This window comes from Vreelandella arctica (assembly GCF_037070215.1).
Taxonomy (GTDB): domain Bacteria; phylum Pseudomonadota; class Gammaproteobacteria; order Pseudomonadales; family Halomonadaceae; genus Vreelandella; species Vreelandella arctica.
On the sequence record NZ_JBANSN010000017.1, the window covers coordinates 1 to 57,671 of the forward strand.

Annotated in this window: 54 protein-coding genes and 4 pseudogenes; 14 read left to right on the plus strand and 44 right to left on the minus strand. The window is 53.3% G+C overall.

All coding sequences use genetic code 11. From position 1 onward, the window contains the following. Positions 1-332: 332 nt before the first annotated feature. Positions 333-1,216, minus strand: a pseudogene (locus V8L70_RS14850) (EamA family transporter). A 227-nt stretch (positions 1,217-1,443) separates the two neighbouring features. Here V8L70_RS14850 and dsbD point away from each other — a divergent pair. The 3 genes from dsbD to dsbG are packed head-to-tail and all read left to right on the plus strand — an operon-like array spanning position 1,444 to position 4,971. Further along, entirely contained in the window at positions 1,444-3,342 is a 1,899-nt protein-coding gene (gene dsbD / locus V8L70_RS14855; RefSeq protein WP_336269961.1) for a protein-disulfide reductase DsbD, read from the plus strand. Then, a complete protein-coding gene (locus V8L70_RS14860) occupies positions 3,339-4,163 on the plus strand; it encodes a TlpA family protein disulfide reductase (RefSeq protein WP_336269962.1) in 825 nt (274 codons plus the stop codon). Before dsbD ends, V8L70_RS14860 begins: the two co-directional genes overlap by 4 nt. Positions 4,164-4,188: 25 nt before the next feature. Then, the gene (dsbG, locus tag V8L70_RS14865) at positions 4,189-4,971 is read left to right on the plus strand and encodes a thiol:disulfide interchange protein DsbG (RefSeq protein ID WP_231125669.1); all 783 of its coding nucleotides are present in this window, start codon (positions 4,189-4,191) and stop codon (positions 4,969-4,971) included. Between the two features lie 10 nt (positions 4,972-4,981). Here dsbG and V8L70_RS14870 read toward each other — a convergent pair whose 3' ends face one another. Both V8L70_RS14870 and V8L70_RS14875 read right to left on the minus strand, forming a co-directional pair. Further along, positions 4,982-6,289: an ATP-binding protein gene (locus V8L70_RS14870; protein WP_336269965.1), complete on the minus strand. Its 1,308-nt coding sequence runs from the start codon at positions 6,287-6,289 to the stop codon at positions 4,982-4,984. Further along, positions 6,286-6,963: a response regulator gene (locus tag V8L70_RS14875; protein WP_039857579.1), complete on the minus strand. Its 678-nt coding sequence runs from the start codon at positions 6,961-6,963 to the stop codon at positions 6,286-6,288. The genes V8L70_RS14870 and V8L70_RS14875 overlap by 4 nt, the downstream gene beginning before the upstream one ends. Before the next feature lie 284 nt (positions 6,964-7,247). On the opposite strand from V8L70_RS14875, the gene V8L70_RS14880 reads away from it, so the two are divergent. Continuing rightward, entirely contained in the window at positions 7,248-8,153 is a 906-nt protein-coding gene (locus V8L70_RS14880; protein ID WP_233975285.1) for a L,D-transpeptidase family protein, read from the plus strand. Positions 8,154-9,037: 884 nt separating this feature from the next. On the opposite strand, the gene V8L70_RS14885 is transcribed toward V8L70_RS14880, so the two are convergent. From V8L70_RS14885 to V8L70_RS22940, 5 genes and pseudogenes are all read right to left on the minus strand, one after another. Continuing rightward, positions 9,038-12,133: a molybdopterin dinucleotide binding domain-containing protein gene (locus tag V8L70_RS14885; RefSeq protein ID WP_039857575.1), complete on the minus strand. Its 3,096-nt coding sequence runs from the start codon at positions 12,131-12,133 to the stop codon at positions 9,038-9,040. Further along, positions 12,126-13,355 (minus strand): NrfD/PsrC family molybdoenzyme membrane anchor subunit, encoded by a 1,230-nt coding sequence (gene nrfD / locus V8L70_RS14890; protein ID WP_336269967.1) that lies wholly within the window; start codon positions 13,353-13,355, stop codon positions 12,126-12,128. Before nrfD ends, V8L70_RS14885 begins: the two co-directional genes overlap by 8 nt. After that, complete coding sequence (dsrO, locus tag V8L70_RS14895; protein WP_039857572.1) at positions 13,339-14,115, minus strand: sulfate reduction electron transfer complex DsrMKJOP subunit DsrO; 777 nt, start codon at positions 14,113-14,115, stop codon at positions 13,339-13,341. Before dsrO ends, nrfD begins: the two co-directional genes overlap by 17 nt. A gap of 292 nt (positions 14,116-14,407) precedes the next feature. After that, on the minus strand, positions 14,408-14,482 hold the full coding sequence (locus tag V8L70_RS14900; protein ID WP_083868688.1) for a YgaP family membrane protein: 75 nt from the start codon (positions 14,480-14,482) through the stop codon (positions 14,408-14,410). A gap of 4 nt (positions 14,483-14,486) precedes the next feature. Beyond that, a pseudogene (locus V8L70_RS22940) lies at positions 14,487-14,705 on the minus strand (transposase); the annotation flags it as partial. Between the two features lie 166 nt (positions 14,706-14,871). Here V8L70_RS22940 and V8L70_RS14910 point away from each other — a divergent pair. From V8L70_RS14910 to V8L70_RS14935, 6 genes and pseudogenes are all read left to right on the plus strand, one after another. Next, positions 14,872-15,782 (plus strand): annotated as a pseudogene (locus tag V8L70_RS14910) (MBL fold metallo-hydrolase). Between the two features lie 20 nt (positions 15,783-15,802). Beyond that, positions 15,803-16,249 (plus strand): protein tyrosine phosphatase family protein, encoded by a 447-nt coding sequence (locus V8L70_RS14915; RefSeq protein ID WP_039857569.1) that lies wholly within the window; start codon positions 15,803-15,805, stop codon positions 16,247-16,249. 7 nt (positions 16,250-16,256) lie between these two features. Continuing rightward, positions 16,257-18,023, plus strand: coding sequence for a SulP family inorganic anion transporter (locus V8L70_RS14920; protein WP_336269970.1), 1,767 nt, complete (start codon positions 16,257-16,259; stop codon positions 18,021-18,023). Between the two features lie 5 nt (positions 18,024-18,028). Continuing rightward, positions 18,029-18,490, plus strand: a complete 462-nt coding sequence (locus tag V8L70_RS14925) for a YeeE/YedE family protein (RefSeq protein ID WP_133732292.1) — start codon at positions 18,029-18,031, stop codon at positions 18,488-18,490. Continuing rightward, complete coding sequence (locus V8L70_RS14930) at positions 18,487-18,900, plus strand: DUF6691 family protein (protein WP_133732291.1); 414 nt, start codon at positions 18,487-18,489, stop codon at positions 18,898-18,900. Before V8L70_RS14925 ends, V8L70_RS14930 begins: the two co-directional genes overlap by 4 nt. A 137-nt stretch (positions 18,901-19,037) precedes the next feature. After that, positions 19,038-19,499 (plus strand): DUF2892 domain-containing protein, encoded by a 462-nt coding sequence (locus V8L70_RS14935; RefSeq protein WP_172117333.1) that lies wholly within the window; start codon positions 19,038-19,040, stop codon positions 19,497-19,499. A gap of 886 nt (positions 19,500-20,385) precedes the next feature. Here V8L70_RS14935 and V8L70_RS14940 read toward each other — a convergent pair. From V8L70_RS14940 to V8L70_RS14970, 7 genes and pseudogenes are all read right to left on the minus strand, one after another. Continuing rightward, complete coding sequence (locus tag V8L70_RS14940) at positions 20,386-21,537, minus strand: IS91 family transposase (protein WP_336269971.1); 1,152 nt, start codon at positions 21,535-21,537, stop codon at positions 20,386-20,388. Then, positions 21,530-22,387 carry a tyrosine-type recombinase/integrase gene (locus V8L70_RS14945; RefSeq protein ID WP_336269973.1) on the minus strand — a complete coding sequence of 286 codons (858 nt, stop codon included), beginning with the start codon at positions 22,385-22,387 and terminating at the stop codon, positions 21,530-21,532. The genes V8L70_RS14940 and V8L70_RS14945 overlap by 8 nt, the downstream gene beginning before the upstream one ends. Positions 22,388-22,671: 284 nt before the next feature. Further along, positions 22,672-23,250: pseudogene (locus V8L70_RS14950) on the minus strand (recombinase family protein); the annotation flags it as partial. Between the two features lie 247 nt (positions 23,251-23,497). Continuing rightward, the gene (locus tag V8L70_RS14955) at positions 23,498-23,896 is read right to left on the minus strand and encodes a hypothetical protein (RefSeq protein ID WP_301396113.1); all 399 of its coding nucleotides are present in this window, start codon (positions 23,894-23,896) and stop codon (positions 23,498-23,500) included. Positions 23,897-23,898: 2 nt separating this feature from the next. Beyond that, positions 23,899-26,100 carry a hypothetical protein gene (locus V8L70_RS14960; protein ID WP_336269974.1) on the minus strand — a complete coding sequence of 734 codons (2,202 nt, stop codon included), beginning with the start codon at positions 26,098-26,100 and terminating at the stop codon, positions 23,899-23,901. Continuing rightward, a complete protein-coding gene (locus tag V8L70_RS14965; protein WP_336269975.1) occupies positions 26,097-27,686 on the minus strand; it encodes a tyrosine-type recombinase/integrase in 1,590 nt (529 codons plus the stop codon). The genes V8L70_RS14960 and V8L70_RS14965 overlap by 4 nt, the downstream gene beginning before the upstream one ends. After that, the gene (locus tag V8L70_RS14970) at positions 27,683-28,957 is read right to left on the minus strand and encodes a site-specific integrase (RefSeq protein WP_301396116.1); all 1,275 of its coding nucleotides are present in this window, start codon (positions 28,955-28,957) and stop codon (positions 27,683-27,685) included. Before V8L70_RS14970 ends, V8L70_RS14965 begins: the two co-directional genes overlap by 4 nt. 147 nt (positions 28,958-29,104) lie before the next feature. On the opposite strand from V8L70_RS14970, the gene ettA reads away from it, so the two are divergent. Beyond that, positions 29,105-30,793, plus strand: a complete 1,689-nt coding sequence (gene ettA, locus V8L70_RS14975) for an energy-dependent translational throttle protein EttA (RefSeq protein WP_336269976.1) — start codon at positions 29,105-29,107, stop codon at positions 30,791-30,793. Positions 30,794-30,879: 86 nt separating this feature from the next. Here ettA and V8L70_RS14980 read toward each other — a convergent pair whose 3' ends face one another. From V8L70_RS14980 to phaR, 7 genes are all read right to left on the minus strand, one after another. Next, on the minus strand, positions 30,880-31,038 hold the full coding sequence (locus V8L70_RS14980; protein ID WP_101147824.1) for a DUF1328 domain-containing protein: 159 nt from the start codon (positions 31,036-31,038) through the stop codon (positions 30,880-30,882). A 75-nt stretch (positions 31,039-31,113) separates the two neighbouring features. Further along, entirely contained in the window at positions 31,114-31,755 is a 642-nt protein-coding gene (coq7, locus tag V8L70_RS14985) for a 2-polyprenyl-3-methyl-6-methoxy-1,4-benzoquinone monooxygenase (protein ID WP_008959625.1), read from the minus strand. A 47-nt stretch (positions 31,756-31,802) separates the two neighbouring features. Then, positions 31,803-32,144 (minus strand): histidine triad nucleotide-binding protein, encoded by a 342-nt coding sequence (locus V8L70_RS14990; RefSeq protein ID WP_008959626.1) that lies wholly within the window; start codon positions 32,142-32,144, stop codon positions 31,803-31,805. Positions 32,145-32,186: 42 nt separating this feature from the next. Further along, complete coding sequence (locus tag V8L70_RS14995) at positions 32,187-33,059, minus strand: phosphoribulokinase (protein WP_336269979.1); 873 nt, start codon at positions 33,057-33,059, stop codon at positions 32,187-32,189. Beyond that, positions 33,059-33,499 (minus strand): acyl-CoA thioesterase, encoded by a 441-nt coding sequence (locus V8L70_RS15000; protein ID WP_336269980.1) that lies wholly within the window; start codon positions 33,497-33,499, stop codon positions 33,059-33,061. Before V8L70_RS15000 ends, V8L70_RS14995 begins: the two co-directional genes overlap by 1 nt. Before the next feature lie 79 nt (positions 33,500-33,578). Continuing rightward, positions 33,579-34,865 (minus strand): phosphoribosylamine--glycine ligase, encoded by a 1,287-nt coding sequence (gene purD, locus V8L70_RS15005; RefSeq protein ID WP_336269982.1) that lies wholly within the window; start codon positions 34,863-34,865, stop codon positions 33,579-33,581. Positions 34,866-34,930: 65 nt separating this feature from the next. After that, positions 34,931-35,437 carry a polyhydroxyalkanoate synthesis repressor PhaR gene (gene phaR, locus V8L70_RS15010; protein WP_336269983.1) on the minus strand — a complete coding sequence of 169 codons (507 nt, stop codon included), beginning with the start codon at positions 35,435-35,437 and terminating at the stop codon, positions 34,931-34,933. Between the two features lie 135 nt (positions 35,438-35,572). Here phaR and V8L70_RS15015 point away from each other — a divergent pair, with 135 nt between their 5' ends. Then, positions 35,573-36,286, plus strand: a complete 714-nt coding sequence (locus V8L70_RS15015) for a 16S rRNA (uracil(1498)-N(3))-methyltransferase (protein ID WP_336269985.1) — start codon at positions 35,573-35,575, stop codon at positions 36,284-36,286. A gap of 24 nt (positions 36,287-36,310) precedes the next feature. Here the strand turns inward: V8L70_RS15015 and rloA3 are convergent, their stop codons facing one another. From rloA3 to hemH, 13 genes are all read right to left on the minus strand, one after another. Next, positions 36,311-36,877 (minus strand): retropepsin-like aspartic peptidase RloA3, encoded by a 567-nt coding sequence (gene rloA3, locus V8L70_RS15020; RefSeq protein WP_336269987.1) that lies wholly within the window; start codon positions 36,875-36,877, stop codon positions 36,311-36,313. Between the two features lie 33 nt (positions 36,878-36,910). Beyond that, complete coding sequence (locus tag V8L70_RS15025) at positions 36,911-38,179, minus strand: lytic murein transglycosylase (RefSeq protein ID WP_336270017.1); 1,269 nt, start codon at positions 38,177-38,179, stop codon at positions 36,911-36,913. Between the two features lie 92 nt (positions 38,180-38,271). Continuing rightward, positions 38,272-39,321, minus strand: a complete 1,050-nt coding sequence (locus tag V8L70_RS15030; RefSeq protein ID WP_431313227.1) for a DASH family cryptochrome — start codon at positions 39,319-39,321, stop codon at positions 38,272-38,274. Between the two features lie 19 nt (positions 39,322-39,340). After that, positions 39,341-39,718, minus strand: a complete 378-nt coding sequence (locus V8L70_RS22945) for a deoxyribodipyrimidine photo-lyase (RefSeq protein WP_431313228.1) — start codon at positions 39,716-39,718, stop codon at positions 39,341-39,343. Between the two features lie 2 nt (positions 39,719-39,720). Then, positions 39,721-39,894, minus strand: coding sequence for a DUF2256 domain-containing protein (locus V8L70_RS22855; RefSeq protein ID WP_348534239.1), 174 nt, complete (start codon positions 39,892-39,894; stop codon positions 39,721-39,723). A 201-nt stretch (positions 39,895-40,095) separates the two neighbouring features. Next, a complete protein-coding gene (gene mnhG / locus V8L70_RS15035) occupies positions 40,096-40,500 on the minus strand; it encodes a monovalent cation/H(+) antiporter subunit G (RefSeq protein ID WP_008958996.1) in 405 nt (134 codons plus the stop codon). Continuing rightward, entirely contained in the window at positions 40,493-40,762 is a 270-nt protein-coding gene (locus V8L70_RS15040; RefSeq protein WP_008958995.1) for an MrpF/PhaF family protein, read from the minus strand. The genes mnhG and V8L70_RS15040 overlap by 8 nt, the downstream gene beginning before the upstream one ends. Next, on the minus strand, positions 40,762-41,235 hold the full coding sequence (locus V8L70_RS15045) for a Na+/H+ antiporter subunit E (RefSeq protein ID WP_101147809.1): 474 nt from the start codon (positions 41,233-41,235) through the stop codon (positions 40,762-40,764). Before V8L70_RS15045 ends, V8L70_RS15040 begins: the two co-directional genes overlap by 1 nt. Next, positions 41,232-42,836 carry a Na+/H+ antiporter subunit D gene (locus V8L70_RS15050; RefSeq protein WP_101147808.1) on the minus strand — a complete coding sequence of 535 codons (1,605 nt, stop codon included), beginning with the start codon at positions 42,834-42,836 and terminating at the stop codon, positions 41,232-41,234. Before V8L70_RS15050 ends, V8L70_RS15045 begins: the two co-directional genes overlap by 4 nt. After that, positions 42,833-43,180 (minus strand): Na+/H+ antiporter subunit C, encoded by a 348-nt coding sequence (locus tag V8L70_RS15055; protein ID WP_008958992.1) that lies wholly within the window; start codon positions 43,178-43,180, stop codon positions 42,833-42,835. The genes V8L70_RS15050 and V8L70_RS15055 overlap by 4 nt, the downstream gene beginning before the upstream one ends. 18 nt (positions 43,181-43,198) lie before the next feature. Continuing rightward, a complete protein-coding gene (locus V8L70_RS15060; protein ID WP_008958991.1) occupies positions 43,199-43,630 on the minus strand; it encodes a Na+/H+ antiporter subunit B in 432 nt (143 codons plus the stop codon). Beyond that, positions 43,623-45,974: a putative monovalent cation/H+ antiporter subunit A gene (locus V8L70_RS15065; protein ID WP_101147807.1), complete on the minus strand. Its 2,352-nt coding sequence runs from the start codon at positions 45,972-45,974 to the stop codon at positions 43,623-43,625. The genes V8L70_RS15060 and V8L70_RS15065 overlap by 8 nt, the downstream gene beginning before the upstream one ends. A 237-nt stretch (positions 45,975-46,211) precedes the next feature. Next, positions 46,212-47,291, minus strand: coding sequence for a ferrochelatase (gene hemH / locus V8L70_RS15070; RefSeq protein ID WP_101147806.1), 1,080 nt, complete (start codon positions 47,289-47,291; stop codon positions 46,212-46,214). 143 nt (positions 47,292-47,434) lie between these two features. Here hemH and V8L70_RS15075 point away from each other — a divergent pair, with 143 nt between their 5' ends. Further along, complete coding sequence (locus tag V8L70_RS15075) at positions 47,435-49,021, plus strand: cryptochrome/photolyase family protein (protein WP_008958987.1); 1,587 nt, start codon at positions 47,435-47,437, stop codon at positions 49,019-49,021. A 9-nt stretch (positions 49,022-49,030) separates the two neighbouring features. Further along, complete coding sequence (locus V8L70_RS15080) at positions 49,031-49,429, plus strand: thiol-disulfide oxidoreductase DCC family protein (RefSeq protein ID WP_008958986.1); 399 nt, start codon at positions 49,031-49,033, stop codon at positions 49,427-49,429. Between the two features lie 37 nt (positions 49,430-49,466). Here V8L70_RS15080 and V8L70_RS15085 read toward each other — a convergent pair whose 3' ends face one another. The 9 genes from V8L70_RS15085 to rnr form a co-directional block, all read right to left on the minus strand. Further along, positions 49,467-49,769, minus strand: a complete 303-nt coding sequence (locus V8L70_RS15085; RefSeq protein ID WP_008958985.1) for a DUF6482 family protein — start codon at positions 49,767-49,769, stop codon at positions 49,467-49,469. Between the two features lie 231 nt (positions 49,770-50,000). Further along, a complete protein-coding gene (locus V8L70_RS15090; protein ID WP_008958984.1) occupies positions 50,001-50,294 on the minus strand; it encodes a hypothetical protein in 294 nt (97 codons plus the stop codon). A gap of 122 nt (positions 50,295-50,416) precedes the next feature. Next, positions 50,417-51,805: a replicative DNA helicase gene (gene dnaB, locus V8L70_RS15095; RefSeq protein WP_008958983.1), complete on the minus strand. Its 1,389-nt coding sequence runs from the start codon at positions 51,803-51,805 to the stop codon at positions 50,417-50,419. A 302-nt stretch (positions 51,806-52,107) separates the two neighbouring features. After that, positions 52,108-52,554 (minus strand): 50S ribosomal protein L9, encoded by a 447-nt coding sequence (rplI, locus tag V8L70_RS15100; protein ID WP_008958982.1) that lies wholly within the window; start codon positions 52,552-52,554, stop codon positions 52,108-52,110. A gap of 15 nt (positions 52,555-52,569) precedes the next feature. Then, on the minus strand, positions 52,570-53,421 hold the full coding sequence (locus V8L70_RS15105) for a hypothetical protein (protein ID WP_008958981.1): 852 nt from the start codon (positions 53,419-53,421) through the stop codon (positions 52,570-52,572). Between the two features lie 12 nt (positions 53,422-53,433). After that, positions 53,434-53,661, minus strand: a complete 228-nt coding sequence (gene rpsR, locus V8L70_RS15110; RefSeq protein ID WP_008958980.1) for a 30S ribosomal protein S18 — start codon at positions 53,659-53,661, stop codon at positions 53,434-53,436. A 33-nt stretch (positions 53,662-53,694) separates the two neighbouring features. After that, positions 53,695-54,072, minus strand: a complete 378-nt coding sequence (gene rpsF, locus V8L70_RS15115) for a 30S ribosomal protein S6 (RefSeq protein ID WP_008958979.1) — start codon at positions 54,070-54,072, stop codon at positions 53,695-53,697. Between the two features lie 236 nt (positions 54,073-54,308). Then, positions 54,309-55,094 (minus strand): 23S rRNA (guanosine(2251)-2'-O)-methyltransferase RlmB, encoded by a 786-nt coding sequence (gene rlmB, locus V8L70_RS15120; protein ID WP_101147805.1) that lies wholly within the window; start codon positions 55,092-55,094, stop codon positions 54,309-54,311. 2 nt (positions 55,095-55,096) lie between these two features. Then, a complete protein-coding gene (gene rnr, locus V8L70_RS15125) occupies positions 55,097-57,529 on the minus strand; it encodes a ribonuclease R (RefSeq protein ID WP_101147804.1) in 2,433 nt (810 codons plus the stop codon). Between the last annotated feature and the right edge of the window lie 142 nt (positions 57,530-57,671).

Genomic DNA, 57,671 nt, shown 5'->3' on the forward strand with positions numbered 1-57,671 from the left:
GCTGGAAAGCACCGTCAGGTATCTAGGAATAGAGGTAGATGATGCGTTGGAAATGGCAGAACAGACAGAGGTTTGATAAGGATAAACGACGGCCTATTTCAGGTCGTCGTTGCCCGGCCAATAGCGGAAATTTAGTCAATTTTGATATAATGGATAGCTTGAGCGGTTTGGCTACTCCGCGCCTTCTGTAATATTTAGTTAGGCAAATATCAAATAAGCCAAGAAAAAACTCGTTACCTTTCTCTGCTCACCCTTCGCAAGTCGTCAATACCTACAGATAGCTGTAATCACAGCGTTGGATCCTAGATCAGAACGATAACCAGCTAGTGATTCTATCCGGAGGGTGGCCGTCCAGAGCTTGAAAAGACGCTCAGCGCGGTCACTGTGACTAATATCAGTCCCATACCCAGAATTTGCGGCCCTACCAGGGTTTCGCTTAACACCACGACTCCGAACAGCGTCGCGGTGGCCGGTTCGATCATTGCCACAACGGAGGCCACGGCCGGGGCAGTATGATTCAAGCTGATGATATAAAGAACAAAAGACAAACCTGCGCCGAGCACGCCGAGTACTGCGAATAGCGGCCAATCCGGCGTGCTCAGGACAGCAACCGCCTGGCCAACATCACTCGGCCAGATAAGAATACTGGCAAGTACCATAAGCGCGATAGAGAGAATAGCCTGCGGGCTACCGTGTGGCGCCGCATACTTGAAGCCGTAAATGAATATTGCGTAGGACAGTCCGGCAAGCAGACCAGCACCTACACCCATCGCCGTAACGCCACTCGCACCGACGTCATAAATCAGTGTAAGCAATACGACACCAAGAATCACTACTGCGATCGCGGCCCACTTCAGCGGCGTGGGACTTTCGAGCCTTAGAGCGAAGGATACGAGATATACGAAGACTGGGGCGCTGTACATCAATGTAGCCGCAACAGCAACGCTACCGTGCGCAATGCTTAAGAAATAGAACGAGAAGTTACCCCCTACGCCGACACCGGCGATGACTGACCAGAACCATAACCGGCGTTTTGTCAGGCCACTACTGTGTGGACGCAGTATTAGCCAGATGAGGACGCACAGTAGTCCGATCGCACCCGGTAGAAGGAAACCACGAACGCGTCCCAACCGTCGGCTATAAGGATTCCGCCGATCCCGCCAGATAACCCCCAGAAAAGCGCCGCCAGCACCACAAAAATTGTACTCGCCCCCATCCTGTAACCTCGCTTTTTCGTGTTGAACTAACATCGTTGACGGCGGAGAAGGGCGTCATGGGACCCTGCTCCGGGCCGCTGAAAGCAGTGCGTCGGTCACTGCCCGAGTATCAGGTAGGGCCGTCTGTACGCCAGCCAAGCCACTAGGCAGGAAAACCTTCATTTTCAGTTAATCCCCATAAGCCATCCTATCCAGCATCGAATCAGGAGTGCTGGAAATGCGAGCTATGAACAGGCCGATACAAGAGGCCATGTGCTTTAGGCTGGTGCAGTGGGTACTATTACTGGGGTTGCTAAGCGTTACGACAGTAGCCACTGCACAATCTTTTTTTGGCCAGCAGGAGAGCGTTCTTCCTCCAGAGCAAGTCTTCAAGCCAACACTTAGCCATGATGGCGAATCTCTGGAGATTGATTGGCAAATCGAGCCCGATTACTACCTTTACCGCCACCGTTTTTCTGCTGAAGCCGATGGGCGTGAGCTATCGCTGAATATCCCTGACGGGGAAACCATTGAGGACGAGTATTTTGGACGCTCTGAGGTTTATCGTCATTCGTTGAGTATGATCACCCAGCCTGGCAATGCTGAAACAATTACTCTTCGCTGGCAGGGCTGCGCCGATGCGGGCCTTTGCTATCCACCTCAGGAACAGACCTTTGACTTAGCGTCTGCTGGCCAGGACATATCCAAAACGGACGAGCCACCAGAAGCCACGAACATATCCTCATCTGAATCAAGCCCTACTTCAGACTCAGACAACACGATGGCAGAAGATCAGCAACTGGCGGCGCAACTGGCCGGAGGTAATTGGTTCTGGACGCTGGCGGCATTTTTCGGCATGGGGTTGTTACTGACATTCACGCCCTGTGTGTTGCCGATGGTACCGATCCTGTCGAGCCTGATTGTAGGTCGGCGAGAGGAGGGAGAGAGCCACCGAGCGGCAGGCTTAGTGATGTCTACTGCCTTCGTCCTGCCCATGGCGGCCACCTATGCGTTACTCGGCGTGGCCGCTGCCATGGCAGGCGCCAATCTACAGATGCTGTTTCAGAACGTCTGGTTTATCGGCCTGTTCTCGCTACTGTTTATCGTTCTCGCCTTGGCCATGTTCGGCTTATTCGAATTAGAGCTACCGAGAGCGCTTCGCCAGCGGCTTGATTCAGGCATGTCGCGTCAACGTGGTGGTCGCTTGAAAGGGGTTGCCATCATGGGCGTGCTCTCTGCACTGCTGGTGGGTCCCTGCATGACCGCGCCGTTAGCGGGAGCGCTACTGTTCATTGCTGATAGTGGCAACCCCTGGTTGGGAGGCGCAGCCCTGTTATCGCTTGGACTCGGAATGGGCCTACCACTAATCCTGATCGGCACCGTGGGTAGCCAGCTACTACCTAAGCCGGGTGCCTGGATGATTCGCATCAGAGCGCTTTTCGGCTTTGCATTACTGGGGATGGCGATTTGGTTTGTGGCTCGCGTAATACCTGATGCCATCGTTCTCGGCCTTTGGGGCGCCCTAGCACTTAGCTTTGCGATAACCCTCATGACGCTTGCTCGTAACAACGGCCATAGTAGCATCACGCCTCAAATCTTGACCGCCAGTGCAGCGAGCATAGCCATATGGAGCGCGCTAATGTTAATCGGTGCTGCCGGCGGTGGCTCTGATCCCTGGCGTCCGCTAGCGATTTTTACATCCACTAATGGAGGTTCAAACACAGCAGATTCGGTGTTAAACGATGAACAACCGCTTACCTTTGATGAGGTTGAAGATCTAGCCACGCTAGACGCCCGTATTGCCCAGACCGGGGTTAGCGGCCAGATGACGCTCGTCGAATTTACGGCCGACTGGTGCATCTCTTGTAAGGTGATCGAACAGGAAGTTTTCGCTGACCCCACTGTTCAAGCCGAACTGGAGAATGTGCAACGATTGAGCATCGACGTAACTAACTACGACGCATCTGACAAGGAGATCATGGAGCACTTTGGCATCGTTGGGCCGCCAACGCTAATGTGGTTCGGCTCTGACGGGCACGAGCGGCGCAGTGCGCGCATTATCGGCGAGCTAGACGCTGACACATTTCTGGAGCGCTTCGATCAAGCCAAACAAACCGGCAGTAGTACCACTGGAGGTGGTTCATGAGTCCCCTGGATCGCAGCCTCGTCATCGGCCCGTTAGCTCTGAGCGTGGGACAGCTTTTGCTGATGCTTTCGATAGTTGTAGCACTGATCATCGGAGGCTGGCTAGGCCGCCGACGAAAGGTCAACGTTGGCGATAGCATCTTCAATGCCGTGCTCTTGGGTATGATCGGGGCGCGACTCGTTTTCATCGTCCAATATGGTGAAAGCTACGACACGTTCTGGTCGTGGCTCGACATACGCGATCGCGGTTTCGAGCCGCTAGCGGGCCTTGTCGTCGCCTTGGTTTATCTTGTCTGGCGGCTATGGCGCCAACCTCGTGAGCGTAGACCGCTCGGGATAGCCGTAATATCCGGGGCGCTGGCCTGGTCGCTGACGGCGGGGGCACTGGCACTCATGGTATCTCAAGGTGCTAGCATTCCTCCGACGCCGTTAACCACGCTTGAGAATGGCGAAGTGACACTTCCCACTATGCTAAGCGAAGCTGATCGCCCCATGGTGGTCAATCTTTGGGCCAGCTGGTGCCCGCCGTGTCGACGCGAAATGCCTGTATTTGAGCAGGCTCAACAAGAGCGAGACGACGTAACGTTCGTGTTCGTCAATCAGGGCGAGAACCTCAGCACCGTTAACGCCTTTTTACAGCAAGAGTCACTCGCGCTCGATAATGTCTACCTTGATCGGAACAATGCGCTCGGCCACGAAGTGGGCGCTATGGCCATGCCCACAACGCTTTATTACAACGCCGATGGCACGCTTATAGATACTCACTTTGGTGAGCTCTCTCGCGCCACCCTCAACCGCAGTCTTGAGCGTTTCAGCCCCTAACTGACTCACTACGGAGATGACACACATGTTCGCTTTCTACCCCTGTATGACAACGCTACGCCTTACACTAACTCTTGGGGCTAGCGTCGCTCTGGCAACAAGCCTGCATGCGACTGCGGATGAGTGGCCTGCCCCTATTCAAGAGCTCGAACAGCAAGGCCTTACGATTCATGGTGAATTCGATGCACCTGACGGACTTACTGGGTATGCCGGTAGTGCTCGTGGTCAGACTGTCGCAGCATACCTCACCTCAGGAGGCGAGCATGCTGTAATAGGTACGCTGATTAATGCCGAGGGTCAGGACGTATCAGCTGAGCGGCTAGAGCAGCTCGTCAACGGCCCAAGAAACGCCGAGCTATGGCAAGAAATGGCTGATCAACACTGGGTGCGCGATGGCGATAAAGAGGCACCCCGCATCGTATATACCTTTAGTGACCCCAACTGTCCTTACTGCCGACAACTGTGGGAAGACGCCCAACCCTGGGTAGAAAGTGGCGAAGTTCAGATTCGTCATTTGATGGTAGGTATTCTCAAAGCAGACAGCCCTGAAAAGGCAGCCGCGATACTCAATGCGGATAATCCTGGCGAAGCGCTGGCTGAGCATTACCGCAACGGTGCCATGCCCGAAAATCAAGGTGATGACCAAAGCGAGCAGTGGGTTAGTGAAAACACCCAGCTAATGCGCGATGGCCAACTCTTCGCAACGCCAGCGACCTTTTATCAGGATGATAACGGTGACGTGCACAGTGTGATGGGTGCTCCCTCGCCAGAAAAGCTTCGAGCCATTATGGGGAGTGACACACCTTGACCTAAACGGTTCAACCCGAAGGCAATTGAAGCGTCACCTTTAGCCCAACACCATTGCCAGACGCGAACGTCACCCGGCCTCCTGCCCGGGTGACAATCGCCTCGACGATCGAAAGACCCAAACCACTGCCTTTAGGATGATCTCCCCGGTGAAAGCGCTCCGTCAGTCGAGAGAGGTGTTCGGAAGCAATGGTTTCACCTTGACTAGTAATATCGATGACTGCCATTCCCTCTGATTCCTGTACGGAAATCTCTATCGGCGCACCGAGTGCGCCGTGACGCATCGCATTTTCGAGCAGGTTGCGTAGAACCGTCACTAGAAGCGACTCAGTTAGGGCGACATGTACTTGGTTAACGCCTTGGGGATAATGACAATGATCACGGCTACCGGTTTCAGTCATCGCAGTCACCAGTGCCCCCCCAAGAGGAGTAGGGTCAGGACGACGGGCAAGTGTGATGTCCTCACTTTCCATTCTCGCCAATAGCAAAAGCTGACCAAGCGTTTTCGTTAGTCGATCTACCCCAGCTTCAGCTTGCTGCATCGCTTCGTGCTGCTGGTGACCGTCAACACGCCTCGCGATTTGCAGATGTGTGCGAATGGCAGTTAACGGTGTTCGAAGTTCGTGGGCGGCATCGTCGGTAAAGCGCTGCTCCAATTCGAGCATACGACGCGTTCGTGCCAGTAGCGTATTGAAACTATCGATCAGCGGGCGGATTTCACCAGGCAACCCATGAAGAGGTAGTGCCGAAAGGTCATTGTGTTCGCGCAGGATAAGTCGTTGTTGTAACTTGGCAAGCGGCGAAAGTCCTCGTGTTACCCCCCACCATAGCGCAACAAGACTGCCCACCAGCGCCAGTAGAAATGGGTAAAGCGCGGCCCGGCGAACCTGCTGCAGCAGTGCTTCTCTCTCTTTCAGACGATCTGCCACCGTAATACGCTTGTCGTTATCAACTAACGTGTAAACTCGCCAGCGCTGCCCGTTGTGCTCGCGATAACGATACCCCTCAGCCTCGACAGCAAGTACATCGTTCATCTCAGGGTGCGTACCCGCCACCACTTGGCCACGAAGTGACGATACCCGACAAGCAAGACCATCGAGTGAGGGAATAGCTGACGTTCCATCTTCTTCACTGTTCCAAGACGTTGTAGGCACGCGATCCAACAAACCAGCCACCATTCGCGCCGATTGCGCCAGACGCTGGTCAAGTGAATGCTCAAGCTGGGTCGACAGGTCGCGCATTGACCATGCTGCCGTAATACCCCACAGCAGCGTTAACGTAATTCCAAGTGTAGCAACCAGACGTAAGCGCAGATTCATGATGTCGCATCACTGTTGTATTTGCCAAGTCGATAACCCACACCTCGCACGGTTTCGATCACGTTGCGCCCCAGCTTGCGACGCAGTTGGTAGATGTGCACATTAAGCGCATTGCTTTCGATCTCATCATCAATACCGTAAAGGCAGTCCTTCAATTGATCGGCGCTCAGAATTCGCCCGCGAGCTCGAATCAGTGCTTCCAGCAGCATTAACTCGCGTCGTAATAGGACGACGGGTTCTCCATCAAGCGTGACGCTACGTGTAACGGGGTCTAATGCCAGGCTACCGTGACGAATGGCGTGATCCACTTGCCCTGCCGAACGGCGTAAAAGCGATTGGAGCCGGGCCGTTAACTCGTCAAGATCAAACGGCTTGATCAAATAGTCGTCTGCGCCTCCCTGAAGGCCCTCGACGCGGTTCGCTACCGCATCTCGAGCCGTTAGCATCAGCACTGGCGTCGCCACGCTCGCATGACGCCAATGCTTCAATAACGTCAAGCCATCTCCATCGGGCAACCGACGGTCGAGAATAACAGCATCGTAGTTAATTGTGGCTAGCGCACCTTTCGCAGCATCCAGGGTGGTGACGGTATCAACCACAAAGCCGCTCAGCGCCAATCCTGCTTCGACGCCAGCCGCTACCGGGGCATCATCTTCGACCAGTAATACCCGCATACTTACTCCGCAAAGGCATAGAAAGTGTTTTCTATCAGCAGTATGCCATTCGGGGATGAAGTTAATATGAGGCAGCCTCCATTTTACAGCCGACAGATCGAAACTGTTCAAACCATCAACTAGACGGCATCACTCAACGCGAACAGCCGCCATTATCAGCGCTTCATTTACAGTTAATGTTCATCATGCCTAATGAGTTTTTAGTCGTATAGTGAGTAACGTTTCTTATGAGCTCTTGCTTTGTAAAAACTACATGCGGTGGTCGTCTGCTTCGCTGCGCATTCATGATGGCATTGTGGCTTATTTCATTATCGGCTGTAGCCGAGACATCACGACCACTAGGGCATTACCCTTTGCCTGAAGCCGGTAACATCGTGGGTGAGACCTACACTGTCAGTGTAGAGGACGAGGCGGATATCCTGCTCGATATTGCTCACACACACGGTGTCGGCTACGAAGAAATTCGAAGGGCCAATCCTGACATCAGTCTTTGGGTTCCTGGGAAAGGAACGCAGGTTCAGATTCCGGCGCAGCACATACTGCCAGATGTGGAGCGTAAGGGAGTGGTTATCAATATCGCGGAGCTGCGGCTTTACTACTATCCCGAGGTGCAAGATGGAGAAACACCTCGCGTCGAGACCTACCCCATTGGCATTGGCCGCGATGGATTCGATACACCATTGGGGATTACTAAAACCACTATGCGCCTTGAGGATCCCGCTTGGTATCCACCCGAATCCGTTCGTCAGGAAGCGGCTGAACGCGGCGACCCACCGCCTGACGTTGTTCCGCCAGGGCCCGACAATCCCCTCGGTCAGCACGCCATCTTATTGGATATTCCTGGTTATTTAATTCATGGCACGAACCAACCAGATGGCATTGGCATGCGCGCCAGTCGAGGTTGTATCCGTATGCACCCCGACGATATTAAAGCCGTATTTGAGCAAATACCCAACGGTACCCAGGTCAATATTATCGATGAGCCGATCAAGCTTGGCTGGGACGCCGACCACTTGCCGTACTTGCAGGCATTTACTTCGCGTAATGAACAAGAAACGAGCATAAGCGACTTGCTGAATATCGTTAACAAAGCTGACGAACTGCCGGAACAAAAGCGCTCAAACATTGATTATGAAGTGATGCAGAAAGCGCTTAAAAGAGGTAGTGGACGTATAGAGCCGCTAATTTAACCCACTTTTTAGTAAATTTTAGCGGTTGTTATGGGTTCAATGTGGCCAAGGGCTTTCATAAGTGATGCCGTCACGTCCGTCGCAGGGTTTACTGTATCCTGGGATTCCCCTGCCATCCATACAAGGCATCATTTACAGCGTTCTTCAGGAATAAATGGGGCATTCAAAGGGAATAAAGTATGGTGGTAAGCAGCGAGAAACTCTTTGCAGAGTGTTAGTTAAAATTAGGCTTTAAGACAGATCATCGCGTGTAATTTCAACTTTGCTAAATGCATTAAGCACGGAGGCCTCACAAGGTACACTCTCATTGTTTGATTTAGGATGTTTGAAAGGATCGGCAAGCTCTAGGCTATGGCTAGTCAATTTTTGAACGACACCTTGGACGAGCCGAACGCTCCAAAGCCCTAGAGAAGTCACAGTAGCCAGCCCAGCACTGTAACCAGCTCGCTGACTATTCGTGCTGGCTGCTTATGGGAGTCTGGGCTGGATGAGCCGTGTACTTAAAGATGGTTCCCTATCTAGGGCATTTAGGCTCCACCACTTTTGGACCTTTGAACCTCGTCATCTGATGACACAAGATCATGCCTGTGGCTACGGCCTAATAGGCCAACAATTCCTCCGAGCACCCACTCATGAATGAATATAACGACCATATCGCCAGCAATTAGCAGATAAGTGACAGTTAAAATGTTGCGTTTCTAGTCAAGTTGATAAGTGTCCGAACCAGGCAGAGAAAAAATACTGAGTTAACTATAAACCGTTGGCCAGTTTTAATTGACCACTACAGCCTTAGCGGACACCCTTAGAAGCTCATGAGGGCGTCCTTGTTTTTTTCATTCCAAATTTGTAAAGCTAGCTGTATATATTCTATTGCTCTGCATTGGTTAGACTCGTCTAACTTTTACTGGTAAGCCTTGGCGCACGCTGGCCCCACTGATTGGCTCTAGCCAAGTGCCATCTACTTTCCGTGTGGGGTCTTGAAAGCCTAGGTCATTAATATTGATACCTGCACGCATCCAGGGCATATCCGGCTGGGATACCCCGTCGATGACATGTGGCGTGGCACCTAAATCCTTGTGGCCATAGCCGTGCTCAATGCCCAGGGCGCCAGGTATTACGCTTTCACTGACTAGTGCCAATCCCACAACGCTTCCGCCAGGGCTTTCTATGCGAATGGTATCACCGTGCTGGATACCAAAGCGCTCGGCGTCTTGGCGGTGCATTTGTATCGGGTTATAAGGCTTGATCATACGTAGCCGCTCACTCCCAATGGCGTAAGAGTTCATCAGATTGGATTTGAACGAGAAGGCTAGCAGCGGCCACTCCTGCTCAGAAAATATCTCGCGCATAGGTTGCTTGTTCGCCATCTGAGGCAGCTTATGGCAGGGGACGCCGCTATTGGGCAGGCCATTAGTGGTATCAATACTGGTGCCTACCGATTCGTTGTAAACACACAGCGTTTGCTTCCACTGGTATTTCAATTTTTCACCGATGAAGTGCTCGCTGGCATCTTCAAAGCGTCCACCCCGGGCATAGAGATAGGCAACTCTAGCGCGTTCATCAGATTTTAGCGTTCTTGCGATTTTAGGCAGCAGTGGGGCAATGCCTCCATGAGCAATATCAGCGTCATCTGCTTCTGGCAGTGGCTCTTCTTGAAAAGCGATATTGGCCGCGGCTCGCAGGTAGTAATCCTCAGCGCGATTGAGCGGGTGCAGATTTCCTTGGGCATCGGGAATTGCGTTGTCGCCAAAGCCGGGCAGACCCAGGCGCTTGGCCACGGCAATAAAGAAGCTGTCCATTGACACCGGTTCTCCCTCGGCGGTTTTTTGCTGGCGTGGCTCAACTACGGGCCAGCAGGCGGTGGTTAGTTTGCCGAGGGTGCCTTTCCACGCGCCAGTAAACCCCCACACCTCGTACATCACGGAATCAGGCACGATGTAGTCGGCGTAGCGGTTGGTTTCATTGATAAAGCCATCCACGGCGACAAAGAGCCCTAGACGCTTAGGGTCCTTCAGCTTGTCGACAATGACGCTTTTCAGACCGGCCTGACCATAAATCGGGTTGGCCATACAGCCAATCACCGCTTTGATGGGGTAAGGATAGCTATCTAGTGCAGAGGGTAGGTGCTCTGTGAGTGTCGGCGGTGCCAACGAGCGCCACGGCGCTCTAGCCGGGTAAGGATTTTCGCCTGCGGCGACTTTGCGCTGATACTCGGAAGACTTTTCGTAGGGGAAGCGCGAGCGGGATAGAAATACCCCCTGAGGTGCGCGCTTACCAGGAAAGTTGGCTAAGTCGTAGCGTGGGCCCTCGCCGGTACCGCTGTAAGTGCCGCCGCCCACGGCGCTGCCACCCTTCATGTTGTAGTTGCCCGCCAGTAAGTTCAGCATTTGCACGCTGAACGCGGCGTAGAAACCGTTACCCGACATCATGCCGCCGTGACAGTTAACAGCGGCTTTTCTGCCATGGCTGGCATAGCGGCTGGCCAATTCAATAATCGTCGCCTTGGGAATGCCACAATGCTCGGCATAGGTGTCTAGGTCGTACTCGTGGGCAGATTCGCTTAGCAACGTCAGGCTGCTTTTGACGGTCACGGTGGTGCCATCGGCAAGCTCAACCGGACGTTCGGCAAAGAGCTCGGCGGTCATCACCTCTTCGCTTAGCGCGAGTTCGCCATTGGCGACTACCATCGGCGAGTCAGCATCGTTATCCGCTTCCGCTAGGCCCAGGTCGCTGGCGCGAAGAAAATAACCTCTGCGGGGGTGTTCATAGGTGTCAATCACCAAATGAGTGGCGTTGGAGTGGGTGGTTTCGCCCGCTGCATTGGCGGCGGCTTGGCCGGGCAGAGCTAGGAAGTCACTAGCATAGCCTTGGTTGTCGAGTAGCCACTGGATGATTGCCATGGCAAAAGCGCTGTCTGTCCCAGGACGAATAGGCACCCAGCGGTTGTTGTCGGCTGCGTGGGAGGTGGCGGCATTGAGCGCTGGGTCGACCACCACGTACTCCAACGTACCGGCTGCACGGGCTTGGGCAATCAAGCGGCCTTGGCGTTTAAACGGGTTGCCCGCTTGGCTGGGCGCACAGCCGATATACATGATGAAGCGTGCGTTTTGGATATCTGGCTTAACGTGGGCGTTGGTGACAATATTGTTCATCACCGCGCCAGATCCCATGCGGAAAGCCAAACCACAGTAAGCGCCATGGTGACCATAATTGCGGGTAGCAAAGGCATTGAGGGTAAAGCGCTTGAGTAGGTCTGAACGCCCGTAGTCAGTGGCTTCCATCACCATTAATTGGTTGGCCTTGGGGCCATATTCAGGGTTGTCAGGGTCAATCAGGGTGTCGTGATCGCGAATATCGCGCAGTCCATCAACGTGGCCTTCGTTAAACAGGTCGCCGCCTTCGCAGATTTCTTCAATTAGCTGCTCAAAGGAGATTTTCTGCCATTGACGGCTACCACGTTCACCTACTCGTTTCAGGCAGTTGTCGACTCGGAAAGGGTTGGTAATTTGGCTCATCATGGCGTTGCCACGGGCGCAGGCGGTGGAGCGGTTTATCTGACCCTGTTCACCATAGGCGCTAACACTACGCAGTGCATCCGCCACCGGTGTACGCATAGGTAAATGGTCGTCGGCGGACAGCGGGTGGTAGGGATTGCCTGATACCCGCAGTACTTCGCCAAGGGTGTCATCGACCCTCACTCTCACGCCGCATCGAGTAGTACAGCCGTAACAAATAGTGAAGGCGACTCGCTGGCCGGGGGTTAAGGTGAGTTCGCCAGTGTCTAAATCGACGCGGTATTCTGGGGTCAGCGAGTTGCCATGAATATTGTGCCTGGGTTTTTCACCCGCGCTACCGGTAATGCCCTTGGCCATTTTTGCCAGTGGGTCGGCATAGCCCACGGCAAAGGTGGCTGCACCACCAGCGGCGGCAGCGCCTTTTAGAAAACGGCGGCGTGACGGGTCTTGAGCAGACTTAGACATGACTAGACGCTCCTTTTTTAGCGGTGAGAGGATGAGTAGAAGCATCTTGGGCAGCGTGGGTTGGCATTGCTATAAGGCCGCCTAGTTGGGCCTGTCGCCAGGGAATAAACAGTTCAATCAGGAGAATAACGGCGAGCCAGAGACCGAAGGTGCCAACAATGCCTAAAATGCCGGAAGAGCCGGCGGGAATACCATAGTGGTGAAATCCGGCACTATTGCGCGCCACATGCTGAACATCCATCAGTACCACCCAGCGAAACATCCAGCCCATGTGTATGGCGACGAGGCCTAGCAACCATGCCCAGGCAAACAGTGCTGGCTGGCTAGAGGTTGGAGCGCCGCTCGGCCCGGGCTGGCGCAGGGTAGGGCGAGTCAATAAATACAACACGGCGGCAAACAGCGCGATGCCGGTAATGCCTCCCCAGAGGGCAGTGTTGCGCCACGAGGCGCTATGGCGCACGGATTCCAGCGCGGTGGCGACTGAGCCTACGTGGGCATTTACGCCATCTAAAAACCAGCTAAGCGCGATCAATCCTGCTAGCGCACAGGCCACTAGCAGCACATACAGCATCTGTCGTATAGCGGTTTGCGAACAAAGCCCACTAACCCTGTTCAGCACTAACACCAGACCGGAGGCGGCGATAAATCCGGTGGTCGCCAGCATGGGCGGTAGCCACACGGTGTTCCAAAGCGGACGGGCCTTTACGATTGCTAGTTCCGCACCGGTGTAAAGCATAATGCCGCTGGAAAGCCCCAGCGCAGCCAGACCTACCACCGCGACTATTGCTCGTGGCGTTGTGCCACTGCCCAGTGAAAGCCAGGTGGCTAGCATGCCACCGAGTCCTGGAGTGCCGCACTGTGCCTGCAGCGCGGGCCGCCATGCCAACCAAGCAAGGCCAAGCACGCTAACCAAATAAAGCGGCAGAACAACGCTGCCAATCGACATCCACGAGTGGCTATTGGCGTAAGCGTAGAAGTGCCAGAACCGCAGTGGCTGGTGCAAATCCGCGAGTAACGCAACGGGCGCCACTAGCGTAGTGCTAACGCAAGCGATTAGCGCCAGACGTGCGGTAGGCAGCCAGGTTTTTTTACCGAATACCAGTGCTGGGGCGGCTAGCCATAGGCTGGCGTAGGAAACCGCAATCATAAAAAAGTACTGAACCGCCCACGGGTACCAGGCGATGTCATAGCGCGGTGCCAGTAGCTCAATGGTGGAATTCATAGCCCATCTCCTGACCGTGGGGGTCGAGTACTTCGAGCGCAACGGGCTCGGCCTTAGGACGCGTGGTGAAGCGCTCATCCATGCCTAGGTAGAACACCTGAGGAAGGGTGTTTTTTTCTGGTTGTAGCACCATCAATGCATCGCGATGTTCATGAATCATGCGGCTGATTTGGCTTTGAGGATCGCGCATATCTCCAATCACGCGGGCACCGCCTACGCAGCTCTCAACGCAAGCGGGCAATAGTCCGGCTTCTAGACGATGGGCACAGAAGGTGCACTTGTCGGCGGTTTGAGTGCGTTGGTTAATAAAGCGAGCATCGTAGGGGCAAGCATTGACGCAATAGGCACACCCTACGCAGCGGTCGCTATCGACCACCACAATGCCATCCTGCTGCTGGTAAGTGGCTTCTACAGGGCAGACCGGGACGCAGGGTGGGTTTTCACAGTGGTTACACAGCCGGGGCAGCATAAAGGTGGCTAATTCGCCGCTTTCCTGATGCTGTACTTCATACTGGGAGACCGTGGTGCGAAACTGTCCCAGCGGTGCAGCGTTTTCGATATGACACGACACCGTACAGGCTTGGCAGCCGATGCACTGGCGTAAGTCGATAAGCATACCGTAGCGTTTAGTTGGGTCGCCTTCGCGGCGGGCAGGTTGCTGATTAATGCCAGCTTGGGCAAGGCTTGAAAACGGCATCAGCGCAGCGCCTGCACTTAAGCGTGCCATTTGACCCAAGAGCGAGCGACGTATTGCGTCCATAGCGCCTCCTTGGCGAATTAAACGGCATTCGCAGGGCGAATGTCGGAATACCCTTAGATTACGCCTTTGCTCAAGGTAGAAAGTTGATACGTGTCAATGTGTTATGATATATCGCTTAATGCTCTCTTAATGTTAAATGACTAAGTAGCTGTTCTGTATATGGAATTTCATCTAGCATTAAGTAATTAGCTTGTTACATGGGAATTTTTTAGCGCGCATATGTAAAAAAGCGCTTGCCCCAATAAACATGGCAAGCGCTTTTTCTATGGTTTTGTTTGCTTAATAGGCACTATTAAATTTTACATGTATTAATGCCTATTAATTTATAAGCTGGGCAGAAGTTAAATAGCCCGGTGGCTAGCGGCAATCATCTCCAGTAGCGACTCAGTGAAAAGCTTCTTTAATCTTGTCTTCGCGACTTCGAGTTCGTTGAGTCGCTTGGAATCTGGCTAGCTCATTCCACCCAATTCGCTGCACCATAAGTAATAACTTGCTTCCGAGAAACCATGCCGACGGTATGGCTCATCAATAGGCAGCCCCGCATCTGCTTCACCCAAGAGACCTATGAACTGTTGTGTGCTAACGCTCATGCATGTCCGTTCTCCTTGCTAGTAGGATCGAAATCTAAAGTGTAGCGCAACCCAATCAGAGGGTAGATGTCACTTTTACTTGATGTTTGTATAAACATGTTTCATTGTTTTCTTGTTATTCCAATATGGTCTAGGCTTGTAACTAAAATGGAGAATGAGGAAGAATATGCGTAATTTCCGACACTCACCAGGCAGGCCGGACGTGGCCGGCTTTTTCGATCAAAGAACCTCAAGCGTTCAATATATTATCAGTGACCCTGCGACACGGCGCTGTGCCATCCTTGACCCTGTCTTGGACTTTGATGAGAAGTCAGGGACCACTGCAACCCACCATGCTGATGAGTTACTAGATTACGTCGCACGGGAGGGGCTCATCGTTGACTGGATACTCGATACGCATCCACACGCCGACCATTTTTCGGCAGCACAGTATCTTAAGGAAAAGACAGGGGCACCAACGGCTATAGGAGCTTACGTTACGCAAGTGCAAGCGCTATGGAAGGATATATACAACTGGCCCGACTTTCCGGATGACGGCCGACAGTGGGACCACCTTTTTGTAGAGGGCGATACTTTCCACGTGGGCGAGATAGAAGGCCGGATTATGTTCTCGCCCGGCCATACCAAGGCGTCGATCACCTACGTCATCGGCGATGCGGCGTTCGTGCACGACACGCTGTTTCAGCCGGATGGTGGTACGGCCCGTGCCGATTTCCCCGGGGGGAATGCTCACAAGCTGTGGGATTCCATTCAGGCCATTCTGGCACTGCCGGACGACACTCGGCTCTTTACTGGTCACGACTACATGCCCGGCGATCGCGAGCCAGAGTGGGAAAGCACGGTAAGTGTCCAGCGCGAAACCAATATTCATCTCCAAGACAGCCCAACAGCGGAAAGCTTCATCGCCGTAACGAACGTGACGCCAAGCTGCCCATGCCGAAACTGATCCTGCACGCTTTGCAAGTCAATATCCGGGGCGGCGACCTGCCAGAGCCAGAGGATAATGGTCGTCGTTACCTGAAGATTCCCCTCGATGCTCTACCGGGGGCCGCCTGGGATGATGAGGCGCGTTCCTAAAGCGACCAAGGAGGTAACCTATGGATATCAAACCACTCGATGATCGCCTTTACGTGGCAGCACAACCTCGCCTCGACGAACTTGAACAGCTTGCCGAACAAGGGTTCCGCACCATTATCTCCAATCGCCCGCGCGGGGAAAGTGATGACCAGCCGGATCCCGATGCCCTCAAGGCTAAGGCCAAATCACTGGGCATGGCCTGGCATGAAGTTCCCGTAAAGCCTGGGGAATACGCAAAGGCGGACATCGACGCCTATTCAGATGTGCTGCATTCTGCAAAGGCCCCCGTGCTCGGCTTCTGCCGAACGGGAAAACGCGTGGCCCATTTGTGGGCATTATCACTCGCCCCGCAGCGTCCGGTATCCGAGCTGATCGGATCAGCCAATGCGGCTGGCTATGACTTGGAGCCCTTGCGCGACAGGCTTGAACAACAAGCCCATCAGGCAAAGGGTGATTCTGGGTCGTGAGCGTGCTATGGCCAACCTGAAGCATTATCTGCCCATCCTCCAGTGGCTACCCGGCTATAGACGCGATACGTTGGCCAGTGACCTGTTGGCAGCGGTAATCGTGACCGTCATGCTGATCCCGCAGTCGCTAGCATACGCCATGCTGGCGGGCCTTCCCCCCGAGGTGGGGCTTTATGCAAGCATCGCTCCGCTGTTCGTTTATGCTATTTTCGGGACCAGCCGCACCCTTGCCGTAGGGCCAGTGGCAGTAGTCTCACTGATGACAGCGGTGGCCATCGGTCGCGTCGCCCCGCAAGGGTCGCCGGAATACTTGGGTGCTGCACTGGTACTGGCACTGATGTCTGGTTTGCTTCTCATCCTCATGGGGGTGGCGCGACTGGGCTTCTTGGCCAATTTTCTCAGTCATCCCGTGATATCCGGATTCATCACCGCCTCGGGGCTGCTCATCGCGATCGGTCAGGCCCGACACTTACTGGGGGTGGAAGCCTCGGGTCACAACATGATCGAATTGCTGGGCGATCTGTGGGGAAACGTAGGAAGCCTCCATGGCATTACTCTTGCCATCGGTTTAGGTGTGCTGGCCTTTCTTTATGCTGCCCGGCGTTGGTTAAAGCTAGGGCTCCTGTCGCTAGGCCTGCCGTCACGCTCAGCGGATATGCTGTCCAAGGCAACACCGATTCTTGCCGTGGCGCTGACCACCCTAGCGAGTTGGGCCTGGCAGCTCGACCAGCACGGCGTAGCCGTCGTGGGCGAAGTACCGGCCGGTCTACCTCCGCTTACCTTACCAGGTATGGACCTTGGGCTATGGCGTGAACTGTTAGTAGCTGCCTTGCTGATAAGCGTGGTCGGTTTCGTAGAGTCAGTATCGGTAGGTCAGACCTTGGCCGCCAAGCGTCGGCAACGCATCGAGCCAAACCAGGAACTGATCGGTCTTGGCACTTCGAATATCGCGTCTTCCTTCTCTGGCGGCATGCCGGTGACGGGTGGCTTTGCCCGTTCGGTGGTCAATTTCGATGCCGGCGCTCAGACTCCGGCGGCAGGTGCGTTCACGGCCATAGGCATCACACTGGCCGCGTTGCTGCTGACACCGTTGATCGCCTATCTCCCCATCGCCACGCTCGCCGCAACCATTATCGTCGCCGTCCTATCATTGGTGGATTTGGGCGCGGTGCAAAAAAACTGGACCTATTCCCGCAGTGATGGCGTAGCCATGTTGGCAACCATCATCGCCACCCTGGGCCATGGAGTGGAAAGCGGTATCCTGGCCGGCGTAGGGCTGTCGCTCGCCTTGCATCTCTACCGTACCAGCCGCCCCCATAGCGCCGTGATCGGCCGAGTCCCGGGCAGCGAGCATTTCCGAAATGTCCTGCGCCACGACGTTGAGACCGATAAGCGTCTGGTCATACTCCGCATCGACGAAAGCCTTTATTTCGCCAACGCCCGTTACCTTGAGGATACCGTGATGGCCTTGATTTCCCGGGACTTCGAATTGCAGCATATCGTGCTGGCGTGTCAGGCAGTTAATACCATCGACGCCTCGGCCCTGGAAAGCCTGGAGGAGATCAACGCTCGGTTGAAGGATGCCGGCGTGGCGCTGCATCTGGCCGAGGTCAAGGGACCGGTTATGGACAAGCTTCGTGGCTCCGATTTCATGAAAGCGCTCGGCGGCGAGGTCTTCCTCAGCACCTACGATGCTTGGCACAGCCTGCATCAAAAGGAAACGTCGTTGGCTCAGACAACCAACACTCAACAGGTTCACCAAACTAAGGAGTAAACAAAGTGGATTGGACTTCAAATCTGCAAGGATTAGCCGGCGGTATACTCATCGGTATTTCCGCCACCTGGTTGATGGCCACACTAGGGCGTATCACCGGGATCAGCGGCATCGCCGGCACGCTGGTAACGACGCGCCCCAAGGGCGACAGCGCGTGGCGGGCCGCGTTCTTGGTTGGCCTGGTCACCGGGCCTGTTGTGCTCGTTCTGGCGGGAGGCGGTCTGGGAAACGTGGTGGGACAGCCCAATGAGGTTATAGGTGATCCCGCCGGTGGCGTGATACTGATGTTGATTGCGGGGCTGTTGGTGGGTGTCGGGACAGGGCTCGGCAGCGGCTGTACCAGTGGTCATGGGGTATGTGGCCTGTCACGTCTATCGCCGCGTTCGATGGCGGCTACCGTCACGTTTCTGTTGAGTGCCATGGCAACCGTCTATATCACACGACATGTGATAGGAGGTGGGGCATGAGAACCTTAATGGCTTACGCCGCAGGGCTCTTGTTCGGACTCGGCCTCGCCATTTCGGGCATGACCGATCCGGCGCGTGTTCTCGGCTTTCTGGATATCGCCGGTGAATGGGATCCTACCTTGGCCTTTGTACTGGGCGGGGCCGTCATCACTACCTTCATCGGCTACCGGTTGGTATTGCGTCGGAGCAGCCCTTTTTTTGGTGATAAATTTCAACTACCAACCAAGCGTGAACTCGATAGCCGCTTGCTCGGTGGGGCGGCGCTCTTTGGCATTGGCTGGGGGCTTTCGGGCTACTGTCCAGGTCCTGCCATCGCCTCTGTCGTCGGACTGACCACGCCTCTCGTCGCGATGCTTGTGGCAATGATTGGCGGGTGGTGGTTAGCAAAGCGGTTTTCAGGCGGCCACTGATCGGCGCTTGAGCTTTAACCACCGCTTGCTAAGAGTGAATTATAGAACTAAAAGTGTAGATCTAGATTAGCGTTAAGATTGCCAGCTCTTGGTTAAAGATATCTTTGGACATGTTAACTTAAGGATAAGGAGGTCACATGCTGCCTTCAACGACTTCACGCGTTGAGCAGAATACTGCCGAAAGCATCAACCAGCATATCCGGCGGCGCACCGAAGACAACATTGCGTACTTCGCCCAATATCCTCATGAAATTGAGCACCGTCTGCATGAGCTCGACCATGAGTGGGATATTGAACGCACTCTGGAAGCGAACGCGGCTACCCTGAGCTTGGCTGGAGTGGCCCTTGGGGCGTTAGTCGATAAGCGATGGCTCCTGTTGCCTGCGGCGGTAACCGGCTTTCTGCTGCAACACGCATTGCAAGGATGGTGTCCACCCATTGTTATCTTCCGTAAACGTGACGTACGCACTTCAAAAGAAATTGACCAAGAACGCTATGCGCTTAAAGCCTTACGTGGAGATTTTTCCCAATTAGAAAGCGTTTCGCCGGCAAGCCCGCATGACCGCATGCATGAAGTGCTGGACAGAGTAGAACGTTAAGAGCGCTCCCGCTTATCCAAGCGAATGCTCGTCAGGCCAAGCAAGTCCGACCCTTAGCGGCAGGACCAAAATGTACATGCCAAATCACCGCTCTGCTCTCCTTTATTAAGAGAGCAGAGCTTATTTCTGCACGCTACACCTCCCCCCAGTGTCTTTCAGTCCGCTGAGTAATGTACTTACCCTGCTCAAGGTTTATGTTTACGTGCTAAAACAGCTGTTCCTGGCACAACTAGAAAGTGGAATACTGCGCAATCATGCCAAACAACGTAGCGCTGTTTGGGCAGAGTTGTATGAGTGGTAATATCCACGAACAATTATTCCACAGTGTTTGAGACTGTCTCGAAACGTTGCTTGGTTGCTTGGATTGCTTCGTTTGAAATACCTAGAACACTAAAATTCTGATAGCCAAGTTTGAGAAGATCATCGGCTAACGCAAATTAACCGCCGCCCACGTCGATAAATAGCCGCACTGCGATCTGGTGCAGCTTGTTGAACGAAATGCAATGACTGTGCAAGGTGTGAACAATGCCAGCTGACTTTTCAACGCCCTCTCAAGATTCATAGTGTCGTATGCTTAACAGTTAAGCATTTATTCGCCGTGCGGAGCATGGCGAATAAATGCCTGTTGGACTAAGGCGCGTCCATCAGGCGGCTATTTAATAGGGGATTGTATTGACGGGCATGCGGCCTGAGGTATCAAGCCGTGCGCATACGTGCCTGTTGTAACTCGCTCTAGTGGTGATATTGGTCATTATTTCAGCGCCCCCGAACCTTAATTAACCTAATGTAGCGCGCCTTAGGGCTAAAATCCATCCCCGGGACGAGCGTATCCGCGACCCGCCAGCAGGTCGAATAATCAGGTTCATTGTAGGGGGATGGCGTTACGTCATGCTCGATAGCGTTGCTCCTTGTGGTTAGGCGGTTGATCGTAGAGGGGGCGCTGGGGGGTGAGCGTCCCGATCATCCGTAATGTGAGTTGCTTGCAGTGTGGACAGGTGTAGGCCAGTTCCGCATCGCTGGCAGCCATATCGACATCCGGTGCTTGCTCAACAACCGCTAACGCTCGACGAATCTGCACCAAACGTTGCCGACGGCAGCGATTGGCCAGAAAACCGTAGTGACGCACCCGCATCAGTCCCTTGGGCAGGACGTGGAGCAGGAAGCGGCGCACGAACTCCTCACCACCAAGGATGAGTTGCTTGTGTCGGTCGTGGTCGCGATAGTCTTTGTAGCGTAGGGTCACTTGCTGGTCATCTACAGCCAGGATACGCGCGTTGCTGATGGCGATTTGGCGCGTGTAGCGCGCTAGGTAGCGAACCACCGCATGGGTGTGTTCAAGGCAGTCCTTGCTGTAAACCACCCACTCAGTGGCCATCAGCGTGTTCAGTTGAGCATCGACGTCACCGGGTCGGGTGACTCGGTGGAGATCGCCTGCACTGGCGGCCTGGCGCAGGGCGCTCACCATGTGCCCGCGAAAGTGGCGTGACAAGGCCCGCACCGGGAACAAGTAGTTGCTATGCGCTCCACGCCAGCGGCCATCGTCCCCCAAAGCACCACCTGGAACCAAACAGTGCAGGTGCACATGCTGGCTCAGGTTCTGGCCCCAGGTGTGAAGCACGGCAATCATCCCCAGCTCGCCGTCAAGGCGTTTGGGATCTCGTCCAAAAGTGCGTAGCGTTTGCCAGGCACTCTGGAACAGCAACCGGTGAATCACCTCGGGATGAAGCTGAACCCAGCCATTAAGGCTGTGCGGTAGCGTGAATACAACGTGGTAATAGCGCACCGGCAGGATATTGGCCTGCTGACGCTCAGCCCATTGCTCCATGGCACGGCCTTGGCACTGTGGGCAGTGACGATCGCGACAGCCAAAGTAGCGTGGCTGTACGTGGGCGCAGTCGGAGCACTGCAAGATCATCCCGCCCATCGCCTCCGTTCGGCAGGCCAGCAGATGGGTACACACCCGTTGGCGCTGGCGGTCAAGACCGGTTGGATCGAGGAAGCGGATCAGCGCCTGCTGCAAGGTAGCGGCCTTAGTCATGGCTCACCTCCAAGGCGGCTACCAGGTCAATATGACACTGATCTCCCCCTTGCTGGCTCGGTAGCCAGTGCAGGTAGCGCATCGTCGACTGGAGGTTGCGGTGGCCCAGCAGCCGCTGGAGCTGATGAACGGGCAGGCCCTGCTCCAAGACATGGGTGGCATAGGCATGGCGCAGACTATGGATGCCACCGACCCGCTCGACTCCGGCCAGGCGCTTGGCTTGGGTAAAGGCCTTCTGCGGCGCACTGGCGTGCAGTGCTTGATCGGGAAACAGAGCGCTCGGGAACAGCCATGTGACTGGCCGGTAGGCGCGCCAGTAATCGCGCAAGCGATCAAGCAGGGTCACCGGTAGTAGCACCATACGATCCTTGACGCCCTTGCCCTGCGTCACACGGAGTTGGTAACGCTGGCTGTCGATGTCACTGACTCGCAGGTGGCAGACCTCGGTCACACGCAATCCACAGCCGTAGCACAGTTCGAGCATCATGCGATGCTTGGGGTTTTGGCAGGCGGCCAGGATCCGCCGAACCTCGTCGCGGGTCAGCAGTTCTGGAATCCGCTGCGGTTTTTTGGGGACGGTGAGCGGCACATCAAACGACGGCCACTGCAACACGTGCAAGTACAGGAACCGCACGCCGTGCAGGTAGACACGACAGCTGGCGGCGGACAAACCGCGCTCCTGAACCAAGTGATTAAAGAAGTGTTGCAGGTCGTCGGTACTCAACGTGTCTGGCGGACGGTGGAAATAACGTGCCAGATCAGTAATCACCATCAGGTAGGTGTTGTGGGTACGTTGCGCAAAGCCACGCTGACGCATGGCCGCGATCATCTTCTGTCGCAAGGCTGTCATCGTCGTCACTCCTGTTGTTTGACCCACGTGGGTCAATCAACAGTGTGGCCCGATGAGGCGAAAAACGTGGTTCGTCGACAGCTACCGCGAAGCGGTTTAGTTCAACAGCGTATTAGACGGCGCGTTCTATGATTGAATGAACGTGCTGGCACTTTTTTCAGGCAAATGCAGCTTGCCAGGCTCTCCCAAGGCTATGATTCTTTGGGCTATTAATTTCCGTTAGGCTATATAATCAAAATTCGCGCGCCTGCTGCATTATCCGGAATGTCCGCTCAGGGTCGATATCAGCCAATAGCTCGCTCCTTACCCATCTGCAAACCAAGTTCATAAACCCGTATTGGATCTTCCCCAATGCATAAATTATGGGCTTTTATTGTCAAAGAGAGGATTACTCCTTCTGAGACTTCTTCAAGCTGCATATAGCGTTGTGCGGGAAACGCCATATTCTTTTGCCAAATCGCTCTTAGAATCCCCCTTAGAGAGCTTATGAGCAATTTCCAAAAGATCCTAATCAGATAACGATTTCCGACGACCAATCTGTTTTCGCGCTTCCTGGCAGCTTCTAGCCCATCTTTTCGCCGCTGGCCGATAAGGGACCGTTCAAAATCGGCAAATGCGCCAAGCATGTGCAGCATCAACGAAGCCATGGGATAATCTGTCTGCGGGGCGAATGTTAATCCCTTGGAATGAAACTTGACTGTAACATCACGCTTTCCTAGGTCATCAACAATCGAGAGCAGGTCAGACATGTTGCGAGCGAGCCGGTCAATGCTGTGAACATGAAGTGTGTCGTGCTGGCGGAGATAATCGAGACAGAGTTTCAGAACGTCGCGAGAATCGGCATTTTTGCCGGACACTTTCTCTTCGAAAAGCTTGTCAGCTTGACGCCATCAAGCTGACGATCACTATTCTGGCCGACCGTTGAGACGCGAATGTATCCAAAATGCTTTCCCGATATAAACCCCATCAGACCTCATACTGTTCATAAAAAGAAAAGGCTTCTATACATCATGCCAAGAAATTGACAAGCAAGGTTTTTGGGCACCAAAAAGGTTGGCATTTAGGAGCTTGCCCATGGTGTCCACAAAGTATAGCTTTATGAACACTCAATTAGGATTTCTTCTGGAGCTGAAGCACTGGCTGCTCAAGCATCGATTGCGTTACCCCACGCATATCAGCGTTTGCCTGCCATATTAAGAATCGCGCATGCATCTCACGAAGAGCGTACATAAGCTTTTGGTTCTTCTCAGTCAGTTCTTCAATGCGCTCGTTCGCTTGGCGAATGTCGCCAATCCATACTGGTGCCTCCTTCGGAGCCTTCAATGCGGCCTTGCGATTCTTCATCGCCATATCAACGGCGGGTAGCTTCATCAGAGACTGGCGAGCACGACTGATACCCAGTTTTTCTTTGCACGCTTCAACGAGTAGAGGCCAGGTCAGCTTTGGCTCTGACCACTCTTCAATCAGCTTGATGATGCGCGCTTCATCTTTCTTCGTTAAATGCCCCATTGCTATACCTCAATCTCGTCTAGCATTGCTGACAAGTCATCTAATGACAGCAGCTGCTCATTTTTCGCTTCGATGTCTTTGGCATCGGTCAGCCCTGCCATTGCGGCGGCATTGCTTGTCAGCGTCCAACCATTATCGACGTTCCACACGATGTCGCCGTTTTCGAGTTCAGGGTTCTCTAGGGTTCGGATCAGCGCGTCACACTTATAGAGATCCATACCCACTTTTTTGGCCCACTCTGAGGCCCCAAAAATATCGCGAGTCTGCGCATCAAGCGCTTTGTCGTAGCGGCGTTTAAGGTCCTTGCGTTCTTCTTTGAGGTTTGCGAGCTTCACTTCATCACCCTTCACACAACCGAGCTTCCCGCAGGTCAAGCAGGCCCCCATTTTCGGACAGGGATTGGAGGCAAAGTTGTGTACACAGATCCCAACGTGTGTCTGATGGATGACTAGATCCTGATCATTCTCATGCAGATCTCTAACATCACTGAGTCTCAAAGGTTGATTTGTTTTGACCTTTTCCAGCCGCTGAGCCGCGTTGCTGTGTTTCGTTTTTGGGTGATATTGGGCAACCCTTTGGGTACGCTCCTCGACGGTCTCATGGTTGTAGACAGAGCCCATAGTTGTGCGTCCAGAAAACGCATCGATAAGTAATTGCGAAAGGCCCGCTCGGTGCATCTCAGTATTCAGCTCGTGACGAAAGGCGTGTGTGTTCACCTTAATGCCCTTATATCCGTGTCGCTCGAAAATACTCTGCATGCGCGGAGCACCTCCTAATTGTGTCGCCATTCGGTTAAGGTTGGCAGCGATCTCTACGCCTAAATCATACTTAGAGTGGCGGGAGTTATTTGTCTTCTCAGTCAGGCTACCCGTTCGCACTGTAAACAACGCATCACGGTACTTCACGCGCTTCTTGCCATATGCCGCAGGAGAGGTGTACGGAAAGTCTTTAGGCAGGTACTTTTCGCGCATAAGGATATTGAGTTTACGCAACGTAATGACCGCTCTATCGTTAAACTCATGGTGGTCAAGTTTTCCATTCACATAAACTCGTTTTCCATTGTTATCCCATCCTGCTCGTATCCCATCGAGTACTACCTGTGCCTCAGGACTTAATGCTTTATATTTTGCTAGGGAGTCGAGAAACCCACCCTTAAAAGCTGCTCGCGGTGATTGCACATTTGCATTTATCTTTAGCGCTACACAGGCTTCATCATACGAGAGCGGTTCATCTGGGTCTTTCAGGGGTACACCCGCATGCGGCGGAAATTCATCAGGATGATCTTCGAGCCATGCTGCATACTTGCGCGCCTCATCAGTGACAGGTGCCAACAGCTTAATGACACGCTCCACTGAAGACTCCATACCTGTCACAACGGGCTTAGTCGTCGCTCCAAACCCCTTCTCAGCGTACCATCGCAGGAACATGCGCTGACCGCCATAAACATCCTCCTTAAACAGCACGCAATCAAGCTCAACATCGACTAATTCTCCGATGCGACTAGGCTGACTGAGCAAGAGAACACAAGCTGAGGTGGTTATAACATCGAGCGGACTGGCCAAGTCGTTATTAAACAATTCACCCAAGGCTAGAATGGATTCACGGCTCGGCAATTTTTTGTCGCGATTTTTCTTCTGCTCCTTCAGCGTACCAAAGTTCTTCAATCGCAACGGCGAAGACCATCGAAAAGGGGTAGCTAGTAGCCCTTTATTTCTCATCAACTGGACTATCTGTCCAAGACTCTTGCTATAAAAGTATGCAGTATTGCCGTCAGGATACACGTTTTTGAGGTGCTCACAGGCCCTGTTGCAGATAGCCGCCGATATTCTGGTCACGTCCCTTGTTCCAGACAACTCGACCAGCGCAACCTCAAGAATCTTTGCAGCGGAGAGCCAGCTCCAAACCGATTTCTTTCCTTGAAATACTCTGTAATACACAATTAGCGCCTTGGCGAAATCTATGAACGGCGGCTGCATGTACTTTTTGTCTTTCGCCTTCGCATATCTGGGTGATTCATGCGCAGTAAAGGCGCAACTGGTAACTCCCGACTTATGCCACGAGTCCATATTCCACCGAATACCCGCATGAACCTCTTTATTAGCAACGCCCTTGGGCAAAGTAGCTTGCGCCCACACGATAAAAGCATCCAGTTGCGCGGCGGCTTTAAAGTGGCTCTGGGGTTTAAAATCGATAATGCTACTCATGCGTCACTTCCGCCTGCCTTGCCTGATTCACGCAGCGCAATGCAATCGAGAATTACCTTGCGACACGCGAGAATGGCACGGTCCCAGAGCACACCCGTGGTTTTATCCGTGGCAATGGTTTGCGCACGGCGACGTTCCAGCCGCTCAAGTGCAGCGCTGTGATCCGCGTCAAGTAGCGGCTGAAATTTGCTGCATCCGTAGCAAGTAAAAGGGGCGTCCAGATGGCAGGTTTTATCCGCACCGCAAACGGCAAGATCTTCAATCTGGCGATCTACACGATCCCCATTTTTGGCTGAAGCACGATCTGTCACGATAGTGCCCGTAAAAGCTCTCACGACCAGCGCGAGATGATCACTCATTTTCTCGTCAATCAGCTTCATCAACTCTGCCGATACCGCTCGGTATTTACGGACGGTGCGTGTATTAGAATGCATAAATGCGCTAGCGATTGACCACTCATCCAGCCCTGCATTCGAAAGATCGGTACCGAGCGTGTGCCTGAAGCGATGGCCCTTACTAATTTTCAGAGACTTATGTGTACGCGAAGAAATGGGAAAGTCCGGCATACTCTCCATTTGAAACAGCCATAAACTTGTAGTTCCACAGGTAATATGAAACTTCGCCTGTGGTTTCTGCTCCAACACATTTTGATCAGGCAGGTCAACTATTACGGGGACCAGCTTGGTATCACCTCCTTTCTGAACCAGCTTGCGACGAAAGAGTGGCACATGCTCAATCGCTTTACACCAATCGGCTCGACCAGGATATTCCTGCTCAAGTCGAGTGAGGACAATCGACCGATAGGCCTGCACGACATTGTAAAGATCCTCATCTAAGTTGAAGGTCTCGGACTTTTCTCGCCACCCAGCATCATCGCCTTTCTGCTTCGCCCAGAAAATTCGAACCTGGTAGCCCCGCTCGGTTTTGATAAAGTCGTTAAAAACCATCATGCGCAGTTGTGTGCCACGCTGTCCGTAGATCATCAACAAACGCAAATAGAGGTAGCGCTCAGTATCTAAATTGCCGTGACAGAACTGCTCATGCGCCCACTTGAACAGGTCGTCTTGCTCCACCTGCGTGAACGGCCCCTGTTCAGGATCTAAGCGCAAGACGACATCGTTTCGGGGCCGCTTCTTTCGAGGTAGCGTGCCATAAGCATCAATCAGGACTTGCGATGGTCGCTGCTCAAGCGATTCACACTTTTGCCAAAATTTCATGAAACTGGCCAGCGCGGAAAATTCGCTCATACTAAAACGCTCGCGCAAATCGATCAGGTGATACTCATTGAGGGGATTGAGCCCTACCTGCGCCGCGCGCGAAAGTATTGTAGAAGTTCCTCCAATAGTATTCTGTGCAGACTCGGCCGTCCGGTAGGCCAAGGCGGCGTGTAACCAGCGTTGCCAGTCGGCCGGAACGCAAGCGATTGCGGCTTGCCAATTGATCGCTCTGCGAGTTGATCTATCAGGCCACCACATCGGTTCAGAGGGAGTGAAAAACTCGCCGCATTTGGCGAGTCGAGGTGTATTCAGCCACGCATCAAGAGAGTCCTGCGTCGGTGCTGCAAGTGCTGAAACTGCGATATTCATTCTTTGCGTCCCTTGCGAATTTCAGTCTCGACACCCTTTCTGATTGCCTTGAATTTATCCGAGCGTTTTGTCATAGCCTTATCTGCTTCTTCCTTCCAAAACTTCGCCCCGTAGAGACCCGGCATGTTCGATTCAGGACTCCACCCAAACATAAAAGTTAGGGTCTTTTGAACTAGAGTTGTGCGGTCTTCTGGCGTTAGCTTCTCAAGCTCTTCGCTCATGCTTCCGAGCATCGTATAGACCGCGTCATGCCTCAGAATATGGGGATGGATGTGAGCTAGCTCAGGCGCTACTTTGCCGACTCGGGGGAAAACGCCATCCAGCGCTTTAATGCTCATAGGTTGACCCTCATTTCGTCTATGAGATACGAGCAAAAACGGGTGCTTTCTCGCCTGCGATGAGCCTTTATCAGTTTTTCTGTAGCGATATTTCGACTCATACTGACTAATCGCCTCACGAAGATCGTCGCCCATATACAGCTCTCGCTCATGTGTTTTGAATTGCGGAGCTATCGTGCGCGGATCTATACTTTCATCTCTAAGATTGACTACCGAAAGCAGGCCAGTATCCAGGTCAATGTCCTCTTCGAACTTGATCAGAAGCATTTCAGAGCGGCGCAGTCCCATATCGAGACCTAACAGTAAAATGATATAGTTCCGCAGCTTAATTGCTTCATCTGCGAATGGATTCTCAGCACTCTCCGGGTGCATGACTTCCAGCAATCGACTCCGTTCCGAGGATGTCAGCCCTTTCATATTGTCAATGCGCGTCTTTTTCCACCCTGGGCTCGCCGCTTTAATTTTGCGATTTAAGCGTCGTTTAACATCGTCAACCGCTGCATCTCGCGTCGACTGATCACCAAGCTTATCGTACAGAAAAGCTAGGTAATCGCGTACTGCTTCAATACGCTGTTTCGCATGAACCTTGCCAACCGATTCGTATGCAGTTGGGTGTAAGCGCGTGCCCGCATACTTTTTGGCCAAGGTTACTTTGTTGAACCCCGCGTCTGACACAAACCGGGAGATTTCGCTGTCCGTCAGATACTGCGACTTGGGACGCTGCTCCAGGCGGGAAATGAGATCGATGGATGAGAAAGCGAGGAAGTCTTCAAGTACGGCCAGGTGCTCTAGGTACTTTTTGCTGGTATCCAAAGCCTTGCCTGAAAGCTCGAAAGTGACGTACAGGTTTGGGTAATAGACGGGGATATGGTCTTGCACAAGCAACTTTCTTCGCGCAGCATTCACCACCTGCTCGATGACTTGATAACCCATATTGCTTCCTTCTTAAACGCGACTTTTTTAAGTATAGTAAAGAACAGGAATACAGGAAAGAAAAACTTAACTTTTTATTTCTCTGCTTTGAGCGCTCATCATTCCTCTCAAAGCCCCATGAAAACTGATTTAGAGGAAAGCTAGGCTATGTCAAAAGGTGACAAAAAAGGTCAAACAGGTTCTTACGTTTTCACCATGAATCGGGTTGGCAAAGTAGTGCCGCCCAAAAAGCAAATTCTCAAGGATATCTCATTATCGTTTTTCCCTGGTGCCAAAATCGGCGTATTGGGGCTTAACGGTTCGGGGAAATCCACACTGCTGCGCATCATGGCCGGTGTCGATAAAGAGTTTGAAGGTGAAGCTCGTCCGATGCCCGGCATCAATATTGGCTACCTTCCCCAGGAGCCGGAACTAGACGACGAGAAAAACGTCCGCGACACCGTCGAAGAAGCGCTAGGGGCAATTAAAGAAGCACAAGAGAAGTTAGACGCGGTGTACGCAGCTTACGCCGAGCCAGACGCCGACTTTGATGCCCTGGCAAGCGAGCAGGGGCGGCTGGAAAATATTATCGAGGCGGCCGATGCGCATAACTTAGAACGCAAGTTGGACGTTGCCGCTGAAGCGTTGCGCCTTCCTCCTTGGGATGCCAAAGTCGGCAACCTATCAGGGGGTGAACGCCGCCGGGTGGCACTATGTCGCCTGTTGCTCTCAAGTCCTGACATGCTGCTGCTGGATGAGCCTACCAACCACCTTGATGCAGAATCAGTGGCTTGGCTTGAGCGCTTCTTGCACGACTACAACGGTACCGTAGTGGCGATTACCCACGACCGTTACTTCCTGGATAACGTGGCGGGCTGGATTCTTGAGCTTGACCGTGGTCAGGGTATCCCGTTTGAGGGTAACTACTCTCATTGGCTTGAGCAGAAAGATCAGCGCTTAAACCAAGAAGCCAAGCAGGAAGCCTCGCGCCAAAAAGCCATCAGGCAAGAGCTTGAGTGGGTGCGCAGCAACGCCAAAGGCCGCCAGGCAAAAAGCAAAGCGCGTCTTAACCGCTTTGAAGAAATGCAGTCAGGCGACTTCCAGAAGCGCAATGAAACCAATGAAATCTATATTCCGCCTGGTCCACGCCTAGGCGACAAGGTCATTGAGTTTCATAACGTGACCAAACGCTTCGATGACAAGCTGCTTTATCAAGACCTCTCTTTCACGATTCCCCCGGGTGCGATTGTGGGGATCGTCGGCGGTAACGGCGCAGGTAAGTCGACCCTATTCCAGCTGATTACCGGTAAAGAGCAGCCCGATGCAGGCGAGGTTGTGATTGGCGAAACCGTCGACATCGCCTATGTCGAGCAGTTACGCGATGCGCTGGACAACAAGCAAACTGTCTGGGAAGCCGTATCGGATGGTCAGGACATCCTGAATATTAACGGCTACGAAGTTTCTTCCCGCGCCTATGTTGGTCGATTCAACTTTAAAGGGAACGACCAGCAGAAGCGTTTATCGGAGCTCTCCGGGGGTGAACGCGGTCGCTTACAGCTTGCGCAAACGCTCAAGCAAGGCGCTAACGTGCTGTTACTTGATGAGCCGTCAAACGATTTGGATATCGAAACTCTGCGGGCACTGGAAGACGCACTACTGGCTTTCCCCGGCTGTGCCATGGTGATTTCGCACGATCGTTGGTTCTTAGACCGTATCGCCACGCACATTATGGCCTTTGAAGGTGACTCTGAAGTGGTCTTGTTTGAAGGCAACTACGCAGAGTATGAGGAAGATCATAAAAAGCGGGTCGGCAACGATACGCCTAAGCGTATGAAGTACAAGCGCATTGATGCTTGATAGCTTGCCTCACACTGACGCGTGATATTGATAGCCAAGGCCCCGCACTGCGGGGCCTTTTTAATTGCGCTGATGTCAGTAAACGCCTAACGTCTGCGATCAGTAAGAAATGAAACGATACACAGAATTAAAAATAGCACGAACAGTATTTGCGCAATGGTCGAAGCAGCCCCGGCAATGCCAGAAAAGCCAACCACTCCCGCGATAATCGCAATGATGAAAAACAGCACTGCATTGCCTAGCATCCTTTGCTCCTTTCCTTGGTTATCGCTTCCCTTAGGGGTTTGCTGCACACTCCATTATGCGGCGTCTATTAGAATTTAAAGGTGATAGGCACTTTTAGAGATGACTTTCGATGCCAGTCGCATGCCCCACTTCACCGGGGCAGGAAAACGAATGCCCCCTGCCTCTAAAGCAAGATGGGCGTGATGCGCCTCATCAACAGCCATTTGGCGTAGGATAGCTCGTGAGCGATAATCGCCGGGGGGTAGCGATTTTTGGTGAGCATCAAGATGTTTGCTTGCCTGTTCTTCCGTCGCGGCAACAACCCCCAAACTGATACGATCACTGACTGCCCCAGTCGCTGCACCGATGCCAAACGAGGCTACATAAAAGAGCGGGTTTAAATAGCTGGGTCGGCTTTGTAACTGCACTAAACGCTCATCACACCAGGCCAGATGATCGATCTCTTCCAGTGCAGACTGCTCAACCTGTTGACGCACATGAGGAAGTTTAGCGGTCACGCTCTGCCCCTGGTAAAGCGCTTGGGCACACACTTCACCGGTATGATTAATCCGCATCAAACCCGCCGCGTGGCGGCGCTCTTGATCATCGAGCACGCCATCGACAACACCCACTGCAGGGCTGGTGCGCTGCGATGCGGCCGCGTGAGGCATTAGCGTACGTAAAACAGTATCAAACTGGTGGATGACGCGATCTGAACGACTCTGTTGACGATCCATGGCAACACTCCGTTGTTTGATGACGGGTGACGAGCGGTCTACTTAGACTAACCAGCAGGCCACGTGAAAGCGCGTCCACCCATTAAATGCATGTGGATATGGTAGACCGTTTGCCCGCCCATTTCGTTGCAGTTCATAACCACACGATAGCCATCTTCAGCAAAGCCCTGCTCACGGGCAAGCTTGGCGGCAGTAAACTGTAGCCGCCCTACCGTCACAAGATCGGTTTCATCGATATCATTGAGTGTGGCGATATGCTTTTTGGGAATGATCAACTGATGCGTCGGCGCCTGAGGGCCAATATCGTTAAACGCCAATACATGCTCATCTTCATAAACGATATCGGCAGGGATTTCGCGCTTGATGATTTTACAAAACAGACAATCCATATAACTCTCCTTACGGCTTTCAGCCAATGCTGACGGTCACGATTAACGGAAGCGCCGCTGCGCCAGTAGATGCCTGACCAGAGGGGCAAGTATTAGCTCCATGGCCAGCGACATCCGCGCGCCGGGTACCACCAAGGTATGCGGGCGGGTCATAAACGAATCTTTGATCATCGCCAGCAGCCAAGGGAAATCAACCGTGGAGGGATCTCGAAAGCGGATGACCACAAACGACTCAGCATCAGTGGGGATATCCTGCACCTCAAAGGGGTTGGAGGTATCAACAGTAGGCACCCGCTGAAAATTGATGTGGGTGCGCGAGAACTGCGGTTGGATATAACGGACATAGTCGTCCATCCGGCCCAGGATAGTGTCAATAACCGCTTCTTGTGAATAACCACGCAGTTTGGTGTCACGGTCGATTTTTTGAATCCACTCCAGATTCATGGTGGGTGCCACGCCTACCAACAGATCCACATGGCGGGCAATATCATACTCTTCGGTCACCAACCCGCCGTGCAAACCTTCATAGAACAGCAGGTCGGTTCCACAGGGCAGCGATTGCCACTCGGTGAACGTCCCCACCCGGTAGCCCGCTTCAATTTTCTGCTTATCTTCGGCGTGGATATAGTGCCGAAAGGTACCTGAACCATGTTCGCCATACTCGCTAAACAAGCCTTCCAGGCGGTCCAGTAAGTTAGCCTCTACGGCAAAATGAGAAAGCTCATCTTTGCGCTCGGGCTCCTCCCGGAAGATACGGTGCAAATCATCGCGGGTGTAGCGGTGAAAGGCATCGCCATCGATCACGGCTGCATGCACATCTTCACGCAGAAACATCCGCTCAAAACTGCGCCGAACGGTGGTCGTGCCCGCCCCGGAAGAGCCGGTGACCGCAATGATCGGATACTCCCGTGACATCAGCCGCACCTCGCATGTGCAAGCGCTTGTTTAACCTGCTCAGGCATCTCAACAGGACGCCCCGTAGCAAGATCAATCAGCAGTTGATTAACCCGTGCTGTCGCGACAACCTGCTGGGAATCTGCCTGGTAAATGCGCTGATAAACTGTCAACGCTGTACCTTGAGGCTCAGGCACGGCAGTCGCAATGATCAAAGCGTCAGGCCAGCGTGCTTCACTTTGATACGTTATCGCAAGGTCGGCGACGACCGATGGATGCCCGTGCATGTCCCATTCAGGCAGATCCAGCGCCGCAAAGGCCTGAATACGCGCCTCGTGGAGCAGCGATACCACCGCATCGTGCCCCAAGTGGCGGCCGTAGTTCATATCGGTTACCCGCACTGTCAGAGAGTGACGATGAATGACCGCTTCAGCGGGAAAGTCCAGCTTGACACGCTCCATGCCTTTTCCTCGTCAGTGAAGTAGGGAACCTCGGTTTAAACAGCGTATGCATTCAGAGCTAGCTCAGCATCAGGCTTACTTACCCCTCGCGAGCAATCGCTCTGAACGCGATATCACGTCGACACTCAACGCCTTCCCAGTGAATCGCGTGAACGCCTTGGTACGCTTGCTGCTGCGCTTCTGAAACGCTATCACCTAACGCTGTTACGCACAGCACACGACCGCCTGCCGTGGTGATTTCACCCTTGGCATTTTGCGCTGTGCCCGCGTGGAACACTTTGCAACCCGTCTGTTCAGCGTCTGCTAAGCCGTGGATAACATCGCCTTTGCGATAGCTGCCAGGGTAGCCGCCAGCAGCCAATACCACGCCTACCGCCGCACGCGAATCCCATTCGCAACGCTGCCCGGCCAATCGGCCTTCGGCACCCGCCAAGCAAAGCTCCGCCAGATCAGAAAGCAAGCGCAGCATAATCGGCTGGGTTTCAGGGTCACCGAAGCGGCAGTTGTACTCAATAACGCGAGGGTTACCGGCACCATCAACCATTAAGCCTGCATACAGGAACCCCGTATAGGCATTGCCCTCAGCAGCCATGCCACGCACAGTGGGCAGAATCACCTGCTCCATAATGCGCGCATCAACTTCAGGGGTAACCACCGGTGCTGGCGAATAAGCCCCCATACCACCCGTATTCGGGCCGGTATCACCATCGTAGGCACGTTTATGGTCTTGGCTAGTCGCCATAGGCACGACATTCTCACCGTCCACCATGACAATAAAGCTCGCCTCTTCACCCTCTAGGAACTCTTCAATCACCACCCGAGCGCCTGCATCGCCAAACGCATTGGCTTCCAGCATGTCACGAATAGCGGCCTCTGCTTCGGCCTCGCTAAGGGCTACGATGACGCCTTTACCCGCAGCCAGGCCATCCGCCTTGATCACTATCGGCGCACCCATTTTTTGCAGATAGGCCAGCGCGGGGGGTACCTCAGTAAAGGTTTGATAGTCCGCCGAAGGGATTTCATGACGAGCCAGGAAATCCTTGGTGAAGGATTTGGAACCTTCCAACTGGGCAGCCGCCTGCGTAGGGCCAAAAATAGTTAACCCCGCTGCTTGAAAACGATCGACCACACCGTCTACCAAAGGCGCCTCAGGACCTACCACGGTAAGGTCAATCTGCTCATCACGGGCAAAGGCGATCAGACCCTCTAAATCGGTTGCCGCAATCGCCACATTGGTTAACTTAGGCTCCGTGGCGGTGCCTGCGTTTCCAGGCGCGACAAATACTTGTTCAACCTGTTTAGATTGCGCTAATTTCCAAGCCAGGGCGTGCTCACGACCACCGCCGCCTATCATCAAAACCTTCATGTGCATCCTTCTCAAACGGGAGAGCGTATCGGCGGCATTATGCCACAGCGCAGCGGCGAGTGGGGTTAGGAGGTAGGTTTGTTATCATCGTTGGTGTCGCGGTTATCGCCCTCAGATTGCGTTGTATCTTCTGAGTCATCGGCTTGACCGGGCTGGTTCAGCGTGTTTTGCCAAAAGCGCATATTCTCTTCAGCTAACTCGCGCATAAATTCCAACGGCGTGTTACGCATCGCCTGCTTCCACTGACTTTGCAAACGTTTTTGCTGCTCTAACATCAGTTGAGTGCCCTGTTCTAGGTAGCGCGACAACGGCAACGGTGATGTCATATCGTAAACGCGGATTAATTGCGCCAGCAGGTCGTTAGAAAACACTTCGGCCTCGCTGTCCGCTTGCTCCTGCTCGATAATAATAGAAAGCAAAATAGTACGCGTCAGATCTTCCCTGCTTTTGGCATCTTCTACCCGAAATGGCTCTTCTTCGATAATTAAACGGCGCAGGTCTTCCAGCGTTACATAACGACTTTGCTGCGTATCGTACAACCTACGGTTAGCATACTTGCGAATCACGCGCACGGCGCATCTCCTTAAACGCGATAGGGGCTTTTGTTCCCGTTACTGGTATTGTGCCTGCACCACGCGTCCATGCAAGCCACCTTAATAGTTTAGCAAGGCGCTCTGCGCCTGTTCTGTGACCAATAGACCCTCATTATGAATTTGATTTTGCTTGATCCTAACGATCTTACCGCCGACGGCCACGTCTGCATCACCGACCCACGTCGCCTGACACATCTGCGCGATGTCCATCGCTCGACCCCCGGCGACCTGCTAACCGTAGGCGTACAGGGCGGTCACATGGGTAAAGCGCTGCTGAAGGAACTCACAGCGGAACGCGCCTTTTTTCAATTAGAAACCCTTGATGAGCCACCGCCGCCACCGCTTCCCGTGCACTTGGTGTTAGCACTCCCCCGCCCACGGATGCTAGCGCGCACGCTGGAGCATGTAACGGCGCTGGGTGTGAAAGAGATCACCTTACTGCATACCAAGCGGGTAGAAAAAAGTTACTGGCAGTCACCGGAGTTACGCGCTGAAAAAATTCATCAACACCTACTATTAGGCCTGGAACAAGCGCGCGATACACAGCTACCTACTGTCACGCTGAGCAAAGGCTTTCGTCCCTTTTTAGAGCAGCAACTACCTGGCCTACTGGGCAACCGCCGCGGATTGGTCGCCCACCCCGGTATGCCTGATCCCTGCCCAAGAAATATCAGTGAACCTACTTTATTATTGGTAGGGCCAGAGGGAGGGTTTATAGCGTGGGAAGTCGAGCAGTTGCTGGCAGCGGGTTGCGAGGGCATGCACCTTGGTCCGCGCATTCTACGCGTCGAAACAGCCGTGACTGCCCTGCTGTCACGGCTGTTTTAACTAAGTAAATGTAAGTGCAAGTGGTTAAGATTGATTATCTTCCGGGTCGTGGGGCACAACGGTCGCGTTTTCCCCACACTCAGGATCTTGCAAGAACGTTTCACGCACATCTAACATGCCAAGATGGCTAATCGTACGGCGGCCCAGCAGTAGCGGGTAGTTCATCTCTTCGCGGTCGCGCAGACTGAATTGCTCTTCATAAATGGTATCGCCCATACAGACTTCCAGCAGCACCACAGGGCGCTCGTCGCGACCGCCTGCTCCGCGCACTGCTAATTCTCGATAGAGCGGACGCTCAATTTGATCACTAAAAACTTCACCGCTCTCCTGATCTTCAAGCTTTAAACGAAAGCGTACCCACTCTTCATCATCTTGCTCAAACATCTCAATATCCCGCGCATCTAGCGAAGACGTTAATGCGCCGCTATCAAGCTTGGCTTTCACTTCAATATCCCAAGGCTGCAGGGTTGCTTTTTCAACCCAGCCAAATACTTGATCGTCATCGGCCATTGCCACGGAGGCAGAGAGCAAGCCTCCCATCAATACACTGCCTAGTAACTTTTTTAGTAACTTTTTGCCCATTAATTGCATAACATCATCCTTGGTAAATTCGATTTAACCTGATCACTCTAAATGACTGCGTAACTGCTCAAGCAGTGCTTGCGTCGCAAAGCCATCCGGTATTAACCCTTGATCTCGCTGGAAGTTCCGCAACCCCTGGCGTGTATTAGGCCCCATTACGCCATCCGCTCCGCCCACAGAGTAACCAACGCGGTTTAGACCCCGTTGAAGCTCTTGAACATCATCACGGGTGAGAGGCTGCTGATCCCGCGGCCAGGCATGCTGTATCCCATCACGCCCGGCGATCGCATCACCCAAAGTTGCAACAGCCAACGCATAACTGGTCGCATTGTTATAGCGTAAAATGGCACGAAAATTTGCGCCTGCCAGGAATGCAGGACCATCGGCGCCAGCAGGAATAACCATGGCCGCACTATCAAAGTCTGGCAACTCGCCCTGCCGCGCCTCTACGCCTTGAGAACGCCATTCGGCGCTGCTGCGTCGCTCGGTCTGAGCATAATCAAAGCCTTCTGGCAAACGCACCTCGACTCCCCACGGCTGACCAGCCTGCCAGCCAGCCCGGTCAAGATAGTTAGCCGTTGATGCCATAACGTCGGGGATACTGCCCCAGATATCGCGACGGCCATCGCCATCACCGTCCACGGCATAGGCTTCAAAACTGCTAGGGATAAACTGGGTATGACCCATCGCCCCTGCCCAAGAGCCTTTCATCTGCTCGGCGGCGATATCTCCTTCGTCGATAATACGCAAGGCAGCGAGTAGTTCCCCGCGAGCGAAGTCACGACGTCGGCCGTCATAAGCCAGTGTGGCAAGGGATTCCAAGGTCGAGAAATCGCCGAAATTACTACCGTAGTTGCTCTCAATTCCCCAGATAGCGACGATAATTTCGGCAGGTATCCCAAAGCGTTGCTGCATCTCCAGCGCGGTATCCCGGTGGGCAGCCAACTTCTCCCTCCCGGTATTAATCCGCGTAGACGACACCGCAGTATCAAGGTACTCCCAGATAGCGCGGACAAATTCGGGCTGATAACCGTCGAGCTCGATCACCCGCTCGCGAAAGCGTACGCCATCCAGTGCACTGCTCAGGGTTGCTTCGCTGATTCCCTGATTGGCGGCGTACTGACGAAACTCCTGAAGCCACTGCTGAAAGTTTGCATAACTAACCTCAGTAGCCGCCTGAGTATCTACTTCTGTCATCAATTGAGAGTCGGCGAGCGCAACACTGCCTGCAAAAGGAGTGCTTAACGCGGCAATGAACGAGGCACATACTAAAGGGCGGAATGGTCGCCCAGCAGAGAAATTACGAGACATCATTTATATCCTTAGGCAGTCCTTGGCATGCCTGGGATGATGGCCTAGAAAAGTCGTAGATGCCAGCCTTCACGGCTGGTCATCAGTGAAGGTTACTTTGTAACGATAGTCAATATAGGCGGCTTGGCTGTTGTAACCGCTTCTTGGTAAGGAATTAACCATTGCGCCCACTGTTCGGGTTCAACATAAGGCGCCTTAAACGCGAGAGCATTGACACGCCATGGTTGGTGGCGTGCTAAACCAGGGGGAAAATTTTCGAGCGGTTTCAACCAGTGCGCAACATACAGCCCTTGTGGGTCGTAATGGCCTGCCTGCTTAAGCACATTAAAATAGCGATCCTGTCGTGGATCGCGCCCTACCCCGGCAATATAACGCCAATTACCCCAGTTACTGGCAACATCGTAATCAACCAAGCAGTGCTCAAACCATAAAGCGCCTAATCGCCAATCCACTTTTAAGTCTTTCACCAAAAAGCTGGCCACGTTTTGCCGGGCGCGATTGGATAACCAGCCAGTGTGGCGCAGCTCTAACATCGCGGCATCGACAAACGGCAGCCCGGTGGTAGCATTTCGCCAGGCATCAAAAGCGGCACAGGGCGTGGCTGGTTGACGAGAGCCAAACATCTTCGCCCCTTCCAGCTCAGCGACACGGATAAAATACTCCCTCCACAGTAGCTCAAAGGTAATCCAATAACTCGACTCAGTGCTGCCGTGCTCCGCTTCCCACGCCTTCACCGTTGCATACACTTGGCGCGCCGATAGACAGCCGCGGGCGAGCCAGGGGGAAACGCGAGTTGAAAAATTCGCGCCCAGTAAGCCATTGCGGGTTTTCTTATACGTCTCTGCGCCCTGTTGACGCCAAATGTAATCGTTAAGGCGCATATGTGCCGCCGATTCACCGCCCCGATACGCATAACCCTGACGGCTATCGGGCTGCCAAGTGGCGCTCTGTTCACAAACGGCTTTTAGGGGTGGAAACCCTCTGGGGGCTTCAGGCCAGGGGGGCAGCGTTACCGGTGCGCAGCGATTCTCAGGCACCGTACATTCTTGCTCTACGCTGCGCCTGAAAGCAGAAAAGCTTTCGGGTAATGCCGCCTGCTCGAAAGGCAGTGCGTGGCGTTCAAAAAGACGTCCACTTTCCATACACGTAACGGTTGTTTCACTAGGCAGCGCCTTCTACAACCGCTTGGATATGAGCATTTTCTTCAACCCCAGGATGCTCGGCAACGCGTATTTGTCGGGCATTAAGCGAGGCAGACAACTCGATGACAACGTTACTCGGCTTACCAATGCGTACCAACAAGTCACTGCCGCGTTGTAAAAGCTCACCGCGCAATTCCATCAAACTTTGCCATAAAAAGCGTAATCGGGCCGGCCCGATCCGCGGTGTCGATTCGCCCTCTATGAGAGGTGCCAACCACTGTTCATCCACTACAAAGAGACAAAGCAGGTAACTAGGGCGAGCGGTAAAGCGAAAAAGAGGGTTATCCGCAATACGCAGGTCGTCTTGCAGCCAGACGATATCGGTCGTGCTATTCATGCTCATGCCTCCTTGGGGTGCTTTGATGCCAAGCAGTTTGCCTGCTTAGCACTACGACGGCAGCGTTCGCTGCAGTAGCACACCTCGTCCCAGCAGCGCGCCCACTTTTTCCGCCAAAAGAAAGGACGCTCGCATTGAACGCAGGTTTTTTGCGACAAATGTTGTTTGCGGTGCATTGAACATTACTCACGCGCAGCATGTAGGACGCCTCAAAACATAGACACATTATCCTATACGGTATAATTATTGTACATGCTAAGTTTTTACCAGTGTGTATAAAAATAACGGGGTTTATTAAACAGAGGATATGAAAAAGCCACCGCGGGTGGCTCAATGGCGGTTATTCACTGGCGGTGACAGGATTGGTGCCGTCAGCTTTAATCGGGGTCTGTTTCCCTTGGCTGGCGCTTGGCATTTTCCTGCGTTTCCAGGCCACTTTTTAATTCGTGGGTCAATGGGTCGTAGTTAGGGCGCAATTCATCTTTGACCGTTCCACTCCAAAGCTTGGAACCGACAAAGTAACCAGCTCGCCCAATAACATGGGCCGCTACGGGTGCGGTCATCAAAATAAACACAATAATGGCAAACGAACGGGCCACAATGCCTACTTCTGCAAAGTGCATAGCGGCAGCCAGCATAACCAAAATCACGCCTAACGCCGCCGCTTTGGTGGTCGCGTGCATCCGTGTTAGCAAATCAGGCAACCGCAGCAGGCCTACCGAGGCAAGCAGTATAAATAGCGCGCCCGCGATGATGAGCGTGCCTTTTATGAAATCAATCATCCCGAGGGCCTCCCCTTTCCAAAAAGCGTGCAAACGCTATCGCCGCCAAGAACCCCATCAAGGCAATCACAATGGCGGCATCCAGGAAGCTGGCAACATCCGACTTGATCGCATACACCCCAACCAACCCAACAACAGTGGTTGAAAAAAGCTCCAATGCGACCACGCGGTCGGGCAGACTCGGGCCACGAACGACACGAACAAAGGTCAGGATAAGCGCCAGGCTCATGATGACTTGGCTGATCAGAATAACCGTATCCATTAGCGAAACAGCTCCAGGGCCCGGTGCTCCATCTCTTTTAAATTACGCCGCAACTCCTCTTCATTGTCTAAAAACATCGCATGGATATACAACACCTTACGGTCATCAGACACATCCAGGCTAAGCGTTCCCGGCGTTAATGAAATCAGATTGGCCACCATGGTAATTTCCATTTCGGTGTGGGCGGAAAGCGGCATAGCGATAACCCCCGGCTTCATATGCCAAGGTGGCGTCACGATATCGAAAGCGACACGTAAGTTGGCCTGAATGAGTTCTTTTAGAAAAAAGCCGATAAAACCGATCAAGCGCGGCACGCGAGCAGGATAACCTTTCAGGGCATCCAGCTGAGGCTCAATTAGCACCAGAGTGATATAGCCGAAGATTAAGCCGACAAGGAGATTCAGCCCACTGAAATCACCGCTCAACAGTACCCAGGCTAATCCTAACAGCAGGTTCCAAATAGCACCGGTCATGGCAACTCCTCCCCGGCGTCAGCCTTAGGTTCTTCATCGTTGGCGGCAGCTGAATCCAGCAGCACATCTTCGGCACTGGCTGAAGCGCCCAGCACTGCTTCAATATACCCGCGAGGCTCAAGCAACTGATCACCAATGCCGGTCATTACCCACATAATCGGTTCGGCAAACACACCAATCAGTAACGATGACAGAGCCAGCACCATTACTGGCAAATACATCATCCACAGACTTGGCTTTAACAGCCGCCCATCGTCACCGGTCGGCGTGGCCGTTTCGGGTACCAGATTATCTTCCGGTAGCGATTTCCAGAATATTTCATTCCAAATTTTGACCATGGAGTAGAGCGTCATTAGCCCCACCGCCAGCGCAATACCAGTGGCCACATAGGCCTCAACTTCCAGACCCGCGCGAACAATCACAAACTTGGCAAAAAAACCTGATAGCGGCGGCACACCGGCCAACGAGAAGGCAGAGATAAAGAAAGCAATGGCTAACCAAGGACGCTCACGATAAAGCCCCCCCATTTTTTTAAGCTGGTACGTGCCCTGCAAACGATGGGTAATACCGCTAATCAAGAACAGATTGGTCTTCACCACCATATTATGCACGATGGCAAACACACCCCCGGCAATCGCCAATGGTGTATAAAGCGCCAAACCTAAGATCATATAGCCAATTTGGCTGACAATATGAAACGACAGAATGCGCCTGAACTCATACTGGGCCGCCGCCCCCAGCACGCCCGTTACCATGGTAAATACTGCGCCCCAGAGCATAATGTCCTGAAGATAGCCCATGGTTTGATCGAATATCAGCGTGAAAACACGGAACATCGCATAAACGCCGACCTTAGTGAGTAGCCCGGCAAATAGCGCTGAAACAGCGACTGGTGGCGTGTGATAAGACGCAGGTAACCAAAAGAACAGCGGGAAGGCCGCCGCCTTGATCCCGAACGCCACCATAAACATGACCGCTAACACTTCGACCATGCCAGTGTGCTCCGCCTCATCCATGCGCAGCGCAATGTCAGCCATGTTGAGCGTTCCCACCATCCCATAAAGCAGCCCCACCGCCGTTAGGAAGATCACCGACGCTAACAGGTTCAGCGTGACATACTTAATCGCCCCCTCCATCTGGGCGCGCTCGCCGCCCAGAATCAGCAGCGCAAACGAGGCCACCAGCATTACTTCAAACCACACATAAAGATTGAAGATATCGCCGGTCAAAAATGCACCGGTTACCCCGGCAAGCAACAGGTGCATCAAGGGGTAATAGCCAAATTTTTCATGGCCACGGCCAGTGGTTGCCAATGAGTAAATCCCCATTGCCAAGCCGATAATCGCGGTCATCAAGACCATGACGGCACTGAGCAGGTCGGCGATTAAGGTGATCCCAAACGGGGCTGGCCAGCTGCCCATCTGCATCGTTACGTAGCCATCTGACAACGTCGATACAAACAGCCACAGGCTGACTATCAGCAGCGCGACATTGCCAGCCACCGCCATGAATCGCTGCATGGGTCGCGAGCGCCAAAACAGCAACGAGATAGCCCCTGACAACAAGGGCAGGAGGACGGGAAGAGCAACTTCAGGCCTCACGTATCAGTATCCTTCATCTTATCGAGATCATCGGCCTTAACGACTTCATAGGCACGTCGAATCAATACCACTGCAAACGCCAGTACCCCGAAGGCAATCACGATCGCTGTTAGCACAACCGCTTGGGGCAAAGGGTCAGCTACGCCGCTAGGCGGCTGCATCATACCTTCCGCAATCAGCGGCGGGGCACCACGGGTCATGCCCGCCGTGGTGAAAATCAGCAAATTGGCAGCGTTGGAAAGCAGCATCAAACCAATCACCAGTTTGACGATAGAGCGACGCAGCATCATAAAAATGGCCGTCGCATACAGCAGACCAATTGCCACTGCCATCAATGGTTCCATGCGGTGCCTCCTGTGAATTCAGGGTTCATCCTTATCCACCTCCATCAGCGTCATGACCATGCCCGTCACGGAGCCCAGCACGGCAAAGTAAACGCCGATATCAAAAATCAGCGGCGTGGAGGCTTTAAAATCAATCACCGGAATAGTCCACCACTGGGCAGTCAAAAAAGGCTGACCCATAAACCAAGCGGGCACCACCGAGATCATCCCCAGCAGCAGGCCGATGCCTATCAGGTCACGGGGATCAACCATCCGCAGCACTTCTTTGGTCGCGCTCACCCCAAAGGCAAATAGGTAAAGCGTAAAGGCCCCAGCGGCTACCAAACCGGCAATAAAACCACCGCCCGGCTCATCGTGCCCCCTGAGCAGCAGAAAAACAGAAAACAGCAATTGCAGCGGCATCAACAGCCGTGCCGCCGTATTGAGAATAATCGTGCCTGACTTAACCATCGTAAGGCTCCTTGGTGGTCACTTTACTGCTCTCCCCGCTCTTGCCATTGCTGTTCTCTCCATGACGCAGCTTAAGCATGGCAATTACACCAATCGCTGCGAGTGCCAGCACGAACATCTCACCCAGGGTGTCCAGAGCGCGATAATCAACCAAAATAACGTTGACGATATTGCGGCCGTAAGCCAGCGGAGCACTGTTCTCAATCATGTACGTCGAAATCGGTTCAAACTGCTGAATACTCCACGCAGTCATAATCAATAAGCAGATCAAAATGCCCATCATCGCGGCTACCACACCATCTCTTATGCGCTCTAGACTGGTGGAAAGATTTGAAAACCTCGGCAGCCGAAACAGCACCAGCACCAATAAAATCACCGTTAAAGTTTCCACCAGTAACTGAGTAATCGCTAAGTCCGGCGCGCTGAAAAGAATAAAAATTAACGCAATAGAGAAACCCATTACCCCAACCGACACGACGGCCCCAAGGCGCGAGCGAGTCGTTGTGGCAAATAGAGCGCCCATTGCCATCGTGCCCGCCACCACCACCTCGTGGAAACGGACATCAAGATCAAAAGCGAATATTGGCGAATGGCGTAACAAGATTGAATTCCCAATCAGCGCAATAAGCGTGATCAACATCACCAGAATGTAGTTACGCATATAGCCGTTTTGCAGCAGCCGTGTTTGCCACTCAGAGAACTGCACAATGCCGTTCATCATGCTTTCATAGCCCGCTTCGGGACCATGGCGCATGATCGGAGCCAGTAATGAAAGCTTGGCTCGCACACTATCCCAACGCTTAAACAGCAAAAAGCCAACGCCCAGGCTGATGATCGACATTATCAACGCCACATTGATGCCGTACCAAAGTGACAGTGTCACCTCCATCGTTTCTCCAGAAACAGAAGTGGCAGCTGACGTTAATAAGGCATTAGCGCCTAGCAAGGCTGGCATTAAGCCCAACAGTAGCGACCCTACTGCCAGTAACGCAGGGCCCACTAACATGCTTAGCGGCGCTTCATGAGGCTCAAGGGGGGTATGGTGACGCTTACCATAAAAGGGCCGTAACGCAATGATAAAGGCCACCGCGATGGTCAAAATGGAAGCGACAAAAGCGAATAATACCAACAGCATACGGAAGCTACCGGCGCCTAGCACAGACTCAAGCATTAGCTCCTTACCGATAAAGCCAAACAGCGGCGGAACCCCTGCAAGTGAAAGCGCCGCTACCAATGCGATCATCGCCGTTACTGGCATTAACGAGCGCAGCCCGCCCATCTGCGTCACGTCTTTGGTACCGGTTTCATGATCAAGAATACCGGCGACCATAAACAGCGCGCCCTTGTACAGGGAGTGCGCTAGCAGAAAAGTGACAAAAGCGGTCATCGCATATTCAGTGCCAATACCCAACAACATTGTCAGCGTACCCAACGCCATGATGGTCGAGTAAGCGAGCAGCTTTTTGATATTCGTATGGTGAATCGCTAGGAACGCGCCGGTCAGCATTGTCGTCGCCCCAACAACGGACAAAATACCGACCCACATCGCCGTTCCACCAAGCTCTGGGTGTAAGCGAGCCAGTAGATAAATGCCCGCTTTCACCATCGTGGCGGAGTGAAGGTAGGCAGAGACCGGCGTAGGTGCGGCCATGGCGTTGGGCAGCCAGAAGTGGAACGGAAACTGAGCCGATTTGGTAAACGCCCCAAGCAGCAAACAGATCAGCATGGGTGTGTAGAGTGCATGCTCACGCAGGTCGGCTTCCTGGCTAAGGATCTCCGCCAGCGACCAGCTATCGCTCGCAATCCCCAACAATACCAGGCCCGCCATTAATGCTAAGCCACCGGCCACCGTGACGAACAGGCCCTGACGGGCAGACTTACGTGCTTCAATATCGGCGTGATTAAAACCGATCAGTAAATAGGAGGTAATACTGGTCAGTTCCCAGAAAATAAACAGTGTAAATAGCCCGTCCGCTAACACCAGCCCTAGCATTGAGACCATAAAGGCGACGAGTGCAATATGAAAACGTGCGATATCGGGATGATCTTTTAAGTAACCACCGGCATACACCAGCACGCAGGCGCCCATGACGGTGATCAATAGCCCAAATAGAAGTGACAAACCATCCAGCAGGAAAGTAAGGCTGATACCCAGGGAAGGCACCCACTGCCACTCCAACAGCAAGCTGCCGTTCTCAATGATTTCAGGGGCTTGTAGTAACAGCCAGGCCGCTAACCCTGCTGGGAAAAGCGCCAGTACAAGACTGGTGCGATGCCCAAACCAACGATGCAGTAGCGGTGACGACGCGGCCAGCAAAAACCCCATTAAAACGGCAAGTTGCATCTGGCGAAATCTCCTGAAAAATGAAAGGCTCACCTTGGAGGTTGAGGCGAATACCCAGGCATCATGCCCTGTCACTGGCATGCCAGCGTTGAAGTAGTGTGATTCTAAAGTTGTACACCTTATAACAGATGGTTTTGACTGACCAGTCAAACGCTTAAACGCAAACAGCCGCTGGCGAACAAAAACTCGTCTGCGGCTGTTGTCAAGAAATGACTATAGCAAATAAGGTGTTACACGTTAGGCAATAGACAACCAACCCGCTAATTCATTATTGATAACTCTTAGTAGCGCTTCGATATGGTCGTCGCGATCATTCAGGCAAGGAATGTAGCTAAACGTCTCTCCGCCCGCTTCCATAAAGCTATCGCGAATCTCCTCTTCGATCTCTTCCAGGGTTTCGACACAATCTGACGAGAAAGCCGGCGACATAATCGCAATATGTTTATGCCCCTGCTTGGCAAGCTCCGCTACATGCTTGACGGTTTGCGGGCCAACCCACTTTTCAGGGCCAAACTGTGACTGGAAGGCGGTATCGACCTCCTCTTTGCTGAAACCAAGCTTCTCACGCAGCAAACGAGTGGTTTTCTGGCACTGGCAGTGGTAAGGGTCTCCCTCCATCAAGTAACGCTCGGGCACCCCATGGTAGCTCGCGACAAGCTTGGTGGGCCGGGTCGCAAAACCGTCATAGGCTTCTTGTACCGAGTTAGCCAACGCCTGAACATAGGCAGGATGGTCGAAATACGCGGGCACTGTGCGAATGTATGGCTGCCACTTCATTTTCATCAACGTACGAAATGCTTCGTCGTTAGCCGTTGCCGTTGTAGGAGAACCGTACTGAGGGTAGAGGGGGAAAAAGACGATTTTTTCACAGCCCTTCTCTTTCATTCGGGTCAACACGCTTTTAGTAGAAGGGTTGCCATAGCGCATGCAAAAATCGACTTCGACATCGTCACCATAGAGTGCTTTCAGCCGCGCCGTCATTTTTTCGGTTTGAGCCCGGGTCGTGGTTAACAACGGACTCTCATTTTTTTCGTTATTCCAAATACTACGATACGCCTTACCCGACGAAAAAGGACGCTTAGTCAAAATAATCAACTGCAGCAGTGGCTGCCATTTCCAACCGGCATAGTCGACCACGCGCTTATCGGACAGGAACTCATTCAAGTAGCGACGCATTGACCAGTAGTCGGTGGCATCCGGTGTTCCCAAGTTCGCGAGCACAACACCGACCTTGGCACGCGGCACCGACGGGTGATCACTAGGTGCATGGGCCAACCGACCCTCGGCCGGTTGATCCTTGACGACATTTTCGGTCATTACACTTGCTCCTGGAAAATAACGGTGTCACTGATCACTAATACAATTTATGAATACCAGAGGGCTAAATCCTATCACTTTTCGGCAAAGCGGCGGCATAAAGTTATACTATTGACATCATTTGTATAACTACAGGCCAACTCATGTCTAAGCCTCTGCTTCTAGTACTCGGCGACCAGCTCTCTTTTTCACTCACAACGCTGCAAGAAGCCCCCACCAATGCGGTCGTTGCTCTGTGCGAAGTCGCTGAAGAAGCACGCTATGTGCCTCATCATATTCACAAAATCGCCCTTTTTTTGGCCGCCATGCGTCACTTTGCCCAGGCACTGCGTGATAAGGGTTTCCAAGTCCATTACAGCGCCCTGGATGATGCCGATAATTGCCACTCCCTCATTGAGGAAGCCGAGCGTATAGCCGCACAGTATGGCTGCGACGAGATACGCGTTGCGCGGCCTGGAGAGTGGCGGCTGTGGAAGACGATGCACCAGCGTGAAGACGCCACGATTCCCTGGCGGCTTCTTGAAGATGAGCGTTTTTTTACGACGCCCAGCGATTTTAGCCAGTGGGCAAGTGGCCGCAAACAGTTAAGACTTGAGTATTTTTACCGTGAACAGCGCAAGCGGACCGGATTCCTGATGGAGGGCGATGAGCCTGCTGGCGGCAAGTGGAATTTTGATCACGATAATCGCCAGCCCATCAAGTCAGCGCTTGAGTTTCCTGAGCTGCCACAACACCGCCAAGACAAGCTTACCCAAGACGCTCTGGCCGATGCGGAACGCCACTTTAGTGATCATATGGGCACACTGACGAACTTTAACCTTCCGGTGACCCGTAAGCAGGCATTAGTGGATCTTAAGCACTTTATGCAGCATGGATTGGCTCAGTTTGGCCGCTATCAGGATGCCATCAGCGATTCCGCACCCTATTTGTATCACTCGCGACTCTCTGCCGCGATGAACATCGGCCTACTGTCTCCTCATGAGGTTTGCGAAGCCGCAGAGCAGTGTTATTACACCGGTGAAGCCCCGATTAATGCGGTTGAAGGATTTATCCGTCAAATTCTTGGCTGGCGCGAATACGTGCGCGGGCTCTACTGGACACAGATGCCCAGCTACAAAAGCGCCAACCCACTAGGCTTTAAGCGCGAACTACCAGCCTTTTATTGGGACGCAGACACCGATATGCGGTGCCTAAATCGCGCCGTTCAAATGACCATCGACAATAGTTACGCCCATCATATTCAACGGCTAATGGTCACTGGCAACTTTGCCCTCCTCTGTGGCGTCAAACCGGAAGCTCTGTGCGATTGGTACTTAGCGGTTTATGCCGATGCCAGCGAGTGGGTGGAACTGCCTAATACCTTGGGCATGGTACTCCATGCCGATGGTGGCTTAATGGGCTCCAAGCCCTACTGTGCCTCGGGTAAATATATCGACAAAATGTCAGATCACTGCCAGCACTGCCGCTACTCGCCAAAACAGGTCATCGGCCCCAACGCCTGCCCTTTCAATAGCCTTTACTGGCATTTCCTTGAAGCCAATGCGGAGCGATTAAATAAAAACCCACGCATGAAGCTAATCTACGGCTCCCTGAGGCGCATGACCGATGAGAAGCGTGAAGCTATTCGCCAGCAGGCTGAAAACTTTTTATCACAACTGGAGACATCACCAGGCTACGGGCAATCCTGCCACACGGCAGGCTATGCAATATCCACAACCGAACGCCAATAAGGAATAACAATGAGCCGCTACTCACCACTGAAGGCATCGCTCCCTGTTACGCTGTTTCATGACGGCCACTGCCCTTTTTGTCAGCAAGAAGTGGCATGGCTTAAAAAGCATCGTCACCAGGAACGCATCGCACTGGTAGATATCCAGGCCAGTGACTTTAACGCTCAGGCGTACGGGCAGGAATTTAATGCGATGATGGGCCAACTACATCTACAAGATAGCCAAGGAGAGTGGTATATCGGGATGGATGCCAGCCGTGCCCTCTATGCAGTGTTGGGCTACCGGCGACTGGTGAAGATTTCATGCTTACCGGGTGTACGCGGCGTGATGAATGCCGGTTACCGTTATTTTGCCCGTCGTCGAATACGAATCGGGCGGTGGTGGGAAAAGCGTAAAGCTAAGAGTTAACGATTTATACGTGAAGCGTTTGGGTTAGCGCGTAAACTTAAAATACTAACGGCATACGCGATGTAAGCGGCTCGCTGTAATGAGCGTCACGACCAATTACTTCATCGTGCGGCACGTGCTGTACTAAGTAAGCGCGGTGAATGCCAGCCCGTTTGAGTTCCATATAGGCATCATCCAGCGAGCGAAATAGCATTGGCTTAGAACGCTGCATCAGCATATGGCGCTCGCCTTCAACATCTTCCAGCTCAACCTGATAAAAACGGCTACCCGAATGGGTAATCACGCGAATTTCAAAGTTGTCGTGGCTGGCGACAAACTGCTTAAGATCCTTCAGTTCCATGGTTCCCTCCTGTTATTTGTCTATGTCATCAAGTATGGCATCAGGGCACAGCATGACTGCACCCTATGACGTTCCTGTTGCCCTGTTGTTGCAGTGTTGTGACATCCATTAAAAGATAGACTCACAATAGTGGGTTATTCAACAACTGATTTCTTAACCACTAATTTTCAACTGCATTCGAGGGCAATAGCGCAAGAGAGTTCCTGACCGAAGCGTCAAGAAGTCGTTATTTTACTGGTATTCAGAAGGGTCGATGGCTTTGCCAAGTGAATTACGGTCAATCCAGTTGCCGCCTTTGGTCTCTTTGTAGCGAAACACGACCTTATCCCCCACCTTAACGGGCAGCTCTCCATCTTCGGTTTGATAGCTGTACTTTTCTCCCTCCACGACCAAATGGTAGCGATAAAGATCTGGCATACCTAACCACTCTTTGAAAGGCCCTTCACGCTCAAGTGCTTCAAGCTCACCGCGACCTTCTAGCTTAGGAAGACGCTGCCGATTACCGCGCCGAAATCCACCTGCCATTTGCTACTCCCGTTTATTTGCATATCATGGGTGGGGCATTATACGAGCTCGCTCCCCATCCTCAAGTGACTCATCACAAAGCTGGCTTTGAAGCCGGTCTTCCCAAACCAGCCTGTAAAAACCTAGTCGCCGAATGCTTGACCGTAGCTATCCGGGGCCAAATCCTCGAAGCGGGTATATTTACCGATAAACGCCATGTGAACGGTGCCGATCGGGCCGTTACGCTGCTTACCAATAATTAACTCCGCGATACCTTGGTTATCGGGGTTATCTGGATTATAGACTTCATCGCGATAAACGAAGGCAATGACGTCCGCGTCCTGCTCAATGGCGCCCGACTCACGCAAATCCGACATGACTGGCCGTTTATTCGGACGCTGCTCCAACGAGCGGTTCAACTGGGAAAGTGCCACGACTGGACAATTAAACTCTTTCGCCAAGCCCTTCAACGAGCGCGAGATTTCAGAAATTTCACCGGTACGGTTTTCATTGAAGCCGGGGATCTGCATTAACTGAAGGTAATCGATCATCACCAGTGCAATATTGCCATGCTCACGCACCACCCGACGCAACCGTGAGCGCATCTCATTTGGCGATAAGGCCGCGGTATCATCGATAAACAGCTGTTTGTCTTTGAGCAGATTGACGGCGGAGGTTAAGCGCGGCCAATCCTCATCTTCCAACTGCCCGGTACGTACGCGGGTTTGGTCAATCCTACCCAGCGATGAGAGCATCCTCAGCATCAGGGATTCGGCGGGCATCTCCATAGAGAAGACCATGACCGGCTTGTCGCTGGAAATAACCGCATGCTCAACCAGGTTCATCGCGAAGGTGGTTTTACCCATGGAGGGACGACCTGCAATCACCACCATATCCGACGGCTGGAGACCAGTGGTCATCTCATCCAAGTCACGGAAACCGGTGGAAAGCCCGGTCATTTCACCTTTCAGGTTAAACAGCTCATCAATGCGATCAACGGCTTTGGTCAGCAAATCGCTCATACCGATAGGACCGCCGGTTTTAGGACGCTCCTCGGCAATCTGGAACACTAACCGTTCCGCTTCATTGAGCAATTCATCCGCCGGACGCCCTTGAGGGGAAAAAGCGCTATCGGCGATTTGGTTAGCAGCCCGGATCAATTTACGCAGCGTTGCCCGCTCACGCACGATATCGGCGTAGGCGCGAATATTACTGGCAGAGGGCGTGTTACGCGCAAGCTCGGCTAAAAACGCTAACCCACCGACCGTATCCAAGTGATCCCGCGCTTCCAGCGCTTCGGAAAGCGTTACCACGTCCAATGGCTGACCGGATTCAGCCAGATGAATCATCACGTTGAACACTAAACGGTGCTCATAACGGTAGAAATCATCCGCCACCAAGCGCTCTGAGACGTTATCCCAGGCTTGGTTATCCAGCATTAGCCCGCCTAATACCGACTGCTCCGCCTCCAGAGAGTGCGGCGGCAGTTTTAGCGCTGCCGTTTCTTTATCAGCAGAAGGCTGGTCCTGCATAGCGAGCTCCTTTAAATACTACAGCGTAGCCAATAATGAAGAGGGGTATCTTAGCCGGAGCGAGGACGTTCGACCACCGACATCACAGCCAATCTAGACATTGTCTGAAAAACGCCAAACCGTAATAGACCAGGCGGATTTATGACACTATCCAGCACTACCGTCTTGCAGCACAGGCGTCAGAAATAACAAAAGGCGCGGGTTTCCCCGCGCCTTTTGAGGCGTTCGTGCCAGTACAGTGAGTGACCAAGCACTAAATACTTACTTGGCACTTATCTCGTACTTAAGTAGCACTTACTTAATTACTCTGCAACTACTACTACACGTACAGTCGTATTCACTTCAGCGTGCAAGTGAATAGCAATGTCGTATTCGCCAGTTTGGCGAATCGGCCCTGTCGGCATACGCACTTCGCTCTTGGCAATATCGATGCCAGCAGAGGAAATGGCGTCAGCCAGGTCACGCGGACCAATAGAACCGAACAGCTTGCCTTCGTCGCCTGCTTTGGAAACCAAAGACAGCTCGATGTCGTTTAGCTGCTCAGCGCGCACTTCGGCTTCTGCCTTGCGCTCAGCGGCTTGCGCTTCGAGCTCAGCACGCTGTGCTTCAAACGCTTCGATGTTGTCTTTGGTGGCCGGTACGGCTAAGCCGTAAGGCACCAAGTAGTTACGACCATAACCAGGCTTCACGGTGACTTTGTCACCCAGGCCGCCCAGCTTACCAATGTTGTCGAGCAGAATGACTTCCATCTCGTAAACCTCTTGTCAGTTGCTGCGGGCAAGGCGTGCGCGAACGTTCGCGAATGTATCAATCAGCCCCAACAGCAGCACAATGAGAATCGTGGGCCAGGTCGTGATTAGCAGCACATAAAATGCTACCAGCCACAGCCCGTTCATCCCCTTTATTCCAATAAACCCATGCACTAACGCAACGCCAGCTACCAACAGCGGAATCCAACCAAGCATCGCCAGCGCGTGTGCGCCCAGCAGCATGCCTATCACTCCAATGACGACCAATACGGCCAGCTCTTTGGGTGTTAAGCGTAGTGCATGAAACTCTTCGCGAAAGCCACCTGGGTTATACAACCCAGCTTGCCAACTACGCGCAAGCGCTAAACACACTATTGCTGCCAACAGTACGACGAGCCCAGTCACCCCACCCACCACTAACGCGGCGATGGTTTGGGTATCGTAGCCCTGATTGGCGAATTCCGTGAGCATGCGGTCCACTTCTTCTGAACCTTCCCGCAACTGCTCAAGCATTAACTCTGTGCCGCCTGGTGGGCTGAAGATGCCAAGCTGAACCATGACAGCGGCGACCAACGTCCCCACAATCAACGTTTCACCCCAACGCATCCTCTCGCGCAGGATAACGGCCATCAGCGTTACCAGCAGTATGCTAGCAAGCGGAATGACGTCTCCCTGTGCCCACCACCAGCCAGCCGGCAGTGCTGCAGCGATAATGACTGGCAGCGCAGGTGCAAAACCTTTGCGTAGCGTCATCAACGCGGCGATGGCTGCCCCTAACCAGAACAGCCAAGGCACTAGCGTTGCCAGGGCCGCCCCGCCTGCTGCGTAAGGCGTGCCCCGCATTAGCCATCGGGCTAGTGCCAGCATCACGTTAAACGCTTACTGGTGGCTATCGGAGTAGGGCAGCAGTGCCAGATAACGCGAGCGCTTGATAGCAGTCGCCAACTGACGCTGATAGCGTGCTTTGGTGCCGGTAATACGGCTTGGAACGATCTTGCCGGTTTCGGTGATGTAAGCCTTCAGCGTGTCCAGATCTTTGTAATCGATCTGCTTGATGCCTTCAGCGGTGAAGCGGCAAAACTTACGGCGACGGAAAAAACGTGCCATGGACTAGCTCCTTAAAACGTGCAGTGAATAAAATCAGGCAGTTTCTTCTTCTTCAGCGCGCGGTTTTTCTTCGCGACGCGGACGTTTTTCTTCTGCCGGCTTCATCATCGGGGAAGCTTCAGTAACCGCTTCTTTGCAGCGAACAACCAGGCTGCGGATAATGGCGTCGTTGTAACGGAAGATATTCTCGATTTCATCGAGAGTTTCGCCGTTACATTCGACATTCATCAGCACGTAGTGGGCTTTGTGGATCTTGTTGATCGGGTAAGCCAAGTGACGACGACCCCAATCTTCTAGACGGTGCACAGTGCCGCTGTTTTCAGTAACGATGCTGGTGTAGCGCTCAACCATCGCCGGCACCTGCTCGCTTTGATCCGGGTGGACCATAAACACGATTTCGTAATGACGCATAGGATCTCCTTGCGGTTTGACAGCTTCCGTTGTGTGCTACTGCTAAAGGCAGTAAACGACGACAAGGAAGCAAGGAGTTAACTGAAGTGCTCCGCCACCGCATTAAACGGCTACCGGGGCATCAAACAGAACTTTTATTTCAACAACTGTTTTTTAACGACAGTTTCAATTACTAATTCTCACAGCTAACGCCCGCTTGCAGACAAACGGGCGCGTGTATCTTAGTAGTACGGCGGTTAACTTGCAAGCTGGCGCTGTCGGACAGCTTCAAACAAGCAGATACCGGTAGCTACTGACACATTGAGGCTAGAAACCTCCCCTGCCATCGGTAACTTGGCAAGGTTATCGCACGCTTCGCGCGTTAACCGCCGCATGCCCTTGCCTTCTGCTCCCATCACCAGGGCAGTAGGCCCCGTCATGTCAATATCAAATACGCTGGCCTCAGCCTCACCTGCCGTGCCGGTTATCCAGACACCGGCATCTTTTAGCTTGGCAAGCGTACGCGCCAAATTCGTCACTTGATAAACCGGCACCACCTCGGCGGCACCACAGGCAACTTTGCGCACGGTGGCATTGAGCGGTGCGGCCTTATCCTTCGCCACGATCACCCCGTGCGCACCGGCGGCATCCGCGCTGCGCAGGCAGGCACCGAAGTTATGCACATCCGTCACGCCATCCAAAATCAGCAACAGTGGCGGTGTATTCGAGGGCCAAGCACGCAGCTTAAGCCAGAGCGACTCTTCGCCCTCGGGAGTTAGCGGCGGACAAAACGCGACTACCCCTTGGTGGGCAGCCCCCTGGGTTAGCTGATCAAGCAAATCGCGGGGTTGCTCTTTCACACGAGCGCCATGCGACTGAGCGTGGGCGACCAACTCTTTCAAGCGGCTCCCCGCCCCCTGCTGCACCCACAACTCACGGGGTGCCTCACCTCTATCTAGCAGGCTTTGCAGTGCATGAACGCCATAAACCTGATCTAGCCCATCAGGGGTCTTGGGACCCCGCCGTGAAGACGCTGACTTCATGCTCAGCCCTTATTCGGTGATGGTTTGCGTGGGCCGTTCCGTGTGCGGCGTGGACCGCGACGCGTAGTGGGTTTCTCGCTACCGGATGGTTTATCACCAGAGGCTTTGGCACTACCTGTTTTCGCACCACCTGTTTTCGCACCAGCGCCCCCTTCCCCACCGCGGCTCTTACGCGGCTGGCGGCGTGGGCGGGGTTTTTCATCCCCCAGGCCGAAGTCAATCTTACGATCGTCCATATCGACCCGCGCCACTTGAACGGTAAGGCCATCGCCCAAGCGGTAAGTGGTGCCGGTACGCTCACCTTTCAGGCGGTGCTTCTCAGCTTCGTAGTGATAGTAATCCGAAGGCAGCGACGTCACATGCACCAAGCCTTCTACGTAGAACTCATCCAGACGAACAAAGAGGCCGAACTGAGTGACCGAAGCGATAGTACCTTCGAACATTTCGCCCAGCTTGTCGGACATGAACTCGCACTTCAGCCAGCTCTCGACATCACGGGTGGCTTCGTCGGCGCGACGCTCCGTCATCGAGCAGTGTTCACCCAGCTCGAGCATCTGCTCGAAGGTATATGGGCACCACTTGCTCGGCGGCTCAACCGGAGATCCCTCAACGCGCAGCACCGTATTGGTCTGGCGCGGACCGCGAATCACCGAACGAATAGCGCGGTGAACCAGCAGATCAGGATAGCGGCGGATCGGCGAGGTAAAGTGGGCGTAGGCCTGGTAGGCCAAGCCGAAGTGACCTTCGTTTTGCGGCGAATAGACCGCCTGATTCATTGAGCGCAGCATGACCGTCTGAATGATATCGAAGTCAGGGCGGTCGGCAATCGTTTCACGAAGTGCCTGGTAATCCTGCGGAGTGGGCATATCGCCGCCGCCGACTGCAAGGCCTAACTCGTTCAAGAACAGGCGGAGTTTATCAAGCCGCTCAGGTGTCGGCCGTTCGTGAATACGGTAAAGCGCCGGCAGGTCATGCTTATCCAGGAAGCGCGCGGTCGCCACATTGGCTGCCAACATGCACTCTTCAATTAACTTGTGCGCGTTGTTACGGCTACGCGGAACGATTTTCTCGATTTTACGCTCATCATTAAAGATGATCGCCGTTTCAGTGGTATCAAAATCAATCGCACCACGCTCAGCGCGCGCTTCGCGCAACAAGTAGTAAAGCTCTTCCAGATTCTTCAGCGGCTTTACTAGCTCGCTGTGCTCTGTCCGTAGCGCCTCGCCCTCTTCGCTCTTCTCATCAAGAATTGCCGCCACCTTGTTATAGGTAAGGCGAGCGTGAGAGTTCATGACGGCTTCGTAGAAGCGGTAGCGGCTAATCGCACCGGTTTGCGAAATATTCATCTCGCACACCAGCACCAGACGATCCACGTGGGGATTCAGCGAACAGAGCCCGTTGGACAATAGTTCCGGCAGCATGGGAACCACTTGACCAGGGAAGTAGACCGAGTTACCCCGCGTGCGGCCTTCATTATCCAACGGCGTGCCGGGACGCACATAGTGGGAAACGTCCGCGATCGCGACGAGCAGTTTCCAACTGCCGGATTTGGTTTTCCACGCGCACACCGCATCATCGAAGTCTTTGGCAGACTCATCGTCGATGGTAACCAGCGGTATATCACGCAGGTCAACGCGGTGCTGCTTGTCTTCTTCCAGCACTTCAGCTGAAATGCCAGAAATTTGGTCGAGCACTTCAGGCGGAAACTCTGCAGGAATATCGTAACTGCGAATCGCAATATCAATTTCCATGCCGGGATCCATACGCTCACCCAACACTTCAATCACCTCGCCTACCGGCTGTACACGGGTGGCTGGCTGCTGAACGATCTTGGCCGAGATCACCTGGCCATCTTTAGCGCCACCACAGGCGCTATGCGGAATAATCACTTCCTGAGTAATGCGCGGATTTTCCGGTATTAGAATGCCAAACTCAGGGGTATTGCTACGGTAAACACCAACGATGGTTTGGGTGTTACGTGCAATCACTTCGGCAATCGTCGCCTCATCACGGCCACGGCGATCACGACCGCTAACGCGTGCCAACACATGGTCGCCGTGAAAAACACGCCGCATTTGGCGCGGCGGCAATACCAAGTCCGGCTTTTTGCCATCATCCCGCAAGAGGAAGCCAAACCCATCGCGGTGCCCCAGCACTTTGCCTTTGATCAGATCGAGCTTGTCGATTAACGCATAGGCGCCCCGACGATCACGCAGCACTTGCCCATCGCGCTCCATCGCCGCCAAACGGCGACGGACAGCTTCGATCAGCTCTTCGTCTTCCAGACCCAGCAGGCGGCTCATATTTTCATGGGTAATCGGCTTGCCATACGTTTCTAAGGCAGCAAGCAAATACTCCCGGCTCGGCGCTGGGTTACCATATTTATGCGCCTCGCGCTCGGCGTGCGGATCATCACTTAACGTCCAATACTTCATACGAGCAACATCCTTGATGGCGTCATTTGCGAGAGGCATAAAAAAAGCGCATACGCAGTGCGTTGCGGGCGGGATATTTCAGTGTTTGAAAAGCTGAAATGAATAGGATTTTGTTTAGTCATAGGCGCAGTATAGCGCTGCA

Excerpts from the sequence above, each read along its gene's own strand:
- dsbD (WP_336269961.1), top strand. The coding sequence starts at position 1,444 with ATGAACAGGCCGATACAAGAGGCCATGTGCTTTAGGCTGGTGCAGTGG.
- V8L70_RS14860 (WP_336269962.1), top strand. The coding sequence starts at position 3,339 with ATGAGTCCCCTGGATCGCAGCCTCGTCATCGGCCCGTTAGCTCTGAGC.
- dsbG (WP_231125669.1), top strand. The coding sequence starts at position 4,189 with ATGTTCGCTTTCTACCCCTGTATGACAACGCTACGCCTTACACTAACT.
- V8L70_RS14870 (WP_336269965.1), bottom strand. The coding sequence starts at position 6,289 with ATGAATCTGCGCTTACGTCTGGTTGCTACACTTGGAATTACGTTAACG.
- V8L70_RS14875 (WP_039857579.1), bottom strand. The coding sequence starts at position 6,963 with ATGCGGGTATTACTGGTCGAAGATGATGCCCCGGTAGCGGCTGGCGTC.
- V8L70_RS14880 (WP_233975285.1), top strand. The coding sequence starts at position 7,248 with ATGATGGCATTGTGGCTTATTTCATTATCGGCTGTAGCCGAGACATCA.
- V8L70_RS14885 (WP_039857575.1), bottom strand. The coding sequence starts at position 12,133 with ATGTCTAAGTCTGCTCAAGACCCGTCACGCCGCCGTTTTCTAAAAGGC.
- nrfD (WP_336269967.1), bottom strand. The coding sequence starts at position 13,355 with ATGAATTCCACCATTGAGCTACTGGCACCGCGCTATGACATCGCCTGG.
- dsrO (WP_039857572.1), bottom strand. The coding sequence starts at position 14,115 with ATGGACGCAATACGTCGCTCGCTCTTGGGTCAAATGGCACGCTTAAGT.
- V8L70_RS14915 (WP_039857569.1), top strand. The coding sequence starts at position 15,803 with ATGGATATCAAACCACTCGATGATCGCCTTTACGTGGCAGCACAACCT.
- V8L70_RS14920 (WP_336269970.1), top strand. The coding sequence starts at position 16,257 with ATGGCCAACCTGAAGCATTATCTGCCCATCCTCCAGTGGCTACCCGGC.
- V8L70_RS14930 (WP_133732291.1), top strand. The coding sequence starts at position 18,487 with ATGAGAACCTTAATGGCTTACGCCGCAGGGCTCTTGTTCGGACTCGGC.
- V8L70_RS14935 (WP_172117333.1), top strand. The coding sequence starts at position 19,038 with ATGCTGCCTTCAACGACTTCACGCGTTGAGCAGAATACTGCCGAAAGC.
- V8L70_RS14940 (WP_336269971.1), bottom strand. The coding sequence starts at position 21,537 with ATGACTAAGGCCGCTACCTTGCAGCAGGCGCTGATCCGCTTCCTCGAT.
- V8L70_RS14945 (WP_336269973.1), bottom strand. The coding sequence starts at position 22,387 with ATGACAGCCTTGCGACAGAAGATGATCGCGGCCATGCGTCAGCGTGGC.
- V8L70_RS14955 (WP_301396113.1), bottom strand. The coding sequence starts at position 23,896 with ATGGGGCATTTAACGAAGAAAGATGAAGCGCGCATCATCAAGCTGATT.
- V8L70_RS14960 (WP_336269974.1), bottom strand. The coding sequence starts at position 26,100 with ATGAGTAGCATTATCGATTTTAAACCCCAGAGCCACTTTAAAGCCGCC.
- V8L70_RS14965 (WP_336269975.1), bottom strand. The coding sequence starts at position 27,686 with ATGAATATCGCAGTTTCAGCACTTGCAGCACCGACGCAGGACTCTCTT.
- V8L70_RS14970 (WP_301396116.1), bottom strand. The coding sequence starts at position 28,957 with ATGGGTTATCAAGTCATCGAGCAGGTGGTGAATGCTGCGCGAAGAAAG.
- ettA (WP_336269976.1), top strand. The coding sequence starts at position 29,105 with ATGTCAAAAGGTGACAAAAAAGGTCAAACAGGTTCTTACGTTTTCACC.
- V8L70_RS14980 (WP_101147824.1), bottom strand. The coding sequence starts at position 31,038 with ATGCTAGGCAATGCAGTGCTGTTTTTCATCATTGCGATTATCGCGGGA.
- coq7 (WP_008959625.1), bottom strand. The coding sequence starts at position 31,755 with ATGGATCGTCAACAGAGTCGTTCAGATCGCGTCATCCACCAGTTTGAT.
- V8L70_RS14990 (WP_008959626.1), bottom strand. The coding sequence starts at position 32,144 with ATGGATTGTCTGTTTTGTAAAATCATCAAGCGCGAAATCCCTGCCGAT.
- V8L70_RS14995 (WP_336269979.1), bottom strand. The coding sequence starts at position 33,059 with ATGTCACGGGAGTATCCGATCATTGCGGTCACCGGCTCTTCCGGGGCG.
- V8L70_RS15000 (WP_336269980.1), bottom strand. The coding sequence starts at position 33,499 with ATGGAGCGTGTCAAGCTGGACTTTCCCGCTGAAGCGGTCATTCATCGT.
- purD (WP_336269982.1), bottom strand. The coding sequence starts at position 34,865 with ATGAAGGTTTTGATGATAGGCGGCGGTGGTCGTGAGCACGCCCTGGCT.
- V8L70_RS15015 (WP_336269985.1), top strand. The coding sequence starts at position 35,573 with ATGAATTTGATTTTGCTTGATCCTAACGATCTTACCGCCGACGGCCAC.
- rloA3 (WP_336269987.1), bottom strand. The coding sequence starts at position 36,877 with ATGCAATTAATGGGCAAAAAGTTACTAAAAAAGTTACTAGGCAGTGTA.
- V8L70_RS15025 (WP_336270017.1), bottom strand. The coding sequence starts at position 38,179 with ATGTCTCGTAATTTCTCTGCTGGGCGACCATTCCGCCCTTTAGTATGT.
- V8L70_RS15030 (WP_431313227.1), bottom strand. The coding sequence starts at position 39,321 with ATGGAAAGTGGACGTCTTTTTGAACGCCACGCACTGCCTTTCGAGCAG.
- V8L70_RS22945 (WP_431313228.1), bottom strand. The coding sequence starts at position 39,718 with ATGAATAGCACGACCGATATCGTCTGGCTGCAAGACGACCTGCGTATT.
- V8L70_RS22855 (WP_348534239.1), bottom strand. The coding sequence starts at position 39,894 with ATGCACCGCAAACAACATTTGTCGCAAAAAACCTGCGTTCAATGCGAG.
- mnhG (WP_008958996.1), bottom strand. The coding sequence starts at position 40,500 with ATGATTGATTTCATAAAAGGCACGCTCATCATCGCGGGCGCGCTATTT.
- V8L70_RS15040 (WP_008958995.1), bottom strand. The coding sequence starts at position 40,762 with ATGGATACGGTTATTCTGATCAGCCAAGTCATCATGAGCCTGGCGCTT.
- V8L70_RS15045 (WP_101147809.1), bottom strand. The coding sequence starts at position 41,235 with ATGACCGGTGCTATTTGGAACCTGCTGTTAGGATTAGCCTGGGTACTG.
- V8L70_RS15055 (WP_008958992.1), bottom strand. The coding sequence starts at position 43,180 with ATGGAACCATTGATGGCAGTGGCAATTGGTCTGCTGTATGCGACGGCC.
- V8L70_RS15060 (WP_008958991.1), bottom strand. The coding sequence starts at position 43,630 with ATGGTTAAGTCAGGCACGATTATTCTCAATACGGCGGCACGGCTGTTG.
- V8L70_RS15065 (WP_101147807.1), bottom strand. The coding sequence starts at position 45,974 with ATGCAACTTGCCGTTTTAATGGGGTTTTTGCTGGCCGCGTCGTCACCG.
- hemH (WP_101147806.1), bottom strand. The coding sequence starts at position 47,291 with ATGACCGAAAATGTCGTCAAGGATCAACCGGCCGAGGGTCGGTTGGCC.
- V8L70_RS15075 (WP_008958987.1), top strand. The coding sequence starts at position 47,435 with ATGTCTAAGCCTCTGCTTCTAGTACTCGGCGACCAGCTCTCTTTTTCA.
- V8L70_RS15080 (WP_008958986.1), top strand. The coding sequence starts at position 49,031 with ATGAGCCGCTACTCACCACTGAAGGCATCGCTCCCTGTTACGCTGTTT.
- V8L70_RS15085 (WP_008958985.1), bottom strand. The coding sequence starts at position 49,769 with ATGGAACTGAAGGATCTTAAGCAGTTTGTCGCCAGCCACGACAACTTT.
- V8L70_RS15090 (WP_008958984.1), bottom strand. The coding sequence starts at position 50,294 with ATGGCAGGTGGATTTCGGCGCGGTAATCGGCAGCGTCTTCCTAAGCTA.
- dnaB (WP_008958983.1), bottom strand. The coding sequence starts at position 51,805 with ATGCAGGACCAGCCTTCTGCTGATAAAGAAACGGCAGCGCTAAAACTG.
- rplI (WP_008958982.1), bottom strand. The coding sequence starts at position 52,554 with ATGGAAGTCATTCTGCTCGACAACATTGGTAAGCTGGGCGGCCTGGGT.
- V8L70_RS15105 (WP_008958981.1), bottom strand. The coding sequence starts at position 53,421 with ATGCTGGCACTAGCCCGATGGCTAATGCGGGGCACGCCTTACGCAGCA.
- rpsR (WP_008958980.1), bottom strand. The coding sequence starts at position 53,661 with ATGGCACGTTTTTTCCGTCGCCGTAAGTTTTGCCGCTTCACCGCTGAA.
- rpsF (WP_008958979.1), bottom strand. The coding sequence starts at position 54,072 with ATGCGTCATTACGAAATCGTGTTTATGGTCCACCCGGATCAAAGCGAG.
- rlmB (WP_101147805.1), bottom strand. The coding sequence starts at position 55,094 with ATGAAGTCAGCGTCTTCACGGCGGGGTCCCAAGACCCCTGATGGGCTA.
- rnr (WP_101147804.1), bottom strand. The coding sequence starts at position 57,529 with ATGAAGTATTGGACGTTAAGTGATGATCCGCACGCCGAGCGCGAGGCG.